Genomic DNA, 55,983 nt, shown 5'->3' on the forward strand with positions numbered 1-55,983 from the left:
CGCTGGGCTTGAGCACCTGCACCAAGGCGGCGATCACATCGTCCTTGTGCGCCTCCATGGTGGCCGAGGCCAGTTGGACCACCAGCATGTCGTAGAAGCGGTCCACCACCAGGCCCGGCAGCAGGTCGGAATCGCCGTAGACCAGGCGGTAGCAGGGCTGGTCGAACAGACGCTCGCGCAGGGAAAGGGCCACATTGAGGCGGTGAACCAGCAGCGACTTGTCCAGGGGCAGCTTGGCGTCACGGGACAGCAGGCGTGCGCAGATGAGGTTGTTCGGGCTCATGGCCACCACGCCCAAGGGCTTGCCGTTGGCGGCTTCGAGGATGGCCTGCTGACCGGCCTTCAGGCCTTGCAGCGGGGTTGCGGCAACATCGACTTCATTGCTGTAGACCCACAGGTGGCCGGCGCGCAGGCGGCGGTCGGCATTGGCTTTGAGGCGAAGGCTGGGCAGGGACATGACGTCGCTCCGGGAAAAAAGAGCGGGATTATAGCGTGTTGGCCATACGCTGAGCGTTGCCCCGTCGGTTTTCCGCTGCCCGGACAAGCGCTTTTTCGGGTCAACCCCTCCCACAGGGTTCAGTGGTGCCCAGCGACACCGCTTAGCCTGTGGGTACGGGGTTGCCCGCGTCTCAGGCCAGCGCCTTGACCAGCTGTTCGCTGAATGCCGGAATGTCGTCGGGCTTGCGGCTGGTGATCAGGTTGCCATCGACCACCACTTCTTCGTCGACCCACTCGCCGCCAGCGTTGCGGATGTCGTCCTGCAGGGTCTTGTAACTGGTCAACCGGCGCCCCTTGGCCAGGCCACAAGAGACCAGCAGCCAGGCGCCATGGCAGATCACGGCGAGCGGCCTGCGGGCCGAATCATGGCTTTTCACCAGCTTCTGGGCAGCCGGGATGATCCGGATGGTATCGGAGTTCTGCACACCGCCTGGCAGCACCAGGGCGTCGTACAGGTCCAGGCTGGCGCCTTCGAAGGTGGCGTCCACGGCGAACTCATCAGCGGGCTTGTCATGGTTCCAGCCGCGCACCGTGCCTTCCTTGTCGCTCAGGATATCGACCACCGCGCCGTTGCGTTCCAGGGCCTCGCGTGGGCCGGTCAATTCCACCTGCTCGAAGCCATCGGTGACCAAGAAAGCCACGCGCTTGCCGTTCAGTATTGCACTCATGGGAGGTTCTCCTTTGAGGGTGGGTCTTGAGAGTGCAGGCCAGTGGCGTGGGGGAAAGTTCCGGCGCAGTTCGCCAGTGGTGGGTGCCCTGCCGGGCGGAGGACGGTAGAATTCGCCGTCCTCAATGTATGTGTGCACCATGTCCCAGGAACTCAGTCCCGAACAGATCCAGCAGGTCCTGCAAGGAATCAGCATCGCGCCGCAACCGCAGATCATGGTCGATCTGCAGTTCGAGCAGTACATGCCAGACCCGGACCTGGACACCATCTGCCGGCTGATCGCCCAGGATCCGGGGCTCTCGGGGGCCTTGCTCAAACTGGTGAATTCCCCGCACTTCGGGCTGGCCGACAAGGTCGGTTCGATCCAGCGCGCCGTGGCGCTGTTGGGCAGCGGTTCGATCATCAACCTGATCAACGCCTTGTCGATCAAGGGCGAGATGAGCGATGAAACCATCGTCACGCTCAATCGCTTCTGGGACACCGCCCAGGACGTGGCCATGACCTGCCTGACCCTGGCCAGGCACACCGACATCCCGGCCGTGGACGAGGCCTATACCCTGGGCTTGTTCCATGATTGCGGCGTGCCGCTGATGCTCAAGCGCTTCCCCGACTACATGAGCGTGCTGGAAACCGCCTATGCCCAGGCCAGCGAGCAGACGCGGGTGGTGGACACCGAAAACCGCATGTTCAACACCAACCATTCGGTGGTGGGTTACTACACCGCCAAGTCCTGGCGCCTGCCGGAGCACATCACGGCGGCCATCGCCAATCATCACAATGCCCTGGCAGTGTTTCGCGACGACGCTTCGGGCGATACTCGACTGAAGAACCTGCTCGCGGTGTTGAAGATGGCCGAGCACATCTGCGCCTCTTACCGGGTACTGGGCAACCAGGCCGAAGACCATGAGTGGCAGGTGGTCGGGCCCTTGGTGCTCGACTACATCGGCCTGTCGGAGTACGACTTCGAGCACCTCAAGCAAACCATTCGCGAATTGGGCGGACACTGAAAGACCATGCCGGAACTACCTGAAGTCGAGACTACCCGGCGCGGTATCGCGCCTTACCTGGAAGGTCAGCGGGTCAGCCGCGTGGTGGTGCGTGACCGGCGCCTGCGCTGGCCGATCCCTGAGGACCTGGATGTGCGTCTTTCCGGGCAGCGCATCCTCACCGTTCAGCGGCGCGCCAAATACCTGTTGATCAATGCCGAGGTCGGCACCTTGATCAGCCACCTGGGCATGTCGGGCAACCTGCGCCTGGTGGAGCAGGGCTTGCCGGTGGGCAAGCACGAGCACGTAGACATCGAACTGGAATCGGGGCTAGCCCTGCGCTACACCGACCCGCGTCGTTTCGGCGCGATGCTCTGGAGCCTGGACCCGTTCAATCATGAGTTGCTCATGCGTCTGGGGCCGGAGCCGCTGACCGACCTGTTCGATGGCGAGCGGTTGTTCCAGTTATCCCGCGGGCGGAGCATGGCGATCAAGCCGTTCATCATGGATAACGCCGTGGTGGTGGGGGTGGGTAACATCTACGCTACCGAGGCGCTGTTCGCGGCCGGCATCGACCCGCGGCGCGAGGCCGGCGGCGTCTCTCGGGCGCGTTATGTGAGGCTGGCGATCGAGATCAAGCGGGTGCTGGCAGCGGCGATCGAGCAGGGCGGCACGACACTGCGCGACTTCATCGGAGGCGACGGGCAGCCGGGATACTTCCAGCAGGAGTTGTTCGTGTATGGGCGCGGGGAACAGCCATGCAAGGTCTGCGGCACGACGCTCAGGGAAGTGAAGCTGGGGCAGCGGGCCAGCGTTTACTGCCCGCGCTGCCAGCGCTGATCATGATTGGGATCGCCTCATGGGCCTTCGCGGGTGAACCCGTCGCCACAGGTTACTGGTGGTCTTAAGAGCACCGCAGAATCTGTGGGTGCGGGTTCACCCGCGAAGAAGTGCGAAACCCTTGCCGAGCGCTTCAAGCCTTGCCGGTGATCCGCTTGTACTTTTCCATCAGCTCGTCGTGGGTCTCCGGGTGAGCTTCATCCAGAGGGATGCAGTCGACCGGGCAGACCTGCTGGCACTGCGGCTCGTCGTAATGACCTACGCACTGGGTGCACAGGTTCGGGTCGATCACATAGATCTCTTCGCCTTGGGAGATAGCGGCGTTCGGGCACTCGGGTTCGCAGACGTCGCAGTTGATGCAATCGTCGGTGATGATCAGGGACATGGGGGCTCCGGCCGGGGCTATTGGCCCGGGCATGTATCAAACCAGTGGGCACAATTGTGCCGCATTCGCGCCCGCAGTGCACGCTGGCGCGATGATCAGGCGGTGGGTGTCACTTCTTGAAGCGTAGGGTCAGCGCCTCGGCCACCACCGGGTGGACGAATTTGCTGATGTCGCCACCCAGGGCGGCGATTTCCCGGACCAGGGTCGAGGAAATGAACGAGTAGCGCTCCGACGGCGTCAGGAACAGGCTTTCGACGTCCGGGGCCAGTTGCCGGTTCATGTTGGCCAGCTGGAACTCGTACTCGAAGTCCGAGACTGCACGCAGGCCGCGCAGGAAGACATTGGCACCCTGCTCCTTGGCGAAATGCGCCAGCAGGCTCGAGAAACCGATGACCTCGACATTGGGCAGGTGCTTGGTGACCTCACGGGCCAGCTCCACGCGTTGCTCCAGCGGGAACAGCGGGTTTTTCTTCGGGCTGGCGGCGACTGCGATGATCACGTGATCGAACAGACGCGAGGCGCGCTCGACCAGATCGCCGTGGCCTTTGGTAATGGGGTCGAAAGTACCCGGGTACAACACTCGGTTCATCGCGTCATCCTGGCTGGAGTGCGTTGGGGAGTCGGATGGTAGCGCAGCGACTGCTGCCCGGCCAAGTCGCACGGCCGAATGAGGGCACTATAGACAGCCAGGCCGTTCGTTGTCATGCGCCCCGTGCCAGGCGGGTGGCCAGGGCGTCGCTGAGCCGGGCGGCGAGGGCGTAGACCGACAGTTGCGGGTTGGCGCCAATGCTGGTGGGGAACAGCGAGCCGTCGTGGACCGACAGGTTCTCCAACTGGTGGTGCCGCCCCAGGCTGTCGCACACGGCCTGGCGTGGATCCTCGCCAAGGGCGCAGCCGCCCATTACGTGGGCACTGCCCAGGCGCGTGCGAAACGGCTCCAGGCGCAATTCGTCGATCAACGCCTGCGCCTGGGGCAGGTCTGTGGTGTAGCGGGCATCGCTGTGCACCGGTATCACTTGGGTAGCGCCGGCGGCGAACTGGATGCGCGCCATGCTCAAGTAGGCCCGGCGCAGGCCATCGCGCAAGTAGTCGGTGATGGGATAATCGAGCACCGGCGAGCCGTCGCCGCGCAGCTCCACCTGGCCGCCCTGGCTCTCGGGGTGGAAACCATCGCGCAGCAACGCCAGCATGACATGGGTATGTGGCAACGCGGCCATGCGCCGGGCGCTTTCCTGGCCATGGGCGCCCAGCAGCGTGCTTGCCAGCGCCGGATGCAGCGGGGGCACTTCGAGTTTGAAGCCGATCGGCCCATCGACGCCGTCGCGCCACTGGAATTGGTCGCTGTAGATGGACTGAGGCGCGCCATAGAACGGATCGATGCGCTCATCGAACAAGGCCGCGCTGAAATTGACCAGGTGCAGGAAGGTGCGCTTGCCCAGCCGTCGGTGCGGGTCGGGCGCCTCGGAGCGCAGCAGCAGGGCTGGGCTGTTGATGCCGCCGCCAGCCAGTACATAGTGCCGTGCGCGGATCCGTACCTGGTACCCGGTCGGCTCCACGCCCCGGCGGTCCAGGGCCTGGCACAGCAGTTGGGTGATGCGCCTGCCGTCATGTTCGAATCGCTGCGCACGGGCCAGATAGAGCAGCTCGCCGTGGTTGTCGAGGGTGGTGGGAATGCTGGTCACCAGCATCGATTGCTTGGCGTTGACCGGGCAACCCATGCCGCAGTAGCCCAAATTCCAGCAGCCGCGCACATTGCGCGGAATCACTGCCCAGCGGTAGCCGAGCACTTCGCAGCCCCGGCGCAGCACGTCGTTGTTGGGGTTAGGCGGCAGGGCCCAGGGGCTGATGCCCAGGCGTTGCTCGATGCGCTCGAACCAAGGGTGCAGGTCTTCGCTGGCGAGCCCTTTGACGCCGTGCTCCCGGGCCCAGTGCTCGAGGGTTTGCTCAGGGGTGCGGAAACTGGAGGTCCAGTTGACCAAGGTGGTACCGCCCACGGCGCGCCCTTGGAGGATGGTGATGGCGCCATCCTTGCTCATGCGCCCGAGCCCTTCCTGGTACAACTGGGCGTAGGCCTCGTTTTCCTGCAGGTGGAAATCGCTGCTGGTCTTGAGCGGGCCTTCCTCGATCAACAGCACCTTGAAGCCTGCGGCGCTGAGCAGCTCTGCGCTGGTGGCGCCGCCAGCACCACTGCCAATCACGGCGATGTCGGCCTCCAGCGTCAGGTCCTGGTCCAGACGTGAACCATCGTAGGTGATCCAGCCTCGGGCGAGGCCTTGGCGAAACGGGTCGGCGACAGGCATGGGCAAGCCTCTTGGTCAGATCTTCGGTGGGCCGGGATAGCCGCAGGCCGCCCAGGCCTCGGGGCGTTCGTACCAGGCCATGAGCAGCAGTTGCAGCAGCGAGGCGTGGCCCATGCGCAGCATGTCCAGCGAACTGTCGCGCCAGCGTCGCAGGAAGGTGTTCACCTGGGCGCTGCTGGCGTTTTCCCAACTGCCCCAGATGCCCGTCAATGGTCCACGGGTCAGCGGCAGGCTGAGCACGTCGAACAACTGGCGGGTGAGTTTGAGCATTTCAGGCGAGAGCGCTGCCAGCTTGTGATCCAGGCTGTGCAGTACCAGTGCGTCGCTGGCCTGAGTGCCGGCGAGCACCACCGGAATCACCGCAGCCAGCATCGGCAAGTCGTCTTCGCGCAGCACCGAGAAACCTGCAGCGGATGTCTGCGGCGCACAGCCGACCAGGCTGGCGGTGCTCAAGAAAACGCTGGCACCCAGGCTGAACCGAAGCAGGTCTCGGCGGTGCATGGCATCCCCTCGCTCAACGGATGAACAGCTTGAAAATCAGGCGCTGCAAGGCTTTGCCATAAGGAGGGTAGATCAGCCGGGCGGTGTTGAGGCGTTGCTTGGCCAACACCGCCTTGGCCTTGCTGAAGGTCAGGAAGCCTTCATGACCATGGTAGTGGCCCATGCCCGAGGGGCCGACGCCGCCAAAGGGAAGATCATCTTGGGCCACATGCAACAGCGTGTCGTTCAGGCACACGCCGCCGGAATGGGTGTTGCGCAGCACGTGGGCCTGCTCGGCGCGGTCGTAGCCGAAGTAGTACAGCGCCAGGGGCCTCGGGCGCTGGTTGATGTAGGCCAGGGCCTGATCGAGGTTGTCGTATGGCACCAGGGGCAGCAAGGGGCCGAAGATCTCGTCCTGCATCACCTGCATGTCGTCATTCACCGCCATCAGCACGTGAGGGGGCAGGCGACGACCCTGGCGGGGCTCGTCGGCATACAGGTCGAGCACCCGGGCGCCCTTGTCGCGGGCATCGGTGAGCAGCCGCTCCAGGCGTTGCAGTTGCCGGGTGTTGATGATGGCGCTGTAGTCGGGGTTGTCGGCGATGCGCGGGTACAGACGGCGCATGGCGCGTTGGTAGGCTTCGGCGAAGGCGTCGAGGCGCTCGCGAGGAACCAGCACATAGTCAGGGGCGACGCAGGTCTGGCCGGCATTGAGACCTTTGCCGAAAGCGATGCGCTCGGCGGCGGTTTCCAGCGGCACACTGGCGCAGACGATGGCCGGCGACTTGCCGCCCAGTTCCAGGGTCACCGGGGTGAGGTTGGTGGCGGCAGCCAGCATGACTTGTCGACCCACGCTGGTGGACCCGGTGAACAGCAGGTGGTCGAAAGGCAGGCGCGCGAAGGCCTGGCCGACTTCGACCTCGCCGAGCACGACGCTGACCAAGTCCGCCGGGAACACGCGCTCGAGCAGGGTCTTGAGAGCCTTCCCGCTGGCCGGTGAGGCCTCGCTGAGCTTGAGCATCACCCGGTTGCCGGCGGCCAAGGCGCAGGTCAACGGCCCGATCGCCAGTAACAAGGGGTAGTTCCACGGCACGATGACCCCGACCACGCCCAGCGGTTGATAAAGCACCTGGGCGCTGGCCGGTTGGAAGGCCAGGCCGACCGTGCGTCGCGAAGGTTTCATCCAGCGTTGCAGGTGACGCTCGGCATGACGCAGGCCTTGGATCGACGGCATCAGCTCGGCGAGCAGGGTTTCGTCGGCGCTGCGGCCATCGAAGTCTCGGTCGATCGCCTCGATCAGCGATTGCTGGTTTTGCAGCAGCGCTTCGCGCAGGCTCCGGAGCCATTGCCGACGTTGGGCCGCCGGCGGCATGGGATTGTTTGCGAAGGCTTGGCGCTGGGCGTCGAACAACGCGGGCAGGTCGAGGTCGGAATGCACTGGAAGCTGAGTGAACGGCGAGGTCATGGCTGCTCCGCTGGGGTGCTCGGTGGCTAGAGCATATACTCTAATCCGTTGCCTGGACATTCAATTAAGGTGTGCCGTCTTGAAAATTTACCGACAGTGCGGACTCGTCTGCCTGCCGTCCACCCTGCCGGACTTTTCGCAGGTAAACCCGTTCCCACGGACCCCCGCGCCCGCAGCACCGTGCATTGCCTGGTCGATACGCCGTAAGATGAACCATCAACGAACCTGGAGCTGAGCATGGCCCCGCGCATGAAGACTCGCGAGCGCATCGTGCAGAACAGCCTGGAGCTGTTCAATCAACAGGGCGAACGTAGCGTCAGCACCAACCACATCGCCGCGCACATGGAAATTTCGCCCGGCAACCTCTACTACCACTTCCCCAACAAGCAGGCGATCATCGCCGTGCTCTTCAACCAATACGAAGAGCTGGTAGACAGCTTCCTGCGTCCGCCACAGGGGCGTGTCGCCACGGTCGAGGACAAACGTTTCTACCTCAAGGCCTTGCTGGCGGCCATGTGGAACTACCGATTCCTGCACCGGGACCTCGAGCACCTGCTCGACAGCGACCCGGAACTGGCTGCCCGTTACCGCCGTTTTTCCCAGCGTTGCCTGCAGCAGGGCCAGGCGATCTACCGGGGCTTCGTCGATGCTGGCATTCTTGCGATGGATGCCGCGCAGGTCGAATCGTTGACCATCAATGCCTGGATCGTGCTGACATCCTGGGTACGTTTTCTCAGTACTACACGCGAACATTCCGCGCATCTGGGAGAAGAAGCCTTCAAGCGTGGTGTCTACCAGGTGCTGGTGCTCGAACTGGGCTTCGTCACTGCCAGCGCGCGTGCCGCCGTGGATGCCCTCTGCGAGGAGTTCCACGTTCCGTTCAACCAGGCCCTGGAGCAGTGACCCCGGGCTTTCGTGCTATCGATCAGGAGATTGTCATGCCTCTTGCGCAATTGATCACCCCAACGCAGCTGGCCGAGCGCCTGGGCGCGCCTGGGTTGGTGATCCTCGACTGTCGCTTTGCCCTGGAAGATGTGGACTACGGCCAACGCAGCTACGCCCTCGGGCATATCGCCGGCGCGCACTTCGCGGATCTGGAGCGAGACCTGAGCGGGCCGGTGGTCAAGGGCGTGACGGGCCGTCACCCGTTGCCGGATCCGCAACGGCTGGTCGAGCGCCTGCGTGAGTGGGGGATGGACAACGACAGTCAGGTGGTGCTTTACGACGACGGCCCGGGCGCCTTCGCTGCCCGCGCCTGGTGGCTGCTGGCCTGGCTGGGCAAGCGCGAGGGGGTGTCGATTCTCGACGGAGGCCTGAAGGCCTGGCACGCCGCGCATCAGCCGCTGAGCCTGGACCCTCCGGCCAAGCGTGAGGGCACCTTCACCGGTGCGCCGGACATGAAACTGGTGATCGACGCCGAGCATCTGGCCAAGGGGTTGGGCAATCCAGAAATGACTCTGATCGATGCCCGTGGCCTGCCGCGTTTTCGCGGTGAGGTCGAGCCGATCGACCCAGTGGCCGGGCATATTCCCGGGGCTCAGTGCGCGGCCTTCACCGACAACTTGGGGCCGGATGGGCACTTTTTGCCGGCCGAACAGCTCAAGCAGCGTTTTGCCCAGAAACTGGCAGGGCGGGCGCCAGAACAGGTGGTGGCCTACTGCGGATCGGGCGTGACCGCCTGCCACAACTTGTTCGCCCTGGCATTGGCGGGGTACCCGCTAGGCAGACTCTACGCCGGGTCGTGGAGCGAGTGGATCAACGATCCTGGCCACGGTGTGGCAACCGGTGATTGACGCCACCTGAGGAAAGCGGGGGCGTGATACAGGCCAATCCCTTCGACGATCAAGCCCCCTGCACCAACCACTGCGGAATCCTGCGCTCCAGGTAATACCCTGGATTGCGCAGGCTCCCTTCCACGAAGCCCACATGGCCACCTCTGCTGTGCAGTTCCAGATGCGTGTCGCGCGCCAGTTCACTCGCAGTCGGCAGGCTATGGTCGAAGACGAAAGGGTCGTCGCTGGACTGGATGATCAGCGTCGGGGTGCGGTTTTCGCCCAGGTAGTAGCGACTCGACGAGCGCCGGTAGTAGTCGTAGGCATCGCTGAAGCCGTTCAGGGGCGCGGTGACCTTGCCGTCGAAGTCCCAGAAGTTGCGTAGGTTGCGCAATGACCCGAGCCGTTCCAGTTCGGCCAGCCGCTCCACATGGCCGTTGTCGCGAAAGTGCCGCTGTTTTCGTTGCACATAGGCCAGCAATTCGCGCATGAAATGCGCTTGGTAGACCTTCGAGAAACCCATCCCGATACGGTCGGCGCTTTGGTCCAGGCGAAACGGTACCGATACTGCGACTGCCGCTTGCAGTTGGCTGGCCGAGCCGCTTTCCCCCAGATACTTGAGCAACACATTGCCGCCCAGCGAATACCCCACCGCATAGAGCGGTGCCAAGGGTCGCTGGACACGCAAGTGACGGATGGTCTCGGCCAGGTCCTCGCTGGCGCCGGAGTGGTAGCTGCGCGTCAATAGGTTGGGCTCGCCCGAGCAGCCTCGCCAGTTCACTGCGACACTGGCCCAGCTATGGGCCTGCAGGGCCTGCTGCAGGCCTTTGACATAGGGCGAGTGGGACGAGCCGGTCAGGCCATGGAGCACCAGGACCACGGGTGCGTTGACCTGATTGGGGCCAAGCCAGTCGAGGTCGAGAAAATCTCCGTCGGAAAGCCACATTCGCTCGCGGGTGCGATGCAACTCGGGCGTTTTACGCCAGAGCGGGCCCCACAAGGTTTGCAGATGCGGATTGGAGAGGCCGATGGCGGGCGTGAACTGGGCGATAGGACTTGGCATGCTGGACAACTCGTCATGTGCTCGCCTAGCTTGCCATGAAGCGCCTCTTCAGGGGTTGCCCTATACGCCTATGGTCGGTGGCTCGGGCAACGGCTGCTGATCGACGGCAGGGCCAAGGGTGGCGAAGAAAGCCTTTTTTATATCGAGCCAGCCCCGAGCGGCTTGTCGAATGCCCTCGGGTGTCAAGGCTGCGAGTTTCTCCTGGTAGCTCGCCAGATGATTGGCTGGCAGCCCCTGATGGCTGAATGCTGCCAACCCGTTTGCCAGCACCGCATTGTCGGCCATGCCACGCATCAGCTTGCCCGCCAGCTGGTTCAGGGCCAGGTCGCACTCGGCCTGGGTGGGCCCATGGGCGATGAAGCATTCAAGCACGTTCGATACCAGGACCCTGGAGGCATCCCGGTATTCAGGTGCGATATCCCAGCTCACCTGCCACAGGCATCCCGCATCCATCGGTTCTAATACAGCATAGATGCTGTAGGTCAGCGCGCGACGTGTGCGCAGCTCGGCGGTCAATCGGGACTCGAACCCCGCTCCCAGGATTTCAGTGGCCATGAGCAGGGCTGGGTAATCCTCGTCCTTTGGCCAGACATGCAGCGGGAGTGTCAGCAGCACCTGAGTGCTGGCGCCTGGACGCTCAAGATGCAGGGGACCAGCGGCAGATACTGGCAGCGCTGGCGGAGGCACGGCGGCCCACTGCTGCGGCAGTGCCTGGGTAAGATCGTTTACCAGCGCTTGGGCCTCTTCACGGGACAGATCGCCAACCAGGCCGATGTCGAGATTGTTGGCGGAGTAGGCTTGTCGATGGAAGGCGCGTACATCGTCTGGCGTCAGGGAGCCCAGGCCATCGAGTGTTCCGGCCAGCGGGGTGGCATAGGGATGACCTGCGAGCAATTGCTCCATCGTGGCGTCGAACAACCGTGCATGCAGAGGCTGGAGGCTGCTTTGCTGTGCACCGACAAGGCGCGCGCTGATCTTGGCGACATCTTCTGGGCGCAAAGCAGGCCGGGCGACCATCTCGGTGATCAAGCGCAAGGCGCAAGCGCGCAGGTCCGGCGTGTTAAGGCTGCGCAGCGTGACGATCGCGCAGTCTTGGGTCACCTGCCGGTTCATGACCGCGCCCAGACCCTCCAGTCGCTCGGTGAATTGGGTGGCGTTGAGCTCGGCAGTGCCTTGGTCCAGCGCGTACAGGGCCAGGGCTGCCAGACCGGGCGTATCGCCGTCCAGGGCGCTGCCAGCCTTGAAGCGCAGCACCAGGTCGAACATCGGCCGTTCGTGTGAAGCCAGAAAACGCACGCGAGTGCCTTCTTTCGTACGCCAATGCTGTACGTCGTGCTTCACGAGCGGGAACGGGTCGAGGTCCAGGGCCTGCGCCGATGCGAGGTTGGCCAGCGTCTCGGTGAAGGTGTCCGGCGCAAGAGGGTTGCAGGTTTCGGCGTTCGCCGAGGGGGAAGAGAGATCGTTCATGCTGGCACTCCGTGCTGCAGGTAGGTTGTCGTCAGCCGCTCCCGCCTCAGGTATTCGCTGGCGACACGTTGCAGGGTGGCGCTGGTGAGGTCGCGGATGATTCGTGGCGCTTCATCGTGTAGCGCCGGATCCAGGCCGGCCGCGGCCGCATGGCCAATGAGCGTCGCCTGGTGCGCGAGGTCGTCCCGCTCGTAGAACTGCCTGGCCAGCAGGCGCAGCTTTGCACCTTCGAGCTCTGTTTCTGGTAGTGCAGCAGTTCGAAGCGTGTCGATCAGTTGCCATACCTCGGTAGCCGCCTGTTGGGCAGTGGCCCTGTCCGGGACCGTGGCGCTCGAGAGCGTCATCAGAGTGTCGCCCCGCACGTGGTGGTCATAGGAGAGTTGAGCGTATTTGAGGAGGCGTTTGTCACGCACCAGTTGGCTGTACAGCCGGGCACTGTAGCCAGTGCCCAGAACTTGGCAGAGCAAGCGCAGCGCCAGGACGGTTTCCTGAGAAGGGGCTGTGGCCTGGCTCGGGACGTTGAACGACATGAACAGGCCATCCACCAGCGTGGGCTGAACGAGCGTCTGGCTGCGTTCGGCAAGCACGCCTCTGTGCCGAGGAGCGGGTTTGTCATCAAGGGGGGCGGGTGGCAGGGCCGCGAAGTAAGTCTCTACCTGGTGACGCAGGACTTTGGGATCGACCGCGCCTGCGACCACCAAGGTCGCGTTGTTCGGTTGATACCACGTCTGATACCACGTCCGTACCGATGCCAGGCTCATCTCTTCGAGGTCGATCGAATATCCGAAGCTGGGCATGGCATAAGCGTTGTCCCCGTGGGCGAGCATTCGGTGCTGTTCGAATGCCAGCTGGATCGGCGAATTGTCCACTCTGAAGCGGCGTTCGTCGGCAACGGCTTTGACTTCCTGTTCGAATGCAGCCGGGTCCAGTGTGGCGTTCTTCATGGCATCGGCCATGAGTTCCAGAGCAACAGGCAGCCGGGAGGCAGGCAAGATCATCTCGAACGAAGTGGCGTCGTCATGGGTGGTGGCATTGGCCACACCGCCCAGGCGGGCGATCAATCGGGAGTACTGTCCAGCCGGGAGTTTACTGCTACCTTGGAAAACCAGGTGCTCGAGCAGGTGCGACAGGTTCGAATGCCCCGGTGGCTCGTGGCTTGCGCCGATGTGGTACCACAACTGGACGGCTGCCAGTGGGGCGCTGTGGTTTTCATGCAGGTAGACCGATAAGCCGTTGTCGAGCCTGAAATGGTGCAAAGGGGCAGGCTTGGCTGATGCCAGTACGTCGAGACTGGCGCAACCTGTGTGGGCCTGATTAGGTGGAGTTGGGGAAGAAATCATCGCTGAAGTGCTCCTCATGGGCGATAAGCCGGAGCAGCTTCAGCGATAGAAAGGGTCTATCTGCGTTACATAAGTAGGCAGTCCGTCGATTCAGCCCCGTTGCCAGAGCGCGTAATGCACCTGCCCGGTCTTTTTCTCCCGGTGCAAGCGCCAGTTGCCGGGCATCTGCAAGGTGGAAGGCGCCGCTTCGCTCTCGGTGTAAACCCAGGCGCTTTCGCTCAGCCACTGGCGGTCTTCAAGCAGGTTGCAGGTGTCGGCCAGCAGGTCCTGGTGGAAGGGCGGATCGAGGAACACTACGTCGAACTGTTGTTTGGCCGGGCCTTGCAGGTAGCGCAGGGCATCGGTCTGCAGGATCTGGCCACGCGGGCAGCGCAGCACTTCCAGGTTGTCCTTGAGGTTGGCGATGGCCGCTGGGTTGCTGTCCAGGGCGACGGCATCCTTGGCTCCCCGCGACAGGGCCTCGAGTACCAGGGCGCCGCTACCAGTGAAGGCATCCAGCACCAGAGCACCCTCGATATAGGGCGCCAACCAGTTGAACAGGGTCTCGCGGACGCGGTCCGGTGTCGGCCGCAGGCCTTCACCTTCCGGGACCGTCAGGCGGCGGCTGCGCCACTCGCCGGCGATGATGCGCAAGTGTCCTGGGCCCTTGCTCTGGGCCTGGCCCGGACGGGCAGGGGTCGATGGCTTGGCCATTAATGCTCCGGTATGCCGAGCGGCTGCTCGGCGGGTTTGTCAGTGGGCGGCGGCAGTGGTTTCTGTGCCACGGTCGGGCCGACGGTGACGATCACCAGCTTGTCCGCCGCCAGGTGCTTGTTCATGGCGGCCTTGACCTGCTCGACGGTCAAGGCCTGGGACTGCTGCATGAAGTCCTCGAGCCAGGTCAGCGGCAGGTTGTAGAAACCGATGGCGCCCAGTTGGCCGACGATGCTCGAGTTGCTGGCGTTCGACAGCGGGAAGCTGCCGGCCAGTTCGCGCTTGGCATCGTCCAGCTCTTGCTGGGTGGGGCCGGTCTTGAGGTAATCGGCGAGGATGTCCTGGACCAGCTTGAGCGTGCCTTCGCTCAGTTCGGCACGAGTCTGCAGATTGATCATGAACGGTCCGCGCACCTGCATGGGGCTGAAGGCCGAGTACACGCCGTAGGTCAGGCCGCGCTTCTCGCGTACTTCGCTCATCAGTCGTGTGCCGAAAGCGCCGCCGCCGAGGATCTGGTTACCCAGAGACAGCGCCGGCCAGTCCGGATCCTGGCGGTCGATGCCCAACTGCGCCAGCATCAGGTGGGTCTGCTTGGACGGGAAGTCGATGTGGGTCAGGCCAGGCTTGGGTTCGGCCGGCTGAGCAGGCTTGGCCAGCGCCGGCCCCTTGGGCAGCGCGCTGGAGACCTGGGCGGCGATGGCTTCGGCCTCGGCCCGGCTCAGGTCGCCGACCAGGGCGATCACGGCATTGCCGGCAGCATAGGCCTTGGCGTGGAACGCCCGCAGCTGCGCCAGGCTAATGCCAGGGATGCTTTCGGCACTGCCATCGCTGGGATGGGCGTAAGGGTGGTTGCCGTAGAGCTGGTTGAACAGGGCCTTGCCGGCGATCTTGCCCGGGTTCTGCTTTTCGTACTCGAAGCCGGCCAGCAGCTGGTTCTTGATGCGCTTAAGGGCGTCATCCGGGAATGTTGGCTTGCCCACCACTTCGGCGAACAGCTTCAGGGCTGGCTCGCGCTTGTCCGGGGTGCTCAGGCTGCGCAGGGTGGCCACGGCCATGTCGCGGTAGGAGCCGTTGCCAAAGTCCGCCCCCAGGCCTTCGAAGCCTTGGGCGATGGCGGTCACGTCCTTACCGGCCACACCTTCGTTGAGCATGGCATTGGTCAAGGTCGCAAGCCCCGGCACATCGCCGTCCTGGCTGCTGCCGGCCGCGAAGGTCAGGCGCAGGTCGAACATCGGCAGCTCACGCGCTTCGACGAACAGCACCCGCGCGCCTTCGGCGGTGCTCCAGCTCTGGATGTTCAGTTGGCGCCGACTGGGCGCCTTGCCGTCCAGCTCGGCCAGCGACTGCAACGTATTGGCCGGGCGCGCCGCCGTGTCCTGGGCCTTTGCGGCGTTGTCCGACTGAGCCGGGCGGGCCAGCACGAGGGCCAGGGCCACGACCAAGGTGATGATCCCGAGGCCGAACAGGGTGTAGCGTGGGGCGCTGCGATCACTCATGAGCGGACTCCTCGGGCAGTACGTGGGCAACGCTCAGGCGTTCGCGGGTGAAATAGGTGCGTGCGGCGTCCTGGATGTCCTGCGGGGTCACGCGCTTGAGCTCGTCCAGCTCGCTGTCGATCAGCTTCCAGGACAGGCCCACGGTCTCCAGCTGGCCGATGGTGGTGGCCTGGCTGCTGATGGAGTCGCGGTCGTAGACCAGCCCGGCGATCACCTGGGCGCGCACGCGTTCGAGCTCCTCGGCGGTGGGCGGGGTGGTCTTGAGTTCGTCGAGCAGTTGCCAGATGCCTTTCTCGACGTCGGCCAGGGTTTTCTGCTTCTGCACGTTCGGCGTGACCGAGATCATGAACAAGCTGTCACCGCGGGTGAAGGCGTTGTAGCCCGACGAGGCGCCGGCCACCAGTTCCTGGCCACGCTCAAGGCGTGACGGCATGCGCGCGCTGTAGCCGCCATCGAGCAGGGCCGAGATCAGTCGCAGGGCATTGACCGCGCGCGCATCCTTGGCGGTGGCCAGGCTGGGCACGTTGAAGCCGTAGATCAGGCTTGGCAACTGGGTGCGTACATGCAAGGTCAGCTGGCGCAGGCCGGGCTCGGCCAGTTCCAGAGGCAGCTTGGCGGGAGGAACGGCTCGTTTGGGGATTGCGCCGAAGTACTTCTGCGCCAAGCCCTTGACCTCGTCGAGGGTGACATCGCCGACGACTACCAGCGTGGCATTGTTCGGGGCGTACCAGGATTCATACCAGTGGCGCAGCTCCTCGACCTTCATACGCTCGAGGTCGGCCATCCAGCCGATAGTCGGTGTGTGATAGCCACTGGCCGGATAGGCCATCGCGCGAAACAGCTCGTAGGCCTTGGCATTGGGCTGGTCGTCCGTGCGCAGGCGGCGCTCTTCCTTGATGACTTCGATTTCGCGGCTGAACTCATCGGCCGGCAAACGCAGGCTCGCCAGGCGGTCGGCTTCGAGCTCCAGGGCCACCGGCAGGCGGTCGCGGGCCAGCACTTGGTAGTAGGCGGTGTAGTCGTCGCTGGTGAAGGCGTTTTCCTCTGCGCCCAGGTCACGCAGGATGCGCGAAGCTTCGCCCGGACCGATCTTGGCACTGCCCTTGAACATCATGTGTTCGAGGGCATGGGACAGGCCGGTCTGGCCTGGCGTCTCATAGCTGGAGCCGACCTTGTACCAGATCTGCGAGACCACCACCGGTGCGCGATGGTCTTCGCGCACGACCACTTTCAGGCCATTGTCGAGAATGAACTCGTGGGTGGGTTGCGGATCGGCGGCAAGGGCCGCGAACGGCAGGCAGAGCGTGCTGAGCAACAGGCCAGCGGCGCGGCGGGCTAGAGCATTCATACGTTGGATAACCTGTACGGCGGCCCGCAGGGTTTAGCGTCGGCGGGCCAGGAGGTGCTAGGATACTGATCCGGTTGCCTGGCGACCATGCCTGTCGCCGTTCTGGCCTGCGGGCCTGACGACAAAATATTGCGCATGAACCAGCCGGATTCAAAATAGTCTGTTCTGCGTTTAGAGAATTCCCGATGTGCCGCTGATGGCCCATCGCTACCCTGAGATAGCCGTCTTCCATGTTTGGTTCCAACGACGACAAAAAAGCGCCGGCCGAGGCTGGCGAAAAGAAAGGCCTGTTCAGCTGGTTTCGCAAGAAGCCGCAGCAACCTGTCGCCGAACAGCCGCAAACCCCTGAACCGCAAACCGTAGAACCGGTCGCGCCGCAGGCCCCCGTAGAGCAGCCCGAGGTTGTTCCGGCCGAGCCGGTGGCCCCGGTCATTGCAGCGCCGACCCCAGAGCCGGTCGCGTCCGAGCCATTGCAGGCCCCGCAGCCTGAGCCGATCGCGTCCATGCCGCTGCAGGCGCCTGCTCCGGAGCCGGTCGCCTCCACGCCTGTACAGGCTGTGCCGCCAGTGGTCGCGCCTGCAGCGCCGGTGAGCAATCTGGTGCTGCCGGTGGCTGAGGAACCCGTGGCCTTGGTCCCGGATCTGGAGCCCAAGGCCCCGCCGGTCATACCTGAGCGTCCAGTGGTCGAGATGGCCCCGGTGGCCACTCCCGAGGCGCCCAAGGCACCCGTCGAGCCAGCACCGACACCGCGTGACCCCGCACCCGAGCCGGCCGAGGCTCCCGCGCCGGCTGTCGCCGAACCCGCCAAGCCCGGCTTCTTCGCCCGCCTCAAGCAGGGCCTGTCCAAGACCAGCGCCAGCATCGGCGAAGGCATGGCCAGCCTGTTCCTGGGCAAGAAGGCCATCGACGACGACCTGCTCGACGAGATCGAGACCCGTCTGCTGACCGCCGACGTTGGCGTCGAAGCCACGTCGGTCATCGTCCAGAACCTGACGCAGAAGGTCGCTCGCAAGCAGTTGGCCGACGCCGATGCCCTGTACAAGTCGCTGCAGGAAGAACTGGCTGCCCTGCTGCGCCCGGTCGAGCAACCGCTGAAAGTCCAGGTCCAGAACAAGCCGTACGTGATCCTGGTCGTGGGCGTCAACGGCGCTGGCAAGACCACCACCATCGGCAAGCTGGCCAAGAAACTGCAACTCGAAGGCAAGAAGGTCATGCTGGCCGCTGGCGATACCTTCCGCGCAGCGGCGGTGGAGCAGTTGCAGGTGTGGGGCGAGCGCAACCAGATTCCGGTCATCGCCCAGCACACCGGTGCGGATTCCGCCTCGGTGATCTTCGACGCCGTGCAGGCCGCCAAGGCACGGGGCGTCGATGTACTGATCGCCGATACCGCCGGTCGCCTGCACACCAAGGACAACCTGATGGAAGAGCTCAAGAAGGTCCGTCGGGTCATCGGCAAGCTCGACGCCGAGGCGCCCCACGAGGTGCTGCTGGTGCTCGATGCCGGCACTGGCCAGAACGCCATCAGCCAAGCCAAGTACTTCAACCAGAGCGTCGAGCTGACAGGCCTCGCCCTGACCAAGCTGGACGGCACCGCCAAGGGCGGGGTGATCTTCGCCCTGGCCAAGCAATTCAACCTGCCGATCCGCTTCATCGGTGTCGGCGAGGGCATCGATGACCTGCGCACCTTCGAGGCCGAGCCGTTCGTCAAAGCCCTGTTTGCCGAGCGGGAGCACCCATGATCCGATTCGAACAGGTTGCCAAGCGCTATCCCAATGGCCATGTCGGCTTGCATGAGCTGAGCTTCCGGGCGCGTCGGGGCGAGTTCCTGTTCGTCACCGGGCACTCGGGCGCGGGCAAGAGCACCTTGCTGCGCTTGCTGCTGGCCATGGAGCGTCCGACCAGCGGCAAGCTGCTGTTGGCTGGGCAGGACCTGGGGCAGATCAGCAATGCGCAGATCCCGTTCCTGCGCCGGCAGATCGGCGTGGTGTTCCAGAACCACCAACTGCTGTTCGATCGCACCGTCTTCAACAACATCGCCCTGCCGCTGCAGATTCTCGGGCTGTCCAAACCCGAGATCGCCAAGCGCGTGGACTCGGCCCTGGAGCGTGTGTCCCTGAGCGACAAGGGCGAGCTGTTCCCAGCCGACCTGTCCACGGGCCAGCAGCAGCGGGTGGGTATCGCCCGTGCCATCGTTCACCAGCCGGCCTTGCTGCTGGCAGACGAACCTACCGGTAACCTGGACCCGCGCCTGGCCGCGGAAATCATGGGCGTGTTCGAGGACATCAACCGCCTGGGGACCACCGTATTGATCGCCAGTCACGACCTGGCGCTGATCGCGCGCATGCGGCACCGCATGCTGACTCTGCAGCGCGGTCGTCTGATCGGCGATGGGGAGGCCGGGCAATGACCACTACACGTACGCCTAAGGTATCCGAGCGTGTCGCGCCGAAGGCTGCCGATCCGCAGCCATCCAAGCAGCGCGGCGGCCACGATGACGATGGCCCGGATTTTCGCAGCCTGCTGCACGCCTGGCTGGAGAGCCACCGCGCCAGCCTGATCGACAGCTTGCGCCGCCTGGGCAAGCAGCCGATCGGCAGTTTCTTCACCTGCCTGGTGATGGCCGTGGCCCTGAGCATGCCCATGGGGTTGTCGTTGCTGCTCAAGAACGTCGAGAAGCTCGGCGGTTCCTGGCAGCGCGCCGCGCAGATCTCCCTGTACCTCAAGCTCGATGCCGGCAGCCGTGAAGGTGAAGCGCTGCGCGACGAGATCAAAGGCATGCCCGGTGTGGCCGATGCCCAGTACGTCAGCCGCGAGCAGGCGCTGGAGGAATTCCAGCAGCAGTCCGGTTTGGGCGAGGCCCTGCGCGAGCTGCCGGACAACCCGCTGCCTGGCGTTGTGGTGGTGACGCCGACAGAGGTCGACAAGGCGGCCTTGGAAGCCCTGCGCCAACGGCTGTCGGAGCTGCCGCGAGTCGAAGTGGCGCAGCTGGATCTGGTCTGGGTCGAGCGCCTGGCGGCGATCCTCAAGTTGGGCGATCGATTCGTCTTCGGCTTGGCTGTTTTGCTGATTTCGGCCCTGCTGTTAGTAATCGGTAACACAATTCGTCTACATATCGAGAACCGCCGCATCGAGATCGAAGTGATCAAGCTGGTGGGCGGTACCGACAGCTATGTGCGCCGGCCCTTCCTCTACATGGGCGCGCTCTACGGCCTGGGTGCCGGCGTGTTGGCGTGGGGGATCCTGGCGTTCTCGCTGGACTGGCTCAACGATGCGGTCGTGGACCTTTCCGGGCTGTACGGGAGCGACTTCGCCCTGGCAGGTGTGCCAGGGTCTGATGGACTTTCGCTCTTGATCGGTGCTGTACTGTTGGGGTATATCGGTGCGTGGATCGCGGTCGCTCGTCACCTGAACGAGCTGGCACCACGATAATGTTTTTACGCCAGCATTGACTTTTCTACCGTTCTGGGAACTTGTTTCGTGGTTTCCGGTCAATGTTGGCAGTGCCCACAAGGCGCGAGTTTAGTAAGTCGGAGGTTCTTGAATGACCAATTCGTTGCAACCTGCATATGCCCTGGTTCCCGGTGCAAACCTGGAAGCCTATGTGCACACGGTCAACAGCATTCCCCTGCTGACGGCCGAGCAGGAGCGTGAACTGGCCGAGCGTCTCTACTACGAGCAGGATCTTGAGGCCGCTCGGCAAATGGTGATGGCCCACCTGCGTTTCGTCGTACATATCGCTCGCAGCTATGCTGGCTACGGGCTGGCCCAGGCCGACCTGATCCAGGAAGGCAATGTTGGCCTGATGAAGGCGGTAAAGCGTTTCAACCCGGAAATGGGCGTGCGTCTGGTGTCCTTTGCGGTGCACTGGATCAAGGCCGAGATCCATGAGTTCATTCTGCGCAACTGGCGCATCGTCAAGGTGGCCACCACCAAGGCTCAGCGCAAGCTGTTCTTCAACCTGCGCAGCCAGAAGAAGCGTCTGGCCTGGCTGAACAATGAAGAAGTCCATCGAGTGGCCGAGAGCCTGGGTGTCGAACCCCGTGAAGTGCGCGAGATGGAGAGCCGCTTGAGTGGCCAGGACATGGCTTTCGACCCGGCGGCCGAAGCTGACGACGACAGCGCCTTCCAGTCGCCCGCGCATTATCTGGAAGATCACCGCTACGACCCGGCCGTACAGCTGGAAGACGCAGACTGGAGCGACAACTCCACCAGCAACCTGCACGTTGCGTTGCAGGGTCTTGATGAGCGCAGCCGTGACATCCTCTATCAGCGTTGGCTGGCCGAGGAAAAGGCAACGCTGCATGAGTTGGCGGACAAATACAGTGTTTCGGCCGAGCGGATTCGCCAGCTGGAAAAGAACGCAATGAACAAGGTCAAGGCGCTGATCACGATCTGATCAAGACCTGGCCATACACGAAAAGCCGCTTGCCTTTGGGCAAGCGGCTTTTCTTTTGGCTTCATGAAGGGGGCAAGCTGTCCTCGCTGTGGGCACTCAAGGACGCAGTTGCATCAAGTAGCTCGGCCCACCCAGCTGGCTCATCTGCCGGCGAATCCACCCAGCGCGGCTGGCGACATAGGCGCTGGGCCGGCTAGCGCTCCATTTCAGCGGACTGGGCAGTACGGCGGCCAGTTGAGCGGCCTGCTGGCGGGAAAGACGGCTGGCATCGACGCCAAAGTGGTAGCGGGCGGCGGCCTGTGCCCCGAACACACCCTTGCCCCATTCAGCGCTGTTCAAATAGACCTCGAGAATCCGCTCCTTCGACCAGAACAGCTCGATCAACCCGGTGAACCAGGCCTCCAGGCCTTTGCGCAGCCAGCTGCGACCGGACCAGAGGAACAGGTTCTTGGCGACCTGCTGGGTCAGGGTGCTGGCCCCCCGGATCTTGCCGCCGCGTTCGTTGTAGGCCAGTGCAGCCTGGATCGCCGGCAGGTCGAAGCCCCAATGGCTGGCGAACTTCTGGTCCTCGCCAGCAATGACCGCGACTTTGAGGTCGTCGGAGATCCGCTCCCAAGGCGTCCATTCACGTTGCAAGTCGATCGGCTCGCCGTTGATCCAGGATTGCACCTTGCGCTCGACCATCAGCGCCGTGCCCGGTGGCGGTATCCAGCGCAGGGCCAGCACCACGACGATGCTGCCGGCGGCGAACCAGAGCAGGGCGCGGGCGATGCGACGGATTAGGGATGACAGCATGGTGATGGCTTGGCCGGACCGTTGGAACGGGCCATTATACAGACCCCTTTCGAGGAGTCGTCCCATGCTTCGCAGCTTCCTGATGCTCGCCGCTTTCTTCGGCTTCACCGGGGTCGGTTTGGGCGCCTTCGCCGCCCACGGCCTGAAGAACCGCCTGACGGCCGACTACCTGGCGATCTTTCACACCGGCGTGACCTACCAGTTGGTGCATGCCTTGGCGCTGTTCGGCGTCGCGCTGCTGTCTGTGCACCTACCGGGTCGGTTAATCGGCTGGGCCGGTGGCCTGTTCGCCGTCGGAATCTTGCTGTTCTCCGGTAGTTTGTACGTGCTGACCCTCAGCGGCCTGGGCAAGCTTGGCATCATCACGCCCATCGGCGGGCTGTGCTTTCTGGCCGGTTGGTTGTGCCTGGGTCTGGCGGCCTGGCGCCTGAGCTGACCAAGTGGTCCACAATCGCGACTAATGGCGTTGGCTGGCCTTGGGTTGAAGTGCGGATCAGGGCTAGAATGCCGACCCCCAAAGCACAATGGTGGCCGTGCGCATGCGCATTCAACTGAACGGTGAACCTTACGAATTGCCCGATGGCGAGAGCGTCGCTGCCCTGCTGGGCCGGCTGGAGCTCGCTGGTCGCCGAGTGGCGGTGGAACTGAACCTGGATATCGTCCCGCGTAGCCAGCATGAAAGCACGCGGCTCAGTGAAGGCGACCAGGTCGAAGTGGTCCATGCCATCGGTGGCGGCTGATCCGCCCGGTGATTCACCTGCAAGTCCCGTAACCTTTTCCCGAGGATCCACGATGAGCAACGTTCGTAGCGACAAGCCCTTCACCCTGGCCGGGCGCACTTTCCAGTCGCGCCTGCTGGTTGGCACCGGCAAGTACCGTGACATGGAAGAAACCCGCCTGGCCATCGAGGCCTCGGGTGCCGAAATCGTCACCGTTGCCGTGCGCCGTACCAACATCGGCCAGAACCCGGGCGAGCCGAACCTGCTAGACGTGCTGCCTCCCGATCGCTACACCATCCTGCCGAACACCGCCGGTTGCTACGACGCGGTCGAGGCAGTGCGCACCTGCCGCCTGGCCCGAGAACTGCTCGATGGCCACAATCTGGTGAAGCTGGAAGTCCTGGCCGACCAGAAAACCTTGTTCCCCAACGTGATCGAGACCCTCAAGGCCGCCGAAGTGCTGGTCAAGGACGGTTTCGACGTGATGGTCTACACCAGCGACGATCCGATCATCGCCCGCCAGTTGGCTGAAGCCGGCTGCATCGCGGTGATGCCGCTGGCAGGTCTGATCGGCACTGGCCTGGGTATCTGCAACCCCTACAACCTGCAAATCATCCTGGAAGAGTCCAAGGTACCGGTGCTGGTCGATGCGGGCGTGGGTACGGCCTCTGACGCGACCATCGCCATGGAAATGGGATGTGAGGCAGTGCTGATGAACTCGGCCATCGCTCATGCCCAGCAACCGGTGCTGATGGCCGAAGCCATGAAGCACGCAATCGTCGCCGGTCGCATGGCCTACCTGGCCGGGCGCATGCCGAAAAAACTCTATGCCAGCGCCTCGTCGCCGCTGGAAGGTCTGATCAAGTAAGAGCCTCTGATGACTGAATCGCAAGAAACGCCGATTACCACCGACGGCGAAGCGCGCCCACACCGCCGCATCAAGAGCTTCGTGATGCGCGCCGGGCGCATGACTGAAGGCCAGCAGCGTGGTCTGGAACAGGGCGGTCCGCTGTTCATCCTGCCCCTGGCCGATAGCCCGGTGGACTACGACCAGGTGTTCGGGCGCTCGGCGCCGCGTACCCTGGAGATCGGATTTGGCATGGGCCATTCCCTGCTGGAAATGGCCGCTGCCTCGCCTGAGCAGGACTTCATCGGTGTCGAAGTACACCGTCCTGGTGTCGGTGCACTGCTCAACGGTGTGCTCACCCAGGGCCTGAAGAACCTGCGTGTGTACGATTGTGACGCCATCGAAGTGCTCAACCGCTGCGTGGCCGACAACAGCCTCGACCGCTTGATGCTGTTCTTCCCGGACCCATGGCACAAGGCGCGCCACCACAAGCGCCGTATTGTCCAACCGGAGTTCGCTGAGCTCGTGCGTCGCAAGCTCAAGGTGGGTGGTGTGTTCCATATGGCTACCGACTGGGAGCCCTATGCCGAGCATATGCTGGAGGTGATGAGCGTCGCCCCGGGCTACCGTAACCAGGCCGCCGACGGGACTTACGTGCCGCGCCCAGAGGAACGCCCGATCACCAAGTTCGAGCGCCGTGGCGAGCGACTGGGGCATGGGGTGTGGGATTTGAAGTTCGAAAAGCTGGCCTGATCCTTCAGAGGAGCGCCGCACGCCTTCTCTTACCTGTCTGTTGCTTGACCATCCTGCTTTGGCAGGTGCGTAGCGCATGATATGTCACCGCAGCTCATGCGCTATGTGAGCCTCCTGACCTCGGGTAACGACGCCCGGAGACGCCAGGAGGCTCAATATGTACACACAGCGCTATCTCTCATCACTACTGCGTTCGCTGTTGGTCGGTGCCCTGCTGGGCGTTCCGACGCTGGTCATCGCTGAATCCGCTGCCGTTGGGGGCGGGCTGGATACCTCTGCCATTGCGATGTACCAGCGCCCGCTCAGCGACAGTGGCCTGCATTTCGGTTTGCGCAAAGTCGAGAAGAGCACGGCGTTTCTGATCGACAGCGGCAACGACGCCGCGCCGGCCTTGCTGGTGGGCAGCGGGCATGCGGTGCTCGACGTGTTCGATCAGGTCGCTACGCAACTGACGGGGATCGGTCTGGTCAGATTCCGGGACCTTCCAGACGCAACCTTCGAGGTCGCCCACGTGCGATTTGCCTCGCGTCGAGGTCTGGACTTCGCCATTTTCGAGTTGCATCAGACGCAGGGCGCGCTCAAGGCATTGGGCATTACGCCTTTAGTTCTGGCTGGACGCAAGGCAGTTGATGGCGAAACGATCATTGCCGCGACGTGCCAGGGTAGTGTCAGTGGTGTCGCCAGCTGGCCGGAACAAGCATTGCCCTGGATCGACATGCAGACTGGCGAGGGAAGCTTGTTCCGACACCTTTTGATGTTGAACGACGTCAGCCTGCACGACGGGGACTCCGGTAGTCCGATCGTGGATGCCAGCAATCATAGTGTCTTGGCGGTCGTGCACAGCGTTGTGCCAGGCGGCGCCCATGCGTCAGATATGAGCTTCCTGCCGGCGTGCTTACGTCAGGGACGCTTCAGCGCTGAGGCCAAAGGTTGTGGATTGGACAATGTCTTCAATGTCGTGGTGGAAAAAGACGATGACGATCGTCTGATCTACAAGCCGTCCGATCAGGCGCCAATGCTCATTGATTCTTCGGTGTATTCGACGACTTCTCTGTACCAGGCCAAGCTTGCGCAGTGGCCGGAGCAGTGCGAGGAATCGAGTGGGTATGGCGCGCCACAGGCATCGGGCGTTGCGCTGAATCTACACTTGGAGGGATTCACTCTTTCACCAACCAATCCCACGGTGCTGGCGTTGTGCATTTGGGGGCGTGAGGCTAGTGCTCCCGAGCCTGCTAGCCGTAACGCTGTGGCTCTGCCGGTGGTAGTGCTCCAGCCGGGGCCGGCCGCGCAGCCGGAGCTGAAAATCAGCGCACCTTACTATGATCATCACGGGCGCAAGGCCTACCGAGTGCGTTTTCCCTCCAGGCACCTCTTGTTCCGAAGGGTGGAATTCAAGCTGGGCCCTTGGCAGGGCACTGATTGCGCGAACCTTCAGAACTACGGTGATTTACCCGCTACGGCAACGGGAAAGATCGTGGTCGGGCAGGATACACGGCTGTGTGCAGTGGGCATTGATCATGCCGGGCAGCGCTCTGTACCCATAGAGGTACGGTTGCAACCCTGATTTGAATGGGGGCGCAAGCAGGCCTGCCGCCGCGCACCCGTTCATTTACCCCCGTCGATCAGCCACCACGCCGATCAATACCAGTACCACCAGCAATACCGGCGCCAGGGCATAGTTGTTGAACTGGGCCAAGCCCTTCACCACCCACGGCGTTGCGTAGATCAGCGCCGCGCCGCTGCCGATCATCACCAGCAATGCCATGAAGGGGACGCGCAGGGCGCCGGCCAGGCCGCCCAGGCGTTGCTCCACCCAACCCTTGATGTCGGTGCCAAACAGCACCAGCATGCAGCCTACCAAGGCCAGGGAAATCTCCGACAGGTTGCTGCGGCTCCAGCGGGAGACGGTCGCGAGCAGGTCAAGTACCAAATCCATGGGTCATCCTTAGGTCAAGAAATACTGCAACAGGTCGTTGAGGAACAACTGGCCGCGTGGTGTGGCCACCAATCGATCCGGTTCGACCTGCAAAAGGCCCTTTCGTTCTGCCTCGCGCCGGGCCTCTGCCAGCTGCGACAGGGGCAAGCCGGTACGCTGGGTGAATAGGTCGGCTTCCACACCCTGGGTCAGGCGCAGGGCGTTCATCAGGAACTCGAACGGCAACTCCTGCGCGGGCAGGAGCTTTTCGCCGGCCTTGAACGGCTTGGCCAGGTTCAGGTAGTCCTTGGGCAGGCGGGTCTTCCAGGTGCGCAGGATGCGGCCGTCGGCAAAGGTCAGTTTGCCGTGGGCCCCGGCACCGATGCCGATGAAGTCGCCGAAACGCCAATAGTTGAGGTTGTGGCGCGCGGCCCGGCCCGGCTGCGCATACGCCGAGACCTCGTACTGCTGGAAGCCGTTCGCCGCCATCAGGGCCTGGCCGGCTTCCTGGATGTCCCAGAGAATGTCGTCTTCGGGCAGCTCCGGCGGCTGGTTCCAGAACACCGTGTTCGGCTCCACCGTCAGCTGGTACCAGGACAGGTGCGTCGGCGCCAACTCGATGGCCTGGCGCAGGTCGGCCAAGGCGTCGTCCAGGGACTGGTCGGGCAGGCCGTGCATGAGGTCCATGTTGAAGTTGTCGAAGCCGGCTGCGCGTGCCATGTCCGCGGCGCGGATCGCCTCGTCGCCGTTGTGTATACGCCCCAGGGCCTGGAGCTTGGCGGGCTGGAAGCTCTGTACGCCGATGGACAAGCGATTGATGCCGGTTTGCCGGTACGCCTTGAATTTCTCTTGCTCGAAGGTCCCTGGGTTGGCTTCCAGAGTGATTTCGATGTCGACGGCGAACGGGATGCGCTGCTCCACGCCGCGCAGCAAACGCCCCAAAGCCTTGGCGCTGAACAGGCTTGGAGTGCCGCCGCCGAAGAAGATCGAGCTGATGGGGCGTCCCTGGACCGCAGCCATCTCCTGATCCAGGTCGGTCAGCAGCGCATCGACGTACGCCTCTTCCGGCAGATCAGGCCCGGCAGCGTGAGAATTGAAGTCGCAATAAGGGCATTTGCGCACGCACCAGGGAATATGGATATACAAGGCCAGAGGTGGGAGTGCGGCGAAACCTGCCGCGCCGCAATGGCGCAGCTGGGTGGACAACGTTTCGGTCATGCCAGGCCCAGACGTTGACGCAGCAGGGCCATGGCGCGGGCGCGGTGGCTGAGCTGGTTCTTTTCGACAGGGCTGAGGTCGGCGCTGGAGCACTTGCGCTCCGGGACCCAGAACAACGGGTCGTAGCCAAACCCGTGCTCGCCGCTGGCCTCGAACAAGATGCTGCCATGCCACAACCCTTCGCACAGAATCGGCAGCGGGTCATCGGCGTGACGCACCAGGGCCAGCACGCAGACGAACTGCGCGCCGCGCTCTTCGGCGGGTACATCCTGGAGTGCTTGGAGCAGCTTGGCGTTGTTCGCCGCATCGCCCTTGCCGTCGGCATAGCGCGCCGAGTAGATGCCCGGCGCGCCGCCCAGAGCGTCCACTGCCAGGCCCGAATCGTCGGCCAGGGCCGGCAGGCCGGAGATACGAGAAGCGTTGCGTGCCTTGAGGATGGCGTTCTCGACGAACGACAGGCCGGTCTCCTCCGGTTCGACCTGGCTGAATTCGCCGATCGAACGCAGTTGCACGGACTCGCCGAGCATGGCCTGGAGTTCCTTGAGTTTGCCGGCGTTGTGGCTGGCCAATACGAGCTGTTGGAAATTCATCATTCGCCTGGGAACACTTCCTGGTTGAAGCTGAGTTTGTGGCTGACGCCGCCGGTCTCGACGTTCAGGTCGAAGGTCAGGGTTTCTGCCTGGTCAATCTTGAACTGGGCGATGTAGTAGACCGCGCCCTGGTCGGTGATCTGCTTGAACGACAACGGGCTGCTACGCCCGGTGAGGTCCTTTACGGTGCCACTGACCACCGCCATGCCTGGCTTGCCGGCCTTGAGCACGGCGATATTGAGCACGCCTTGATTCTTGCTGCGGGTCAGGCCCGTGGCCGCGGCCACATCCGGTTGCAGCATGCTTGAGGTGAAGGCGCTGTAGTGGACCGTCACGTCGCCGAAGACTTCCTTGCGTTCCGGCCTGGCGGGGTCTGCAGCCAGAACTGGCAAGGCCAGGCACAGGCTGATCAAGAAAAGTGCAAGGCGACGCATGGTGCGATCCTCCAGTGGGACGGGCTCGATGTCAGACCGCGACCTGATGTTCCTGCAGGCCTCGGCTGCTGACGCGATAGATACCGATTTCTCCTAGAAGATTAGGCCAAAGCCGGCCTGCCCACCCATTACGGTGCAGACGGTCGACCGCCAGGCGGTCGATCACCTTGGCGCGACGTTCGTGGCACAGGTCCTCGAAGTCGGCGAAGGTACAGAAGTGGATGTTTGGCGTGTTGTACCAGGTGTACGGCATGAAGTCCGAGACGGGCATGTGGCCCTTGGTCGCCAGGTACCAGCGGCAACGCCAGTGGCCGAAGTTGGGGAAGGTGATGATGCACTCGCGGCCCACCCGCAGCATTTCGTCCAGGATGCGGTCAGGGTATTCCACGGCCTGCAGGGCCTGGGTCATGACCACCACGTCGAAGCTGTTGCTGGCGAAGTTGCCCAGGCCTTTGTCCAGGTCCTGCTCGATGACGTTGACACCTTTGGCCACACAGGCGGCGATGTTGTCGGCGTCGATCTCCAGCCCGTAGCCGGTGACGTTCTTGCGATCGCGCAACGAGGCCAGCAGCTCGCCGTTGCCGCAGCCCAGGTCGAGTACCCGGCTGCCGGCGGGGATCCAGTCGTGGATGATTTCCAGGTCGGCTCTCATGCTGTCCTCAGATGGCGATGCGGTTCATGTAGTTCGCGAAACCTTGCATGTAGCGAGGCGTGGGGATCAGGAAGGCATCGTGCCCGTAAGGTGAGTCGATCTCCAGGTAGCAGACGTTCTTGCGCGCGGCCATCAGTGCATCGACGATTTCTCGAGAACGCGCCGGCGAGAAGCGCCAGTCGGTGGTGAACGACATGATGCAGTAGTCCGCCGTGACATGCTCCAGCGTTGCCGCCAGGTCCCCTCCGTGGGTGGCGGCCGGGTCGAAGTAGTCCAGCGCCTTGGTCATCAGCAGGTAGGTATTGGCATCGAAGCGCCCGGAGAACTCCTCGCCCTGATAGCGCAGGTAGCTCTCGACCTGGAACTCGACGCTGTGGAAGTCATAGTTGAGCTTGTCGCTTTTGAGTTCGCGACCGAATTTCTCGCCCATCGAATCATCGGACAGGTAGGTGATGTGGCCCACCATGCGCGCCAGCATCAGGCCGCGCTTGGGCACCACGCCCTTGTCCTGGAACGAGCCGCCGTGGAACTCAGGGTCGGTGAGGATGGCCTGGCGGGCGACTTCGTTGAAGGCGATGTTCTGTGCCGAGAGCTTGGGCGCCGAGGCAATGTCCACGCAGTGGCGTACTCGGTCCGGGTAGCTGATGGTCCATTGCAGGGCCTGCATGCCGCCCAGGCTGCCGCCGACCACCGCCGCCCACTGCTGGATGCCGAGGCGATCGGCGAACCGCGCCTGGCTGTGTACCCAGTCTTCGACGGTCAGGACCGGGAAGTCGGCGCCATAGGGCTTGCCGGTGGCAGGGTTGACGCTGCTCGGCCCCGTACTGCCGTTGCAGCCGCCGAGGTTGTTCAGGCTGACCACGAAGAAGCGATTGGTATCGATCGGCTTGCCGGGGCCGATGCAGCTGTCCCACCAGCCGGGCTTTCGGTCGGTGGGGGCGTGATAGCCTGCGGCATGATGATGGCCGGAGAGCGCATGGCAGATCAGCACGGCATTGCTGGCGGTGCTGTTGAGGGTGCCATAGGTCTCGTAGATCAGCTCGTAGCTGGCCAGCGAACGGCCACAGGCCAACGCCAGCGGCTCATCGAACCGGGCAATTTGCGGTGTTACCAGACCAACGGAATCTTCGGGAAAGACAGTGGACATCGACCCTGCTCACGCTTGACGGAGGCGTAAGTCTAAAGAGCGCTATCCCCAGCGGCAAGCAAAGGCTTGCCGCTGGAAACACCAGGGTCAGATCATGCGCCAGAGGATCTCCGGCATGCCGACATATTCGGCAAGTACCGGCATGGCGTAGGACTGGATGACCTGGATCGCCAGGAAGGCGAAGATCGGCGAAATATCCAGCCCGCCCAGGTTAGGAATGAGCTTGCGGAACGGCGCCAGCACCGGCTCGCTGATCTGGTAGGCCAGTTCGGCGGCAGGGTTGTGGCTGTTGGGCGCGACCCACGAGACGATCACCATGACGATCATCGCCACCCAGAAGATCTTCAAAAACAGCGAGGTCACGCCGATGATCGCCCAGATCACCAGTTGCAGCGGGCTGTAGCTGTAGAGCACGAACATCATCACGAAGGCCATCAACAGCGCCTGGATGGCCACCGACAGCAGCAAGGACGAGGTGTCCAGGCCGCCGATGCTGGGGATGATGCGGCGCAGCGGCTTGAGCAGCGGCTGGGTGGCGCGCACCGCGAACTGGCTCAGGGGGTTGTAGAAGTCGGCCTTGACCAGTTGCAGCACGAAGCGCAGCAGGACGATCACCAGGTACAGGCTGACCAGGGTTTGCACCACGAAGATCATGGCGCCGGACAATGCATTCATCGACAGCTCCTTATTTGCCCAATTGCTCGGCCAGCTCGGCGGAACGTTTTGCCGCGGCCTCCAGTGCCTGCTCGACGAGCGCCTCGAAGCCGTTGCCCTGGAACGATTTGATCGCCGCTTCCGTGGTACCGGCTGGCGAGGTGACGCGCCGACGCAGCTCGGCGGCGTCCACGTCGCTGGAGACGGCCATGCGTGCGGCGCCCAGTGCGGTCTGCAAGGTCAACTGCGAGGCGGTTTCACGCGGCAGGCCAAGTTTTTCGCCGGCTGCGGTCATGGCTTCGATCAGCAGGAAGAAATAAGCCGGACCACTGCCGGAGACGGCGGTGACGGCATCGAGTTGCTGCTCCTGGTCCAGCCATAGGGCGGTGCCCACGGCGCGCAACAGTTGCTCGGCCTGCTGCCGCTGCTCGGCAGACACCTCGGCGGTGGCGTACAGGCCACTGGCGCCTTCGCGCAACAGGGCCGGAGTGTTGGGCATGCAGCGAACCACCGGGCGTGGGCCCAGCCAGGCTTGCAGGCTGGCGCAAGTGATGCCGGCGGCGATGGAAACGATCAGTTGACCTGGCGCCAGATTGGGCTGCAGAGCCTGGCACACGGCCTTCATGACCTGCGGCTTGACCGACAGGACGATCACATCCGCGTCGGCGATGGCCTGGGCGTTGTCTTCGAAGGCTTCGATGCCGTGCTCGGCCTGGATCTTGGCCCGGGTCTCGGCGCCCGGGTCGCTGGCGCGGATCTGCGCGGCGTCCAGACCCTGGGCACGCAGGCCGCCGATCAGGCTGGCGGCCATGTTGCCGGCGCCGATAAAGGCAATACGTGTCTTGCTCATGTCAGGTCCTTGAAGGAAAGAGTGAGTAAAGCATGGAATCAGGGGCGTCCGTAGTCGCGGGCACCGAACAGGGCGGTACCGATGCGCACCCAGGTCGCTCCCTGTGCAATGGCCGCTTCCAGGTCATGGCTCATGCCCATGGACAAGGTGTCCAGGCCCAGTCCAAGGCCCTCCTGCAACTGGCGCAGGGTGGCGAAGGCCGCTTCCTGGGCGACACGGTCCTCGGTGGGTTCGGGGATCGCCATCAAGCCCCGCAGACGCAGGCCGGGCAGACTGGCAATGGCACTGGCCAGGGCCGGCACATCGGCTGGCTGGCAGCCGGACTTGCTGTCCTCGCCACTGACGTTCACCTGCAGGCAGACATTCAGCGGTGCCAGGTCGGCAGGGCGTTGTTCGGACAGGCGTTGGGCGATCTTCAGACGGTCCACGGAATGTACCCAGTCGAAATGTTCGGCGATTGAACGGGTCTTGTTCGACTGGATGGGGCCGATGAAGTGCCAGGTCAAGGGCAGGTCGCGTAATTCTTCCTGCTTGGCCAAGGCTTCCTGGAGGTAGTTTTCGCCGACGTGGAGCACGCCAGCGGCGTGGGCTTCGCGCACGGCATTGGCGGGTTTGGTCTTGCTCACCGCCAGCAGTTGAATGCTGGCCGGGTCGCGTCCGGCAGCCTTGGCCGCGCTGTCGATGCGAGCGGCGAGGGCGGACAGGTTGTCTGCTATGGTGGACATGGAATCGATGCCGACGGCTCAGTGGTCTGCGGCATTCTACCTGCTTGATGGCCTTTGGGGAGTCTCATGGATGTGACCGACCTGTTGGCCCGGGCCGTGGCTGCGGGCGCTTGCGACCTGCACCTGGCGACGGGCGAAGTACCGGTGCTGCGCCTGGACGGCGAGCTGCAGCGCCTGGATCTGCCGCCTCTGGCGGCTGCGACCCTGAACGATGGGTTTGCTCCGCTGCTCGATGAAGCCCAGCGCCGCCAGTGGGCGCAGGGCGATGAGCTGGATATCGCATTGATACTGCCAGGCGCCGTGCGCGTGCGTGCGAACCTCTATCGCCAGCATCGTGGGCCAGGCGTGAGCCTGCGACTGCTGCCGGCTCGCATTCCCAGGCTCGATGAGCTGGGCCTAGAGGAAGTGTTTCAAGCGATTGCCCAGTGGCGCGATGGCCTCGTGCTGGTCGGCGGGCCGACAGGCAGCGGCAAGTCATCGACCCTGGCGGCTCTGATCGATCAGCTCAATCGAACGCAGGCGCTGCACATCGTCACCCTCGAAGACCCCATCGAAGTTATCCACAGCGGCCAGCGCAGTCTGGTCAACCAGCGCGAGATCGGCCGCGACTGCCGAAATTTTGCCCAAGGCCTGCGCAGTGCATTGCGCCAGGATCCGGATGTAGTCGTGATCGGCGAGCTGCGTGATCTGGAAACCATCCGCCTGGCCTTGCGCGCTGCGGAAACGGGGCACCTGGTGCTGGCGACGGTGCATACCCGCTCGGCGGTGAACAGCATCGACCGCCTGGTGGAGGTGTTTGCGCCAGAGGAAAAGGCTCTGGTGCGGGGCATGCTGGCTGAGTCGTTGCGCATGGTGGTGGCGCAGACATTGATCAGACGATTGGATGGCGGGCGTGTGGCGGCCAGGGAAGTGCTGGTGGCTACGCCCGCCGTACGCAACCTGATCCGTGAAGGTCGCATGGCGCAGTTGCATTCAGTGATGCAGACCGGAGCGGCGGCGGGTATGAGGACGATGGAGATGGCGATGCAGCAATTGCAGGGGGCGGGGCTGATCGCGTCAGGCTGAGGTTGGATCTTCGGCCCATTCGCGGATAAAACCGCCTCCACCCACCGCGCGGAGCTGGGATTGGCGCGGTTCTTGTGGGAGCGGGTTCACCGGCGAATGGGCCGAGCAGCAGTCCCGGTGATGTCAGGCAGTTCGAAGAACCTGGGCTCCACCGAGGGGCAGGTCAGCGTTTGGCCAGGGCCAGGGTCTGCTGTTCTTTAGGCAGCACGCGCTTGGCCACCACGTAGTGCTTCTGCCAGTACGGCTTGCTCAGGGTGTCGATGCTCACCCGCTTGCCGGTGCGTGGCGCATGGATGAAGCGGTCATTGCCCAGGTAGATGGCGACGTGGTTGACCCGGCGGCTCTTGATGTTGAAGAAGATCAGGTCGCCAGGCTTGAGGTCGCTTTTTGCGACTTTGACGCCGTGCCCTTTGGCCATGGCATTGGAGGTGCGCGGCAGGTCGACGTCGGCGACATCGGTGAAGGCGTACTTGACCAGGCCGCTGCAGTCGAAGCCCTTGCTCGGGCTGCTGCCGCCCCAACGATAGGGCGTGCCCAGTACATTCACTGCGCGGCTGAGCACGTTGCTGCTCTGCTTGGCCGACATGGCCACGACGGGCAGATTGCTCGAAGCCTTGGCGGCATTGCTTGGGCGGGCGCGCAAGGTGCTGTATTTGACCGGCGCGTGTTTCACCGAGGCGTTGGTGGTATAGCCGGTGAAACCATTGGGAAGACGTTGCTCACGATTGGTGGCGTGGGCGGCCAGGGGCAACAATAGGCAGAGGGTCAGCCATGTCTTGAACAGAGGCGGCATAGTTGAAGCTCTTTTTAGGTATGTGTTGGCTTTGGCGCGCAACTCTATAACAGCTTCGGGTGATTTTTTGCTCCGTTGGTCGATTGCGCGGGTACCATACGTCGGCTTCCCACGGAAAAGTCACATTTTCCGTTAGAAAATTTTTTGCTAACCCACGGAGGACAAGCATGAACGGTTATCAACAGGGTGGGCTGCACGACACCCACAGCAAGGTCCTTGGCTACCTCTTGTGGATCTTCGGTTTCACCGGCTCGCACCGCTTCTACTACGGCAAGCCGATCACCGGGACGATCTGGTTCTTCACCCTGGGGTTACTCGGTATCGGCTGGCTGATCGACCTGTTCCTGATTCCGTCGATGGACCGTGAGGCGGACATGCGCTTTCAGTCCGGTCGCGTGGACTACAACCTGGCCTGGATCTTCCTGACGTTCCTCGGGATCTTCGGCGTGCACCGGCTGTACCTGGGCAAGTGGATCAGCGCGTTGATCTATCTGCTCACCGGGGGCTTGTTCCTGATTGGTGTGCTGTACGATTTCTGGACCTTGAACAGCCAGATCTCCCAGGTCAACGCCCAGCGCCGCTGACAGAAAAAAGGCCTTGTCGCATCGAGCGGCAAGGCCTTTTTCGTTACTGGCGGGTCTGGCGCTGTTGCAGCAGCAGGTTGCTGAACCCTGCCCCGGCAAGCTGCTTCTGGGCGACCGTCAACTGCTCACGGTTGCTGAACGGGCCGACCAGGACGCGGTACCAGGTTTCATCTTTCACTGTCCCTGACTCCACCTTGACCGCTTGGCCAAGCAGGATGATTTGCGCACGAACCTTGTCGGCATCGGCCTGTTTGCGGAACGAGCCGGCCTGCAGGAAGAAAGTGGTAGTCGCCGCAGGCTTGATCACCGGAGGGGCGGGTAGAGGCGTCTGCCCCATCAGGGCGGCCTGGGCGCGCGCGGTATCGATCTTCGCAGCTTCCGCTGGCGTTACCGGCTTGACCGGCTGCACTGGCTGGGCCGGTACCGGTGGGGTTTTCTCCGGTACGGCCTCCGGCGGCACGATGACCTCTGACTCCGGCAGCAGGGTGTAGAAGTCGTACTTCGGCTTGACCGGCTGCTGTGTCGTCGGTGCGCTGGTCTTTCCGGCTTCGGCGACCTTGGCGGGTTTTTGCTGCTCAGGCTTGGCGCGCTTGATGTCTTCGCTGCCTGGCTCGAGCTTCATCAAAAAGACAACGAAAGCGCCTACGGTGAGGCCGACCGCCAGCCAGATCCAACCAGGAATCGGCTGTTTGGCCGGTGCCTGGTTGCGGCTGGCGCCACGCTTGGGTGCAGGTTTTTTCTTGGCAGCCAACTTACATGCGCTCCAGGGTTTCCAGGCCGAGCAGTTCCAGACCTTGCTTGAGCGTACGGCCGGTCAGAGCGGCCAGACGCAGACGGCTTTGCTGCTGTTCGGCGGTTTCGGCGGCGAGGATCGGGCAGTTCTCGTAGAAGCTGGAGAACAGGCCTGCGATGTCGTACAGGTAGCTGCACAGCACATGTGGGGTGCCCTTCTCGGCGACATTGTTGAGTACTTCACCGAACTGCGCCAGGCGAGCGGCCAGATCCTGCTCATGGGTCGCCTGCAGGACGATGTTGCCCTCGACTTCCTCGAAGCCCTTGCCCAGCTTGCGGAATACGCTGGCCACTCGGGTGTAGGCATACAGCAGGTAGGGTGCGGTGTTGCCGTCGAAGTTGAGCATCAGCTCGAAGTTGAAGCTGTAGTCGCTGGTGCGGTGCTTGGACAGGTCGGCGTACTTCACCGCGCCGATCCCGACCACTTCACCAATGTGGCGCAGTTCGTCTTCGGACAGGCTCGGATTCTTGTCCTTGACCAGTGCGTAGGCACGCTCCTTGGCCTCGGTCAGCAGGTCGATCAGTTTTACGGTGCCGCCGTCACGTGTCTTGAACGGGCGGCCGTCAGCGCCGTTCATGGTGCCGAAGCCCATGTGTTCCATCTGCATTGGGTGGCCGACGAAGCCTGCGCGGCGCGCGACTTCGAACACCTGGTTGAAGTGCAGGGCCTGGCGCTGGTCGACGAAGTACAGGGCACGGTCGGCCTTGAGGACGTTGCTGCGATAGCGGACGGCCGCCAGGTCGGTGGTGGCATAGAGGTAGCCGCCATCGGCCTTCTGCACGATCACCGGCAGCGGCTCGCCTTCGGCATTCTTGAATTCATCGAGGAACACGCACTGGGCGCCCTGATCTTCGACCAGCAGGCCCTTGGCCTTGAGGTCGGCGACCACGTTGGCCAGGTCGCCGTTGTAGGCGCTTTCGCCCATCACGTCGGCCATGGTCAGCTTGACGTTGAGCAGCTCGTAGGTCTTCTGGCAGTGGGACAGGGAGATGTCCTTGAAGCGGGTCCACAGGGCCATGCACTCAGGGTCGCCGGCTTGCAGCTTGACCACCAGGCCACGGGCGCGGGTGGCGAATTCCTCGGACTCGTCGAAGCGCTTTTTCGCCGCGCGGTAGAAGTTCTCCAGGTCCGACAGCTCGTCGCTGGTGATCGGGTTTTCTTCCAGGTAGGCCAGCAGCATGCCGAACTGGGTGCCCCAGTCGCCCACGTGGTTCTGGCGGATCACTTGGTCGCCGAGAAACTCCAGCACGCGTGCGACGCTGTCGCCGATGATGGTCGAGCGCAGGTGGCCGACGTGCATCTCTTTGGCCAGGTTCGGTGCCGACATGTCGATCACCACTTTCTCGCTAGGGCCGGCTTTGCGCACGCCCAGATGATCGTCTGTCAGGGCTGCGTCCAGGCGGTTGGCCAAGGCCTGGGTGTTCTGGAAGAAGTTCAAAAAGCCCGGGCCTGCAATCTCGACCTTGGTGATGTCGGCGCTGGCCGGCAGGGCGTCGATGAGCTTTTCAGCCAGGTCGCGCGGCTTCATGCCGGCCGGCTTGGCCAGCATCATGGCGATGTTGCTGGCGAAGTCGCCGTGGGTCTTGTCCCGGGCGTTTTCCACCTGGATCGCCGGCGTCAGTCCCTCAGGCAGCACGCCGTCGGTGACGAGTTGGGTGAGGGCTTGCTGGATGAGCTGGCGAATGGTGTCTTTCATGGCGTTCTCTTTTCGACCGCAAGCGCGGTGGGGCGCTTCGATGCGCAGGTGGAAAAACTGGGCATTATCCGTTCCCGGGGGCGTGTTGCCAACCTTTGAGCGGCAAGCTGGGTATGGAGCGGCAAGCTTCAAGCTTCAAGCTGCAAAAAAAGCGCAGCGTGCACGGCCTGCCCTTGCTTGTTGCTTGCAGCTCAATAAAGGTCGACCGGATCTACGTCCAGCGACCAGCGCACCTGGCGCCCGGATGGCATGTGTTCCAACACTAGCAACCAAGCGCTGATCAGTCGATGCAAGGGCGCTCGGGCATTGGCCTGGAGCAACAATTGCGCGCGGAAACGCCCCGCACGGCGCTCCATGGGCGCAGGTACCGGGCCGAGCAGCTCGATACCCTGCAGGTTCTGCTCGGCCAACAGCCGTTCAGCGGCGCTGCAGGCCTCGTCCAGAAAACCCTCGGCCTGGCCTGGCTTGTGCGCCTCGGCCCGGAGCAGGGCGAGGTGGGAGAAGGGCGGCAGGCCGGCCGCGCGGCGTTCGCTCAGGGCCTGCTCGGCAAAGGCGAAATACCCTTGCTCGATCAGTTGCACCAGCAGCGGATGTTCGGCCAGGTGGGTCTGGATGATCACCTTGCCGGGCTCCTCTGCCCGACCAGCGCGGCCGGCGACCTGGACGATCAACTGCGCCATGCGTTCGCTGGCGCGGAAGTCCCCGGAGAACAGGCCGCCATCGGCGTCGAGGATGGCCACCAGGGTTACCCGGGGGAAGTGGTGACCCTTGGCCAGCATCTGGGTGCCGACCAGGATGCTCGGCTGTCCGCGCTGAATAGTGGTGAACAGGTTGTGCATCGCATCCTTGCGCGATGTGCTGTCGCGGTCGACCCGCAGGATGGGATAGTCCGGGAACAGCACCTTCAGGCGCTCCTCGGCGCGCTCGGTACCCGCGCCCACCGGGCGCAGGTCGACATGGGCGCATTGCGGGCACTGGTGGGGCAGGCGTTCGTCGTGGCCGCAGTGGTGGCAGCGCAACACGCCGGAGCGCTGGTGCACCGTCATCCGGGCGTCGCAGCGGGGGCATTCGGACAGCCAGCCGCAATCGTGGCACAGCAGGGTCGGCGCGAAGCCGCGGCGATTGAGGAACACCAGCACTTGCTGGCCTGCTTCCAGGGTCTGGCGGATGGCCTGTTGCAGCGGGCCGCTGATGCCGCTGTCCAGCGGCAGGCTGCGTACGTCCAGGCGCAGGAAGCGCGGTGCGCGAGCGCCGCCGGCGCGTTGATTCATGCGCAGCAGGCCGTAGCGGCCGCTGTGGGCATTGTGCAGGCTTTCCAGCGAGGGGGTGGCCGAGCCCAGCAGGATCGGGATGTTCTCTTGGTGGGCGCGGACCACGGCCAGGTCCCGGGCGTGGTAGCGCAGGCCTTCCTGCTGTTTATAGGAGCCGTCGTGCTCCTCGTCGATGATGATCAGCCCGGGATTTTTCATCGGTGTGAACAGTGCCGAGCGGGTGCCGATGATGATATCGGCCTCGCCGTCGCGGGCGGCGAGCCAGGCATCCAGGCGTTCGCGATCACCGACCGCCGAATGCAGCAGGGCGATGCGAGCGTTGAAGCGTTGCTCGAAGCGCGCCAAGGTCTGCGGCCCAAGGTTGATTTCCGGAATCAGGATCAGTGCTTGTTTGCCGGCCTCGAGGGTTTCACGGATCAGTTGCAGGTAAACCTCGGTCTTGCCGCTACCGGTCACCCCCGCCAGCAAGAAGGCATGGAAGGCGCCGAAGCCCGAGCGCACGGCGTCGAATGCGGCCAGTTGCTCTTCGTTCAGGGGCAGCTCCGGCTGTGCCAGCCAGTGTTCGTGACGGGGCTGGGGCAAATGGCGGCGGACCTCTACCTGAACCAGTTCCTTGGCCAGCAGCAAATCGAGGCTGTCCTTGCTCAGGCCCAGCTTGGACAGCACGCTGTGGGCGACGCCGTGCGGATGCTGGGCCAGGGCCTTGAGGGCGTCACGCTGGCGGGGAGCGCGTGCGATACGCGGGTCTTCGAGGCGGGCGCCGGGAGCGACATGCCAAAAACGCTCTTGGCGCATCTCGGCCGGCTCGCCCTGGCGCAACAAGGTGGGCAAGGCCCAGTTCAAGGTGTCGCCGAGGCTGTGCTGGTAGTACTGCGCGGTCCACAGGCACAGCTTGAACAGTGCCGACGGCAGCGGTGAGACCGGATCGAGCAGGGCACTGGCGGGCTTGAGCTTGTCGGCGGGCACTTCGCTCTTGTCGCAGACCTCCACCAGTACGCCGATCATCTCCCGGCGGCCAAACGGCACGCGGATGCGCATGCCAGGCGTCAAGGCCTGGCGGGCCATGCTTGCTGGCGCCCTATAGTCGAACAGGCGACGCAAAGGCGAGGGCAGGGCTAGGCGCAGAATGACGTCGGACACGCGGGAGGTCTCTGGATGGCAGGTTTACAAGTTCCGCGAGCCTAGCAGACGACAGTCGGTGATCGCGACAACTTGCGCTGGCGCCTTGCTCTGGTATTATTCGCCGCCTAATTACGTGCGGTATTCAACAATTGGTGTTGGGTGGCGGCACGCAGCTCGAGGAAGTGACCATGAAAGCAGATATTCATCCGAACTACGAAGTAGTTGCAGTCACCTGCAGCTGCGGCAACAAATTCGAAACCCGTTCGACCCTGGCCAAGCCGCTGGCGATCGACGTGTGCTCCCAGTGCCACCCGTTCTACACTGGTAAGCAGAAAGTCCTGGACACCGGTGGTCGCGTACAGAAGTTCGCCGATCGCTTCGGTATGTTCGGTACCAAGAAGTAATCATGCGCATGGCGAATCCCTCGGGTTTCGCGCTGCTGCAAAAAAAGGCGCCCCTTGTGGGCGCTTTTTTTGTGGGCGCGATCTGGCATTTTCCCGCGCTGGCTTTCTGCCCATTACCCGACAAGCCGCAGCAGGTGGCGGTGCGACAGGTGGTCGATGGCGACACCTTGCGTCTGAGTGATGGACGCAGCGTTCGGATGATCGGCATCAATGCACCGGAAATCGGCCGTAAAGGTCGCACCAGCGAGCCCTATGCCGAGGCCGCCAGGCAGCGTTTGCAGGCGTTGGTCAAAGCCAGCGACGGTCGGGTCGGGCTGGTGCCGGGGGTAGAGGGAAAGGACAAGTACGGTCGCACCTTGGCGCACATCTATGGCCGGGATGGCAACAATCTTGAAGCCACACTGCTCAGCGAGGGCTTGGGCTATCGCGTCGCGGTGGCGCCCAACGTCAAGCTTTCCCGCTGCCAGCAACAGGCCGAGCAGGCGGCCAGGGCGGCGCGGATCGGGTTATGGCGGCAGTCGCCAGTGCTGCGAGAGGGTGATGTCCGGCAGTCGGGCTTTGCTGTCATAAGCGGCAAAGTAAAGGCTATCGAGCGCAATCGTGGTGGTGTTTGGCTGGAACTTGGCAATGCGGTGGTGCTTCGCATTCCCGCTCGTCTGCAGCGCAACTTCCCCTCGAGCTTCTTCGATAACCTCAAGGGACGCCAGGTCGAGGCGCGCGGCTGGGTGCTGGATCGTTCCCGCAAGGGTGGGCTGAAGCCTGGGCAGCGACGCTGGGAATTGCCGTTGACCGATCCGAGCATGCTCGAACGGATTTCAGGGTAAATAGTTGTAGACATTTCGCTATTAAATTGTACACACTTGATGGTGTATGCCCCCGTGGGTTATAGCGTAAAGTCGTAGGCTAAAGGCCTTGACACAAGTGACCGGGCAGTCTTGTGGCCCCCCGGCTCTTTGCGTATCCTCGGCGGTCCGTCAGAACAGTAAACAAGCGGAATGCCCACCATGTCAGACCTGAAAACCGCCGCTCTCGAATACCACGCTCAGCCTCGTCCGGGGAAACTGAGCGTCGAACTCACCAAGCCGACCGCAACCGCCCGTGACCTGGCCCTGGCCTACAGCCCGGGTGTCGCCGAGCCTGTGCGTGAGATCGGCCGTGATCCAGAGCTGGCCTACAAGTACACCGGCAAAGGCAACCTGGTTGCGGTGATTTCCGATGGTACCGCCATCCTCGGCCTGGGTGACCTGGGTCCGCTGGCGTCCAAGCCGGTCATGGAAGGCAAGGGTGTTCTGTTCAAGCGTTTCGCTGGCATCGACGTATTCGACATCGAAGTCGACTCCGAAAGCCCGCAAGCCTTCATCGACACCGTCAAGCGTATTTCCATCACCTTCGGTGGCATCAACCTGGAAGACATCAAGGCGCCTGAGTGCTTCGAGATCGAGCGCACGCTGATCGAGCAGTGCGACATTCCGGTCTTCCACGATGACCAGCACGGCACCGCGATCGTCACTGCGGCCGGCATGATCAACGCCTTGGAAATCGCCGGCAAGAAGCTCGACGAAGCCAAGATCGTTTGCCTGGGCGCTGGCGCTGCCGCCATCTCTTGCATGAAGCTGCTGGTCAGCATGGGTGCCAAGGTCGAGAACATCTTCATGATCGACCGCACCGGCGTGATCCACGCAGGCCGTGACGATCTGAACCAGTACAAGGCCCAATTCGCGCACGCGACCGACAAACGCACCCTGGCTGACGCACTGGAAGGTGCCGATGTCTTCGTGGGTCTGTCCGGCCCGAACCTGCTGAGCCCGGAAGGCCTGAAGAGCATGGCTGCGAACCCGATCGTGTTCGCATGCTCGAACCCGGATCCGGAGATCAAGCCAGAGCTGGCCCACCAGACCCGCAGCGACGTGATCATGGCTACCGGTCGTTCCGACTACCCGAACCAGGTCAACAACGTGCTGGGCTTCCCGTTCATCTTCCGTGGCGCTCTGGACGTACGTGCCAAGCGCATCAACGAAGAAATGAAAATCGCCGCCGCCATCGCCCTGAAGGACCTGGCCAAGCTGCCAGTGCCGCAGGAAGTCTGCGACGCCTACGGCGTGCAGGCGCTGGAATTCGGCCGTGAGTACATCATTCCGAAGCCGATGGACCCACGCCTGATCACCGTCGTCTCCGATGCCGTGGCCAAGGCTGCCATCGAGTCCGGCGTTGCAACCCTGCCGTATCCGAAGCACTACCCACTGCAGAACGTGAACGACGTGTTCAACGGTTAATGCAGAACGCAAAAAAGAACCGGCTCAAATGAGCCGGTTTTTTTTGCTTCGAGTTTGGAGCTGCGAGCGACACGTTGTTCGAGGTTGTCTGTAGAGGGGCCGGGAGAGCCGGCGCGCCCTTCTTCTTGCTTGTCGCTTGTGCTGCTTAGAACAGATCCATCGGCGCCGCTTCATCGGCCGGCAGCGGGCTGCCTGGTGCCGCACCGTTGCCCAGCTCGTCTACCGAAGGCGGGGAATCCTCGGCCTTGAAGAGCTCGAAATAGGCATTCGGAGTGCTTGGCGTGGCGGCGCGGCCGCTGACCGGATCGACCCGCAGGCTGAGGATGCCTTCCGGTTCGGCTGGGGCGTGCTCGGGCTTGCCTTTGAGCGCCGCACCCATGAAGTTCATCCAGATCGGCAGCGCGGCGGTGCCGCCATACTCGCGCCGGCCCAGGGTCTCCGGCTGGTCGAAGCCAACCCACACGGTCGTCACGTAGTCGGCGTTGTAGCCAGTGAACCAGGCGTCCTTGGACTCGTTGGTGGTGCCGGTCTTGCCCGCCAGATCGTTTCGACCAAGGGCCAGGGCGCGGCGGCCGGTGCCGCGCTTGATCACGTCCTGCAGCATGCTGGTGAGAATATAGGTGGTACGACCGTCGACGATGCGCTCGGCCACGACCGGTGCCTGTGGCGCGGGTGCCACCTGGCCCAGTGTCGAGGGTGCTTCGCCTGGCAGCGGCTGGATGCTGATCGGCTGTTCCGGCGCGGCGATGCCGGCCTGGTCCTGACCCTCTTGAGGAACCCTCGCCGGATTGGCGGTGAACAGGGTTTCGCCGTTGCGGCTCTCGATGCGTTCGATCAGATAGGGGCTGATCTTGTAGCCGCCGTTGGCGAAAGTGCTCCAGCCCGTGGCGATTTCCATCGGCGTGAGGGTTGCGGTCCCCAATGCCAGAGACAGGTTCGGCGGCAGGTCCTGCTTGTTGAAGCCAAACTTGGCGATGTAGTCGATGGTCTTGCCCACGCCCATCGATTGCAGCAGTCGGATCGAGACCAGGTTGCGCGACTTGTACAGGGCTTCGCGCATGCGGATCGGGCCGAGGAAGGTGTTGGTGTCGTTCTTCGGGCGCCAGACCTTGTCCAGGTACTCGTCGACGAACACGATCGGTGCGTCGTTGACCAGGCTGGCGGCGGTGTAGCCGCTGTCCAGTGCGGCGCTGTAGACGAAGGGCTTGAAGCTCGAACCGGGCTGGCGCTTGGCCTGCATGGCGCGGTTGTAATTGCTCTGTTCGAACGAGAAACCGCCGACCAGTGCGCGGATGGCGCCGTTGTAAGGATCCAGAGTGACCAGTGCGCTCTGGGCACCAGGCACCTGGCTGAACTTGAGCTTGCCGTCTTCCAGGCGCTGCACACGGATCAGGTCACCGACCTGGGCTACGTCGGCGGGCGATTGAGGGGAGCGACCCTGAGCATTGCTGTTGAGGAATGGCCGGGCCCATTTCATGGTGTCCCAGGCTACGTGCTCCTCTTCGCCACTGCGGGTCAGCACCTTCAGGCCGCTCTTGTCGACCTGAGTGACGATGGCAGGCTCAAGGCCCCCAAGGGTGCGCTGCTTGCTCAGCTCCTGCAGCCAGGCGGCGTGGGTCTTGCCAGGGAAACGCGATTCCGGGCCGCGATAGCCATGGCGCTCGTCATAGTCGGTCAACCCATTGAGCACGGCCTTGTTGGCCATCTCCTGCATGTCGCTCGGCACCGTGGTGGTCACGCGGAAGCCTTCGGTGTAGGCATCGCTGCCATAGCGGCCGACCATTTCGGCGCGGGCCATTTCGGCGATGTAGGGCGCGTTAACCTCGGGTGTCGGGACGTGATAGCTGGCATTGAGCGGCTCGGCCAGGGCGGCCTCGTAGCTGGCCTGGTCGATCTTGCCGAGCTTGTACATGCGGCCCAGGATCCAGTCGCGGCGCTCCTTGGCGCGCACCGGGTTGGCCAGCGGGTTGAAGCGAGACGGCGCCTTGGGCAGGCCAGCGATCATGGCCATCTGGGCCAGGCTGATGTCGCGGATGGACTTGCCGTAGTACACCTGTGCAGCGGCTTCGATGCCGTAGGCGCGGTTGCCCAGGTAGATCTTGTTGACGTACAGCTCGAGGATTTCGTCCTTGGTCAGCTCGCGTTCGATCTGCAAGGCCAGGAGGATTTCATTGGTTTTGCGCGAGAAACTGCGCTCGCTGGTGAGGAAGAAGTTCTTCGCCACCTGCATGGTGATCGTGCTGCCACCGGTCTGGATGTGGCCAGATTTCACCAGCTGGGTCGCGGCGCGCATCAGGCTGCTCGGATCGACCCCATAGTGATTGAGGAAATTGTCGTCCTCTGCTGACAGAAGCGCCTGGATGAACTGTGGGGGAATATCCGCGAAACGGATAGGCGAGCGGCGCATTTCGCCGAATTCCGCAATCAGCTTGCCGTCGCTGCTGTACACCCTCAAGGGGATCTGCAACTGGATGCTTCTGAGGGACTCGACCGAGGGGAGGCTGGGGCTAAGATACAGAAACGCACCGCTCACACCGAGTACGAGCGCGCAGATGACTGCGACGAAAGACCACCAGAAGAACTTCAGCAGACGTATCAAGGCTTTTGGGTGTCCAGGTTGGGAGTGGATTGCACGCGGTCCGGCGGACAGGAAAAAACGCTGGGCATTATAAGCATTTTTCGCTTTGCCGGGGCGACCGGCCGGCCTGGACGGTCGGCTCCTGTAGTGCGGCACTGCGACGATCTTTCAAGGAAGAACCATGCTTGGACGTTTCGGCAGGGATGCCGGTTCACTGCTGGGGGTGGAAATCGCCTCCGGTTCCGTTCGAATCCTTCAATTGCAACGGCGCCAGGGCGGCCATGCAGTCTGCGCCTGGGCCGTGGAGCCTTTCGAGGCGCCACCGGGGCACTGGTCGGCACATCCTGATGTGGTGGCCAAGGCCTTGCAACGAGCCTGGCAGCGTAGTGGGTCTCGTCAGCGTAAGGCCGCAGTGGCGTTACCGGGCTCTGAGGTGATCTGCAAGGTACATCGGCTGCCGGCGCTATTGTCCGACAGCGAGATGGAGGCGCAGTTGCTGGCCGAGGCCGAGCGCCTGTTTCCGTTTCCATTGCAGGACCTCGCGCTGGATTTCCAGACGCTCGAGGCGGTGCCGGGGCCGGTCGATGAGGTGAGCGTGCTGGTGGGGGCTTGCCGCCACTGTCTGTTGGAGCCGTTGGAGCAGGTGTTCCACAGCGCTGGCTTGCAGTTGGTGATGGTCGAAGTCGACAGCCTGGCCTTGGCCCGCACGCTCGCCCCTGGCCGACTTACCGCAGCGGCGGTCCTCAGGATCGAGGCTGTTCGTGCCACCGTGCATACCTGGTCGGAGCCTTTCATGCCTCAGCGTCTGGAGTTGCGCTTCGTGCCCGAGCAGGACCAGGCACAACGCCTCGAACGTATCGGGCACTGGCTGCGCAGTACGCTGCCCGGAACATCCGTCGAATGCCTTCACGTCGCACCGTGCGATGTGCCGGAAGACGGCTGGCTGGAAGGGCTCGCGCAGCAACTGGCGATGCCGTGTGAGTCGCTCTGGCCTTTCGCTGGCCTGGCGCTGGCGGGCCTGGCCATGGATTCCACGCTGTCGTGCAGGGAGGCTGGTGGCATGGCGCTAGCCTACGGACTGGCATTGGGAGGAGGGCAGTGATGCTGCGGTTGAACCTACTTCCCTGGCGCGAACGGCAGCGCATTGCGGCAGTTCGGCGCTTCAAGCTGGCCGTGCTCGCCAGTGTCCTGGTCGCCTTCTGCGGCGTGATGCTGCTCGACCATATGGCCCGTCAGCGTTTGCAGAGCCAGGAATTGGCCATTGCGCAAAGCCAGGCTTTGTTGCAAGAGCAGCAAGCGGAGCTCGCGCGCATCGATGGGCTGCGTGAGCGGCGCGAGGCCGTGCAGGCGCAAACTTCAGCCCTGGCTCGCCTGCGTGCCGATCAAGGTCTGCCTTTGGTGGTGTTCGCCGAGCTTGAGCGGGCCATGCCAGAGGGATTGAGCTTGAGCGAACTGACCTTGCAGGAAAATCGCGTGCAAGTGCTTGGGTTGGCGGCGTCCCCCGCTGTCCTGGCGCAGCTCATGCGCGCGCTCGAGCAGTCCGCCGTCCTGCAGGGGCTGGAGCTAAAACGCCTTCGCAATGTGCCAGCGGGTGAAGAGTTCTTGTTGTTGGCCCAGGTGCCGGTTTCGTGGTCATGACGTGGGCCGAGATGACCGACTGGCGGGAGTGGGGGATCCGTTCGCGGGGTTTCATTGCCGCGATTCTGGCGACGTTGATCGCCCTGGTGTTGCTTGCCGGGTGGTTCGGGCTTCTCCAAGGGCGGTATCGGACCTATCAGTTGGGCAAGGGCCAAGAGCAATCATTGAACTTGGCGCTGTCGGGCAATTCGCAGGCGCTGCACCTGCACGAGTCTGCCCGGCTGGCGCTGGACGATGCCACGCTGCAGTTGCGCGATGCGCGTTGGCGCCTGGCTGCGGGTGTGAACATGAGTGATCTGCTCGACGAGCTGACCAGTTCGGGACATGCCCATGGGTTGGTGTTCGAACAGCTCGATGTGGAGCAGGCGCGCGTGGAGACTGGCTACCAGATGGTGCCGCTGCGGGTAGAGGTCGTGGGGCGTTATGCCGCGCTGCGGATGTGGCTGGACGAATGGTTCGGCCAGGTTCGTCTCTTGCGGGCAACGAGCCTGCGGCTGGTCGACTTGCCCAAGCGTCCAGGCCTGCTGCGCCTGCAGGTGCAGGTCGCTTCGTATCACCCGGGCGAAGAACTGCCGGCACCGGCCTCGCTGGCCCATGAGCCGGCGAGGCCGGCGGCCCGCCCTCCGCGCGTGGACCTGTTCGTGCCTCGGTCGACTCAGGCCGCCGTGACGGGGCTGGCTGGCGTGCCCCTGGATCAGTTGGAGATGGTCGGCAGCCTGTCGCAGGCTGGGCATCACCAGGCTCTGCTGTGGTCGGCTGGACGGTTGTATCGGGTGCGTTCTGGGGACCGTGTGGGGCGTAATGAGGGTGTCGTGGTACGGATCGATCGACACCAGATCGAGGTGCGCGAGCGTGTGTTCGTCGCGGGAGTTTGGCACGAGCGGTCGGTCTACCTGGCCATGGGAAAGCGGGTCAACAACGAGGTCATGGATGACGCTGAACAAACTGAAGATCGGCATGGTGATGGCAATGCTGTCGAGCCCGGCGGCGACAGCATCGCTTTATCGAGGTGAGCCGCTGTCCCTGAATTTCCAGGACATCGAAGTGCGCGCGGCGCTGCAGGTGCTGGCCGATCATGCCGGCATCAACTTGGTTGCCAGCGACACGGTACAAGGCAGTCTTACCTTGCGCCTGGAAGACGTGCCCTGGGATCAGGCGCTGGACCTTGTATTGCGCAGCAAAGGGCTGGCCCGGCGCGAGGAGGGTAACGTTCTGGTGGTCGCGCCCATCGCGGAGCTGGCGGAGCAGTTTCGTGAAGCCCGGTCTGGGCAGGCGCTGGATGCGCAATTGCAACCCATGCGGCGTGAGCTGCTGCCGATCCATCACGCCAAGGCGGCGGACATGGCAGAGTTGCTGTTGGCCGCGCTCGCCGACGAGGGCATTCTCACCGGGCGCGGCAGCCTGAGTGTCGACCCACGGACCAACACCTTGGTGGCCTACCAGCCGGCCGACCGACTCGCCGAGTTGCGGCGACTGGTGGGGCAGCTGGATGTGCCGGTGCGACAAGTGCTGATCGAGGCGCGGATCGTCGAGGCCAACGTCGATTACGAAAAAAGCCTGGGTGTGCGCTGGGGCGCGCCCCTGCAAGGCGATACCGCTCGTCTGGGAAAAGAACTGTTCGTGGACCTGGGTGTGGAGCGGGGGACGTCCGGCATTGGGTTGGGGGTGCTACGAGGCGGGACGCTGCTGGACTTGGAGCTCAGTGCCATGGAAAAGAGCGGAAACGGCGAGATCATCTCCCAGCCGAAGGTGGTCACCGCTGACAAGGAGACCGCGCGGATCATCAAGGGTACCGAGGTGCCTTACCAGGAAACCAGCAAGAGCGGCGCGACCTCCATCTCGTTTCGCGAGGCATCGTTATCGCTTGAGGTGACGCCGCAGATCACGCCCGATGGCAAAGTCGTGATGGCTGTCAGGGTGACCAAGGACGAGCCTGACTACGTCAATGCACTGAACAACGTCCCGCCCATCCGCAAGAATGAGGTCAACGCCAAGGTGCGGGTGGCGGACGGCGAGACGATCGTCATCGGTGGCGTTTACTCGACCACGCAAAACAATGTGGTCGACAAGGTGCCATTTTTAGGCGATCTGCCGTATGTTGGCAGGCTGTTTCGACGCGATGTATTACAAGAGAAAAAATCCGAGCTGCTGGTCTTCCTGACTCCGCGTATCATGAGTGACCAGGCGATTGCTGTGAGTCGTTGATTCTGTGCGAAATTTGATACTTGTGGGACCCATGGGCGCTGGAAAAAGCACCATCGGACGCCTATTGGCCAAAGAGCTGCGCCTGTTGTTCAAGGATTCCGACAAGGAAATCGAGCTGCGAACCGGCGCCAACATCCCGTGGATCTTCGACAAAGAAGGCGAGCCGGGCTTTCGTGACCGTGAGCAGGCCATGATCGCCGAACTCAGTGGCCTCGATGGCGTGGTCCTGGCGACCGGCGGCGGCGCGGTGATGCGTGAAGCCAATCGCAGGGCGCTGCGTGAGGGCGGACGGGTGATCTACCTGCACGCCTCGGTCGAGCAGCAGGTCGGGCGCACAGCGCGTGATCGCAACCGGCCACTGTTGCGCACTGCCAACCCGGAGGCGACCCTGCGCGCCCTGCTGGAAACCCGCGACCCGCTTTACCGTGAAATCGCTGACCTGGTGGTGGAAACCGACGAACGGCCGCCGCGCATGGTGGTGCTCGACATCCTTGAGCGCTTGCAGAAGTTGCCGCCCCGGTAAGCCGGGACTATTCTCGGCGACCAACGCCGAGGCGGGTTGAACGTTACCGCGCGGGGTCGCCTGGACGATGCCGCGCCCTAGTACATTGTGGGGATACATGCAGACATTAAAGGTCGACCTGGGCGAACGCAGCTACCCGATCTACATTGGCGAAGGCCTGCTGGACCAGCCCGAACTGCTGGCGCCGCACATTGCCGGACGGCAGGTCGCCATTGTCTCGAACGAAACCGTTGCCCCCCTGTATCTCGAACGTCTGCGCCGCACCCTCGGTGCCTATGCGGTATTGCCCGTGGTGTTGCCCGATGGCGAGGCCCACAAGAACTGGGAAACCCTGCAACTGATCTTCGATGCCCTGCTCACCGCCCGGCATGATCGCCGGACCACCGTGGTGGCCCTGGGCGGTGGTGTCATCGGTGACATGGCCGGCTTCGCCGCTGCCTGTTACCAACGCGGCGTCGACTTCATTCAGATACCGACTACCTTGTTGTCCCAGGTCGATTCCTCGGTGGGCGGCAAGACCGGTATCAATCATCCCTTGGGCAAGAACATGGTCGGCGCGTTCTATCAGCCCAACGCCGTGCTGATCGACACCGCCAGCCTAAAGACCCTGCCGGCACGCGAACTGTCGGCGGGCCTGGCCGAGGTCATCAAGTACGGCCTGATCTGCGACGAGCCGTTCCTGACTTGGCTTGAAGCCCACATCCATGACCTGCGCGAGCTGGAGCCCGTCGCGCTCACCGAAGCCATCCGCCGCTCCTGCGCGGCCAAGGCTGCGGTGGTTGGGGCTGACGAACGCGAATCCGGCGTGCGGGCCACGCTGAACCTCGGTCATACCTTCGGCCATGCCATCGAGACCCACATGGGTTATGGCGTTTGGCTGCATGGCGAAGCCGTGGCGGCCGGCACCGTGATGGCGCTGGAAATGTCCATGCGCCTGGGCTGGATCGACCAGGCTGCGCGAGATCGCGGCATTCGTCTGCTGCAGGCGGCCGGCTTGCCGGTGGTGCCTCCCCAGGAGATGACCCCTGAGCACTTCATGGAACACATGGCGGTCGACAAGAAGGTCCTCGACGGTCGCTTGCGCCTGGTGCTGCTGCGCCAGATGGGCGAGGCCGTGGTGACCGACGACTATCCGAAAGAGATTCTTCAGGCCACGTTGGCAGCGGATTACCGCGCAATCGTGGCCCAGCTTTGAGGTTGTGACAGCGCAATGACCAGTTTGCATGCCGATGAGGCGTTTCTCGACCACTATCAGTTGAGCCACGATCCGTTCGCGCCCCGTGTGCCCGGTTTCAAGTTCTTCCCCGCCCAGCGCAAGCCGGTGCTGGGCCAACTGCATCATCTGGCGCGTTACAGCCAGCTGATGCTGGTGGTCACAGGCCCTGTGGGCAGCGGCAAGACCCTGCTGCGCCAGGCCCTGGTGGCCAGCACCAACAAGCAGTCGGTGCAGAGCGTGGTGGTCTCGGCCCGTGGCGCGGGCGACGCGGCCAGCGTTCTGGCCCAGGTGGCACAGGCACTCAATGTCGCCAATGCCGAAGTGCAGACCATCCTCGCCCAAGTCGTGCAACTGGCGCTGACCGGGCAGGAAGTCTATTTGCTGGTGGACGATGCGGAACAACTCGACGAGTCGGCACTCCAAGCGTTGCTGGAGCTGGCGGCGGGGGTTCCGGAGGGCCGTCCGCACGTGTTCCTGTTCGGTGAGCCGTCACTGATCGCCGCACTGGAAGGGCTCGATGCCGACGGAGAGCGATTCCATGTCATCGAGCTTGCGCCCTACAGCGAGGAGGAAACCCGCGAGTACCTGGAGCAGCGTCTGGATGGCGCAGGCCGGGGCATCGAGGTGTTCACCCGTGAACAGATCGTCGACATCCATGAAAACTCCGACGGCTGGCCTGGCAACATTAACCAGGTCGCCCGCGATACCTTGATCGAAGCCATGATCGCTAGCCGCAGTACGGTGAAGCGACCATCCATGGGGTTCAATATGCCTAAGAAACACGTGCTCGCGCTGTCCGCTGTCGTCGTGGTCGCGGTTGCCGCGGCGGTCCTGATGCCCAAGAAGGGCGGTGACAAGCCTGCCGAAGCGCCTGCCGCCCAGGCCCAGTTGCCGCTGGGTGAAGGCCAGCCGGCCAATGCCCAGTCCAATAATGGTGGTCCAGCCATCGAGTTCTCCGGCTCTTCCCAGCCAATGCCACTGCCGCTGGTTGGGCAGTCGCAACCGGTGATGCGCGAGCCGCTGGCCCAGGCGGCCGGCATGGGTGATGGCGAGGAGGGCGGCCCGGCCGGCAACACCGCACTGCAGCCGGCCAACCCGCCGACTGTCACGACCATCGCGCCGCCGCAAGGTGCCACCGCAGGCCCAGCCCCGGTACCGGCTCAGCCTGTCACCAGCGCGCCGGCCCAGAGTGTCGCCACCGCACCAGCCCAACCTGTTGCACCTGCGCCCAAGCCGGTCGCAACCCAGCCGGCCAAGCCGGTTGCACCTGCCAAGCCTGCCCCGGCGCCGACCCAGGTCGCCACCGCCAAGCCGGCTGCCAAGCCAACCGCTGGTGGCGCGGGCAATAGCGGCTGGTACAGCGGTCAGAAACCGGGCAATTACGTGGTGCAGATCTTCGGCACCAGCTCCGAGGCCTCCGCCCAGTCCTTCGTCAAAGCCCAGGGTGGCGACTATCGCTACTTCAAGAAGACCCTGCAGGGCAAACCCCTCTACGTGGTGACCTACGGCAACTTCGCCAGCCGCGATGCAGCGGTTGCGGCAATCAAGAACTTGCCAGCCAAGGTCCAGGCTGGTAAACCTTGGCCACGAACCGTAGGCAGCGTCCAACAAGAGCTGGCCACGGCCCGCTGACACCTTCCGGGCGGCTCCACCCTGCTGCCCAGTTGCCTGAGTTTCGATAAGCCTGCTGCGCCTGAGCGCGGCAGGCTTTTCTGTCCCGGACTGCCGGCCACAAGCCCTTTCTTGCAGTCATGGCTGAAACGCTTCAGACTCGAGCCAAGCCGTTACCACGGCGCATGGCGCAAAAACATTCAAAAATGCGACATAAGTTTTCAGTGATGCGTCATGAAAATTTGTGGGCGTTGCTGTCCCTGTGCAACAATGGTTTCCCATTGCCCACCGCAAAAAGCTGGCATTCGATCGGCGTGGATGGTAAGTGGTTGTACTAAAAAGAGATTTGCCTTGGTTGAGAGGCGAACCTGGTGAGAAAGTGTCTATGAAAACAGGTCTGTACCATCCCGAAGAATTCAAGGACAACTGTGGTTTCGGCCTGATCGCCCATATGACGGGCGAGGCGAGCCACCATCTTCTGCAAACCGCCATGCAGGCGCTGACCTGCATGACCCACCGCGGCGGAATCAACGCCGACGGCAAGACCGGCGACGGTTGCGGTCTGCTCATGCAGAAGCCCGATCAATTCCTGCGTGCCGTGGCCCAGGAACACTTCGCCGTCGAGCTGCCCAAGCAGTACGCCGTCGGCATGGTGTTCTTCAATCAGGACCCGGTGAAGGCCGAAGCGGCCCGCGCCAACATGGATCGCGAGATCATCAATGCTGGCCTGAAGCTGGTCGGCTGGCGCAAAGTCCCGATCGACACCAGCGTGCTTGGCCGCCTGGCCCTGGAGCGCCTGCCGCAGATCGAGCAGGTCTTCATCGGCGGCGAAGGCCTGAGCGACCAGGAGTTCGCCATCAAGCTGTTCAGTGCCCGTCGTCGCTCGTCCGTGGCCAATGCCCACGACGCCGACCACTACATCTGCAGCTTCTCGCACAAGACCATCATCTACAAAGGCCTGATGATGCCGGCGGATCTTTCCGCCTTCTATCCGGACCTGGGCGATGAGCGCCTGAAAACCGCGATCTGCGTGTTCCACCAGCGCTTTTCCACCAACACCCTGCCGAAGTGGCCGCTGGCGCAGCCCTTCCGCTTCCTCGCCCACAATGGCGAGATCAACACCATCACCGGCAACCGCAACTGGGCTATCGCCCGTCGCACCAAGTTCGCCAACGATCTGATCCCCGACCTCGAAGAGCTCGGCCCGCTGGTCAACCGCGTGGGTTCGGACTCCTCGAGCATGGACAACATGCTCGAGCTGATGGTCACCGGCGGCATCGACCTGTTCCGCGGCGTGCGCATGCTGGTACCGCCAGCCTGGCAGAACGTCGAGACCATGGACGCCGACCTGCGCGCGTTCTATGAGTACAACTCCATGCACATGGAGCCGTGGGACGGCCCGGCCGGTATCGTCATGACCGAGGGCCGCCACGCGGTCTGCCTGCTGGACCGCAACGGCCTGCGTCCGGCACGCTGGGTGACCACCAAGAACGGCTACATCACCCTGGCCTCGGAAATCGGCGTCTGGGACTACAAGCCCGAGGATGTGCTGGCCAAGGGGCGCGTTGGCCCGGGCCAGATCTTCGCCGTGGACACCGAAACCGGCCAGATTCTCGACACGGACGCTATCGACAATCGTCTGAAGTCGCGCCATCCCTACAAGCGCTGGCTGCGTCAGCACGCCCTGCGCATCCAGGCGACCCTGACCGACGACCAAGGCGTGGCCAGCTATGACGCTGACCAGCTCAAGCAATACATGAAAATGTTCCAGGTCACCTTCGAGGAGCGTGACCAGGTGCTGCGTCCGCTCGGTGAGCAGGGCCAGGAAGCGGTCGGCTCGATGGGCGACGACACGCCAATGGCCGTGCTGTCCCAGCGCGTGCGCTCGCCGTACGACTTCTTCCGCCAGCAGTTCGCCCAGGTAACCAACCCGCCGATCGACCCGCTGCGCGAGGCGATCGTCATGTCCTTGGAGATCTGCCTGGGCGCCGAGCGCAACATCTTCCAGGAATCCCCCGAGCATGCCTCGCGGGTAATCCTCAGCTCCCCGGTCATTTCGCCTGCCAAGTGGCGTTCGCTGATGAACCTGGAGCGCGAAGGCTTCGATCGCCAGCTGATCGACCTCAACTATGAAGAGAGCGTCGGCCTGGAAGCGGCTATCCGCAACATCGCCGACCAGGCCGAGGAAGCCGTACGCAGCGGCAAGACTCAGTTGGTGCTGAGCGACCGCTACATTGCCCCAGGCAAGCTGCCGGTGCATGCCTCCCTGGCGGTCGGTGCGGTACACCATCGTCTGACCGAGCAAGGCCTGCGCTGCGACAGCAACATCCTGGTCGAAACCGCCACCGCCCGTGACCCGCACCACTTCGCCGTGCTGCTGGGCTTCGGTGCCTCGGCCGTCTACCCTTACCTGTCCTATGAAGTGCTGGCCGACCTGATCCGCACCGGCGAGGTGCTGGGCGACCTGGATGAAGTGTTCAAGTACTACCGCAAAGGCATCTCCAAAGGCCTGCTGAAGATCCTGTCGAAGATGGGCATCTCCACCATCGCCTCCTACCGCGGCGCCCAGCTGTTCGAAGCCGTGGGCCTGGCCGAGGAAGTGGTCGGCCTGAGCTTCAAGGGCGTGGCCAGCCGCATCAAGGGCGCACGCTTCGTGGACCTTGAGAACGACCAGAAGCTGCTGGCGGCCGAAGCCTGGAGCGCGCGCAAGCCGATCCAGCAGGGCGGCCTGCTCAAGTTCGTCCACGGCGGCGAGTACCACGCCTACAACCCGGATGTAGTCAACACCCTGCAAGCAGCAGTGCAGAAGGGCGACTACGCCAAGTTCAAGGAATACACCACACTGGTCGACCAGCGTCCGGTGTCGATGATTCGCGACCTGCTCAAGGTCAAGCTGGCCGACCAGCCGTTGGCGCTGGATCAGGTCGAGCCGCTGGAGGACATCCTCAAGCGCTTCGACTCCGCGGGCATCTCCCTCGGCGCCCTGTCGCCGGAAGCCCACGAGGCCCTGGCCGAGGCGATGAACCGCCTGGGCGCGCGCTCCAACTCTGGTGAGGGCGGCGAAGACCCGGCCCGCTACGGCACCATCAAGAGCTCGAAGATCAAGCAGGTGGCCACCGGCCGCTTCGGCGTCACCCCGGAATACCTGGTCAACGCCGAAGTGCTGCAGATCAAGGTGGCCCAGGGCGCCAAGCCCGGCGAGGGCGGCCAGCTGCCTGGCGGCAAGGTCAACGGCCTGATCGCACGGCTGCGCTATGCCGTGCCGGGCGTCACCCTGATTTCGCCTCCTCCGCACCATGACATCTACTCGATCGAAGACCTGGCCCAGCTGATCTACGACCTCAAGCAGGTCAATCCGCAGGCGCTGGTGTCGGTCAAGCTGGTGGCCGAGGCCGGCGTGGGCACCATCGCCGCTGGCGTGGCCAAGGCCTACGCGGACCTGATCACCATCTCCGGCTACGACGGTGGCACCGGCGCCTCGCCGCTGACCTCCATCAAGTACGCAGGTGCGCCGTGGGAGCTGGGCCTGGCCGAGACCCACCAGACCCTGCGCGGCAACGACCTGCGTGGCAAGGTGCGGGTACAGACCGACGGTGGCCTGAAGACTGGCCTGGACGTGATCAAGGCGGCCATCCTTGGCGCCGAGAGTTTCGGTTTCGGCACCGCGCCGATGATCGCCCTAGGCTGCAAATACCTGCGTATCTGCCACTTGAACA

General features: G+C 63.5%; 54 protein-coding genes (2 of these 54 cut by a window edge). 26 read left to right on the forward strand and 28 right to left on the reverse strand.

Annotation, left to right across the window (positions count from 1 at the left end; translation table 11 throughout):
• A protein-coding gene (locus tag R6G97_RS11055) for a class I SAM-dependent rRNA methyltransferase (RefSeq protein WP_043208660.1) crosses the window boundary here: on the reverse strand, positions 1–457 show its beginning. The gene continues 740 nt to the left of window position 1, outside the view; the window shows 457 of its 1,197 coding nt (coding positions 1–457); it begins with the start codon at positions 455–457; its stop codon lies beyond the left edge, outside the window.
• Positions 458–629: 172 nt separating this feature from the next.
• A complete protein-coding gene (locus tag R6G97_RS11060; RefSeq protein ID WP_043208659.1) occupies positions 630–1,166 on the reverse strand; it encodes a type 1 glutamine amidotransferase domain-containing protein in 537 nt (178 codons plus the stop codon).
• A gap of 193 nt (positions 1,167–1,359) precedes the next feature.
• Here R6G97_RS11060 and R6G97_RS11065 point away from each other — a divergent pair, with 193 nt between their 5' ends.
• The gene (locus R6G97_RS11065; RefSeq protein ID WP_178113791.1) at positions 1,360–2,172 is read left to right on the forward strand and encodes an HDOD domain-containing protein; all 813 of its coding nucleotides are present in this window, start codon (positions 1,360–1,362) and stop codon (positions 2,170–2,172) included.
• A gap of 6 nt (positions 2,173–2,178) precedes the next feature.
• Positions 2,179–2,991: a bifunctional DNA-formamidopyrimidine glycosylase/DNA-(apurinic or apyrimidinic site) lyase gene (mutM, locus tag R6G97_RS11070; RefSeq protein ID WP_182816963.1), complete on the forward strand. Its 813-nt coding sequence runs from the start codon at positions 2,179–2,181 to the stop codon at positions 2,989–2,991.
• A 133-nt stretch (positions 2,992–3,124) separates the two neighbouring features.
• On the opposite strand, the gene R6G97_RS11075 is transcribed toward mutM, so the two are convergent.
• The 5 genes from R6G97_RS11075 to R6G97_RS11095 form a co-directional block, all read right to left on the reverse strand.
• On the reverse strand, positions 3,125–3,376 hold the full coding sequence (locus R6G97_RS11075) for a YfhL family 4Fe-4S dicluster ferredoxin (protein ID WP_043208655.1): 252 nt from the start codon (positions 3,374–3,376) through the stop codon (positions 3,125–3,127).
• A gap of 109 nt (positions 3,377–3,485) precedes the next feature.
• A complete protein-coding gene (gene coaD, locus R6G97_RS11080; protein ID WP_043208653.1) occupies positions 3,486–3,965 on the reverse strand; it encodes a pantetheine-phosphate adenylyltransferase in 480 nt (159 codons plus the stop codon).
• Positions 3,966–4,077: 112 nt separating this feature from the next.
• Positions 4,078–5,676, reverse strand: coding sequence for a GMC family oxidoreductase (locus tag R6G97_RS11085; RefSeq protein ID WP_317848093.1), 1,599 nt, complete (start codon positions 5,674–5,676; stop codon positions 4,078–4,080).
• Between the two features lie 15 nt (positions 5,677–5,691).
• Complete coding sequence (locus R6G97_RS11090) at positions 5,692–6,177, reverse strand: twin-arginine translocation pathway signal protein (protein WP_070571732.1); 486 nt, start codon at positions 6,175–6,177, stop codon at positions 5,692–5,694.
• Positions 6,178–6,190: 13 nt separating this feature from the next.
• On the reverse strand, positions 6,191–7,621 hold the full coding sequence (locus R6G97_RS11095) for a coniferyl aldehyde dehydrogenase (RefSeq protein ID WP_197852718.1): 1,431 nt from the start codon (positions 7,619–7,621) through the stop codon (positions 6,191–6,193).
• Between the two features lie 237 nt (positions 7,622–7,858).
• Between R6G97_RS11095 and R6G97_RS11100 the strand changes: the two genes are divergently transcribed.
• Positions 7,859–8,524, forward strand: a complete 666-nt coding sequence (locus tag R6G97_RS11100) for a TetR/AcrR family transcriptional regulator (protein ID WP_043208646.1) — start codon at positions 7,859–7,861, stop codon at positions 8,522–8,524.
• Positions 8,525–8,559: 35 nt separating this feature from the next.
• On the forward strand, positions 8,560–9,414 hold the full coding sequence (locus R6G97_RS11105; RefSeq protein ID WP_090343391.1) for a sulfurtransferase: 855 nt from the start codon (positions 8,560–8,562) through the stop codon (positions 9,412–9,414).
• Positions 9,415–9,463: 49 nt separating this feature from the next.
• Here R6G97_RS11105 and R6G97_RS11110 read toward each other — a convergent pair whose 3' ends face one another.
• From R6G97_RS11110 to R6G97_RS11135, 6 genes are all read right to left on the reverse strand, one after another.
• Positions 9,464–10,456, reverse strand: coding sequence for a hydrolase (locus R6G97_RS11110; protein WP_043208643.1), 993 nt, complete (start codon positions 10,454–10,456; stop codon positions 9,464–9,466).
• Positions 10,457–10,516: 60 nt separating this feature from the next.
• Complete coding sequence (locus tag R6G97_RS11115; RefSeq protein WP_317848094.1) at positions 10,517–11,923, reverse strand: M16 family metallopeptidase; 1,407 nt, start codon at positions 11,921–11,923, stop codon at positions 10,517–10,519.
• Complete coding sequence (locus R6G97_RS11120) at positions 11,920–13,281, reverse strand: M16 family metallopeptidase (RefSeq protein WP_317848095.1); 1,362 nt, start codon at positions 13,279–13,281, stop codon at positions 11,920–11,922. The genes R6G97_RS11115 and R6G97_RS11120 overlap by 4 nt, the downstream gene beginning before the upstream one ends.
• A 72-nt stretch (positions 13,282–13,353) precedes the next feature.
• Entirely contained in the window at positions 13,354–13,956 is a 603-nt protein-coding gene (rsmD, locus tag R6G97_RS11125; protein ID WP_043208640.1) for a 16S rRNA (guanine(966)-N(2))-methyltransferase RsmD, read from the reverse strand.
• The gene (locus R6G97_RS11130; protein ID WP_090343385.1) at positions 13,956–15,452 is read right to left on the reverse strand and encodes a M16 family metallopeptidase; all 1,497 of its coding nucleotides are present in this window, start codon (positions 15,450–15,452) and stop codon (positions 13,956–13,958) included. Before R6G97_RS11130 ends, rsmD begins: the two co-directional genes overlap by 1 nt.
• Positions 15,445–16,800: a M16 family metallopeptidase gene (locus R6G97_RS11135; RefSeq protein WP_317848096.1), complete on the reverse strand. Its 1,356-nt coding sequence runs from the start codon at positions 16,798–16,800 to the stop codon at positions 15,445–15,447. The genes R6G97_RS11130 and R6G97_RS11135 overlap by 8 nt, the downstream gene beginning before the upstream one ends.
• A 230-nt stretch (positions 16,801–17,030) precedes the next feature.
• Between R6G97_RS11135 and ftsY the strand changes: the two genes are divergently transcribed.
• The 4 genes from ftsY (at position 17,031) to rpoH (ending at position 21,196) form a co-directional block, all read left to right on the forward strand.
• A complete protein-coding gene (gene ftsY / locus R6G97_RS11140) occupies positions 17,031–18,539 on the forward strand; it encodes a signal recognition particle-docking protein FtsY (protein WP_102081425.1) in 1,509 nt (502 codons plus the stop codon).
• On the forward strand, positions 18,536–19,207 hold the full coding sequence (gene ftsE, locus R6G97_RS11145) for a cell division ATP-binding protein FtsE (RefSeq protein WP_043208636.1): 672 nt from the start codon (positions 18,536–18,538) through the stop codon (positions 19,205–19,207). The genes ftsY and ftsE overlap by 4 nt, the downstream gene beginning before the upstream one ends.
• Positions 19,204–20,229: a permease-like cell division protein FtsX gene (ftsX, locus tag R6G97_RS11150; RefSeq protein ID WP_317848097.1), complete on the forward strand. Its 1,026-nt coding sequence runs from the start codon at positions 19,204–19,206 to the stop codon at positions 20,227–20,229. The genes ftsE and ftsX overlap by 4 nt, the downstream gene beginning before the upstream one ends.
• A 112-nt stretch (positions 20,230–20,341) precedes the next feature.
• Complete coding sequence (gene rpoH / locus R6G97_RS11155) at positions 20,342–21,196, forward strand: RNA polymerase sigma factor RpoH (protein WP_043208632.1); 855 nt, start codon at positions 20,342–20,344, stop codon at positions 21,194–21,196.
• Between the two features lie 96 nt (positions 21,197–21,292).
• Here the strand turns inward: rpoH and mtgA are convergent, their stop codons facing one another.
• Complete coding sequence (gene mtgA, locus R6G97_RS11160) at positions 21,293–21,991, reverse strand: monofunctional biosynthetic peptidoglycan transglycosylase (RefSeq protein ID WP_182942168.1); 699 nt, start codon at positions 21,989–21,991, stop codon at positions 21,293–21,295.
• 64 nt (positions 21,992–22,055) lie between these two features.
• Here mtgA and R6G97_RS11165 point away from each other — a divergent pair, with 64 nt between their 5' ends.
• The 5 genes from R6G97_RS11165 to R6G97_RS11185 all read left to right on the forward strand — a co-directional run bounded on the left by R6G97_RS11165 (position 22,056) and on the right by R6G97_RS11185 (position 25,874).
• Complete coding sequence (locus R6G97_RS11165) at positions 22,056–22,427, forward strand: DUF423 domain-containing protein (protein WP_043208631.1); 372 nt, start codon at positions 22,056–22,058, stop codon at positions 22,425–22,427.
• 103 nt (positions 22,428–22,530) lie between these two features.
• Positions 22,531–22,731: a sulfur carrier protein ThiS gene (gene thiS, locus R6G97_RS11170; RefSeq protein WP_028689131.1), complete on the forward strand. Its 201-nt coding sequence runs from the start codon at positions 22,531–22,533 to the stop codon at positions 22,729–22,731.
• A 52-nt stretch (positions 22,732–22,783) separates the two neighbouring features.
• Positions 22,784–23,578: a thiazole synthase gene (locus tag R6G97_RS11175; RefSeq protein WP_043208630.1), complete on the forward strand. Its 795-nt coding sequence runs from the start codon at positions 22,784–22,786 to the stop codon at positions 23,576–23,578.
• 9 nt (positions 23,579–23,587) lie between these two features.
• Positions 23,588–24,310, forward strand: a complete 723-nt coding sequence (trmB, locus tag R6G97_RS11180; protein ID WP_043208629.1) for a tRNA (guanosine(46)-N7)-methyltransferase TrmB — start codon at positions 23,588–23,590, stop codon at positions 24,308–24,310.
• 157 nt (positions 24,311–24,467) lie between these two features.
• The gene (locus tag R6G97_RS11185; RefSeq protein WP_317848098.1) at positions 24,468–25,874 is read left to right on the forward strand and encodes a hypothetical protein; all 1,407 of its coding nucleotides are present in this window, start codon (positions 24,468–24,470) and stop codon (positions 25,872–25,874) included.
• 45 nt (positions 25,875–25,919) lie between these two features.
• On the opposite strand, the gene R6G97_RS11190 is transcribed toward R6G97_RS11185, so the two are convergent.
• From R6G97_RS11190 to R6G97_RS11230, 9 genes are all read right to left on the reverse strand, one after another.
• Positions 25,920–26,246, reverse strand: coding sequence for a DUF3392 family protein (locus R6G97_RS11190; protein ID WP_043208627.1), 327 nt, complete (start codon positions 26,244–26,246; stop codon positions 25,920–25,922).
• A gap of 9 nt (positions 26,247–26,255) precedes the next feature.
• Positions 26,256–27,443 carry a radical SAM family heme chaperone HemW gene (gene hemW / locus R6G97_RS11195; RefSeq protein WP_102081428.1) on the reverse strand — a complete coding sequence of 396 codons (1,188 nt, stop codon included), beginning with the start codon at positions 27,441–27,443 and terminating at the stop codon, positions 26,256–26,258.
• A complete protein-coding gene (rdgB, locus tag R6G97_RS11200; protein WP_102081429.1) occupies positions 27,440–28,036 on the reverse strand; it encodes an RdgB/HAM1 family non-canonical purine NTP pyrophosphatase in 597 nt (198 codons plus the stop codon). Before rdgB ends, hemW begins: the two co-directional genes overlap by 4 nt.
• Positions 28,033–28,467 (reverse strand): DUF4426 domain-containing protein, encoded by a 435-nt coding sequence (locus R6G97_RS11205; protein ID WP_043208621.1) that lies wholly within the window; start codon positions 28,465–28,467, stop codon positions 28,033–28,035. The genes rdgB and R6G97_RS11205 overlap by 4 nt, the downstream gene beginning before the upstream one ends.
• A 31-nt stretch (positions 28,468–28,498) precedes the next feature.
• Positions 28,499–29,119, reverse strand: a complete 621-nt coding sequence (gene metW, locus R6G97_RS11210) for a methionine biosynthesis protein MetW (protein WP_043208620.1) — start codon at positions 29,117–29,119, stop codon at positions 28,499–28,501.
• A gap of 7 nt (positions 29,120–29,126) precedes the next feature.
• Positions 29,127–30,266 carry a homoserine O-succinyltransferase MetX gene (gene metX, locus R6G97_RS11215; RefSeq protein ID WP_070571721.1) on the reverse strand — a complete coding sequence of 380 codons (1,140 nt, stop codon included), beginning with the start codon at positions 30,264–30,266 and terminating at the stop codon, positions 29,127–29,129.
• Positions 30,267–30,353: 87 nt separating this feature from the next.
• On the reverse strand, positions 30,354–30,941 hold the full coding sequence (locus R6G97_RS11220) for a YggT family protein (protein ID WP_043208615.1): 588 nt from the start codon (positions 30,939–30,941) through the stop codon (positions 30,354–30,356).
• Positions 30,942–30,951: 10 nt separating this feature from the next.
• Positions 30,952–31,770: a pyrroline-5-carboxylate reductase gene (proC, locus tag R6G97_RS11225; protein WP_043208613.1), complete on the reverse strand. Its 819-nt coding sequence runs from the start codon at positions 31,768–31,770 to the stop codon at positions 30,952–30,954.
• Between the two features lie 38 nt (positions 31,771–31,808).
• Positions 31,809–32,495 (reverse strand): YggS family pyridoxal phosphate-dependent enzyme, encoded by a 687-nt coding sequence (locus R6G97_RS11230; protein ID WP_043208611.1) that lies wholly within the window; start codon positions 32,493–32,495, stop codon positions 31,809–31,811.
• A gap of 66 nt (positions 32,496–32,561) precedes the next feature.
• Between R6G97_RS11230 and R6G97_RS11235 the strand changes: the two genes are divergently transcribed.
• Positions 32,562–33,560 (forward strand): type IV pilus twitching motility protein PilT, encoded by a 999-nt coding sequence (locus R6G97_RS11235; protein WP_182816986.1) that lies wholly within the window; start codon positions 32,562–32,564, stop codon positions 33,558–33,560.
• Between the two features lie 163 nt (positions 33,561–33,723).
• Here R6G97_RS11235 and R6G97_RS11240 read toward each other — a convergent pair whose 3' ends face one another.
• Positions 33,724–34,353 (reverse strand): C40 family peptidase, encoded by a 630-nt coding sequence (locus R6G97_RS11240; protein ID WP_043208607.1) that lies wholly within the window; start codon positions 34,351–34,353, stop codon positions 33,724–33,726.
• 167 nt (positions 34,354–34,520) lie between these two features.
• Here R6G97_RS11240 and R6G97_RS11245 point away from each other — a divergent pair, with 167 nt between their 5' ends.
• The gene (locus tag R6G97_RS11245) at positions 34,521–34,937 is read left to right on the forward strand and encodes an NINE protein (protein WP_043208605.1); all 417 of its coding nucleotides are present in this window, start codon (positions 34,521–34,523) and stop codon (positions 34,935–34,937) included.
• 43 nt (positions 34,938–34,980) lie between these two features.
• On the opposite strand, the gene R6G97_RS11250 is transcribed toward R6G97_RS11245, so the two are convergent.
• The 3 genes from R6G97_RS11250 to R6G97_RS11260 form a co-directional block, all read right to left on the reverse strand.
• Entirely contained in the window at positions 34,981–35,688 is a 708-nt protein-coding gene (locus R6G97_RS11250; RefSeq protein WP_317848099.1) for an SPOR domain-containing protein, read from the reverse strand.
• Between the two features lies 1 nt (position 35,689).
• Complete coding sequence (gene argS / locus R6G97_RS11255) at positions 35,690–37,426, reverse strand: arginine--tRNA ligase (protein ID WP_317848100.1); 1,737 nt, start codon at positions 37,424–37,426, stop codon at positions 35,690–35,692.
• 191 nt (positions 37,427–37,617) lie between these two features.
• The gene (locus R6G97_RS11260; protein WP_317848101.1) at positions 37,618–39,837 is read right to left on the reverse strand and encodes a primosomal protein N'; all 2,220 of its coding nucleotides are present in this window, start codon (positions 39,835–39,837) and stop codon (positions 37,618–37,620) included.
• Between the two features lie 170 nt (positions 39,838–40,007).
• Here R6G97_RS11260 and rpmE point away from each other — a divergent pair, with 170 nt between their 5' ends.
• The 3 genes from rpmE to R6G97_RS11275 all read left to right on the forward strand — a co-directional run bounded on the left by rpmE (position 40,008) and on the right by R6G97_RS11275 (position 42,496).
• Positions 40,008–40,223, forward strand: a complete 216-nt coding sequence (gene rpmE / locus R6G97_RS11265; RefSeq protein ID WP_023378219.1) for a 50S ribosomal protein L31 — start codon at positions 40,008–40,010, stop codon at positions 40,221–40,223.
• Between the two features lie 2 nt (positions 40,224–40,225).
• On the forward strand, positions 40,226–41,047 hold the full coding sequence (locus R6G97_RS11270) for a thermonuclease family protein (protein WP_043208594.1): 822 nt from the start codon (positions 40,226–40,228) through the stop codon (positions 41,045–41,047).
• Positions 41,048–41,227: 180 nt separating this feature from the next.
• A complete protein-coding gene (locus tag R6G97_RS11275) occupies positions 41,228–42,496 on the forward strand; it encodes a malic enzyme-like NAD(P)-binding protein (RefSeq protein ID WP_043208592.1) in 1,269 nt (422 codons plus the stop codon).
• 145 nt (positions 42,497–42,641) lie between these two features.
• Here the strand turns inward: R6G97_RS11275 and R6G97_RS11280 are convergent, their stop codons facing one another.
• On the reverse strand, positions 42,642–45,092 hold the full coding sequence (locus tag R6G97_RS11280) for a penicillin-binding protein 1A (RefSeq protein ID WP_435601889.1): 2,451 nt from the start codon (positions 45,090–45,092) through the stop codon (positions 42,642–42,644).
• 163 nt (positions 45,093–45,255) lie between these two features.
• Between R6G97_RS11280 and pilM the strand changes: the two genes are divergently transcribed.
• The 8 genes from pilM to gltB all read left to right on the forward strand — a co-directional run.
• Positions 45,256–46,176: a type IV pilus biogenesis protein PilM gene (gene pilM / locus R6G97_RS11285; RefSeq protein ID WP_317848102.1), complete on the forward strand. Its 921-nt coding sequence runs from the start codon at positions 45,256–45,258 to the stop codon at positions 46,174–46,176.
• A complete protein-coding gene (locus R6G97_RS11290; protein ID WP_317848103.1) occupies positions 46,176–46,712 on the forward strand; it encodes a PilN domain-containing protein in 537 nt (178 codons plus the stop codon). Before pilM ends, R6G97_RS11290 begins: the two co-directional genes overlap by 1 nt.
• Positions 46,709–47,725, forward strand: a complete 1,017-nt coding sequence (locus R6G97_RS11295; RefSeq protein ID WP_317848150.1) for a pilus assembly protein PilP — start codon at positions 46,709–46,711, stop codon at positions 47,723–47,725. The genes R6G97_RS11290 and R6G97_RS11295 overlap by 4 nt, the downstream gene beginning before the upstream one ends.
• Positions 47,682–48,917, forward strand: coding sequence for a type IV pilus secretin PilQ (locus tag R6G97_RS11300; RefSeq protein WP_324724953.1), 1,236 nt, complete (start codon positions 47,682–47,684; stop codon positions 48,915–48,917). The genes R6G97_RS11295 and R6G97_RS11300 overlap by 44 nt, the downstream gene beginning before the upstream one ends.
• A gap of 4 nt (positions 48,918–48,921) precedes the next feature.
• On the forward strand, positions 48,922–49,440 hold the full coding sequence (gene aroK, locus R6G97_RS11305; RefSeq protein WP_043208585.1) for a shikimate kinase AroK: 519 nt from the start codon (positions 48,922–48,924) through the stop codon (positions 49,438–49,440).
• A gap of 97 nt (positions 49,441–49,537) precedes the next feature.
• Positions 49,538–50,635, forward strand: coding sequence for a 3-dehydroquinate synthase (gene aroB / locus R6G97_RS11310; protein WP_090343351.1), 1,098 nt, complete (start codon positions 49,538–49,540; stop codon positions 50,633–50,635).
• Positions 50,636–50,650: 15 nt separating this feature from the next.
• On the forward strand, positions 50,651–52,288 hold the full coding sequence (locus R6G97_RS11315; protein ID WP_043208580.1) for an AAA family ATPase: 1,638 nt from the start codon (positions 50,651–50,653) through the stop codon (positions 52,286–52,288).
• Between the two features lie 364 nt (positions 52,289–52,652).
• Positions 52,653–55,983: the 5' portion of a glutamate synthase large subunit gene (gene gltB, locus R6G97_RS11320; RefSeq protein ID WP_182817000.1), read on the forward strand. Its footprint extends 1,115 nt past the window's final position; the window shows 3,331 of its 4,446 coding nt (coding positions 1–3,331); the start codon lies at positions 52,653–52,655; the stop codon falls past the right edge of the window.

Source organism: Pseudomonas sp. HTZ2 (assembly GCF_033173945.1).
Taxonomy (GTDB): Bacteria; Pseudomonadota; Gammaproteobacteria; order Pseudomonadales; family Pseudomonadaceae; genus Aquipseudomonas; species Aquipseudomonas guariconensis.

Coding starts and splice junctions, on each gene's coding strand:
- R6G97_RS11060 (WP_043208659.1), bottom strand. CDS start 1,166: ATGAGTGCAATACTGAACGGCAAGCGCGTGGCTTTCTTGGTCACCGAT.
- mutM (WP_182816963.1), top strand. CDS start 2,179: ATGCCGGAACTACCTGAAGTCGAGACTACCCGGCGCGGTATCGCGCCT.
- R6G97_RS11075 (WP_043208655.1), bottom strand. CDS start 3,376: ATGTCCCTGATCATCACCGACGATTGCATCAACTGCGACGTCTGCGAA.
- coaD (WP_043208653.1), bottom strand. CDS start 3,965: ATGAACCGAGTGTTGTACCCGGGTACTTTCGACCCCATTACCAAAGGC.
- R6G97_RS11085 (WP_317848093.1), bottom strand. CDS start 5,676: ATGCCTGTCGCCGACCCGTTTCGCCAAGGCCTCGCCCGAGGCTGGATC.
- R6G97_RS11090 (WP_070571732.1), bottom strand. CDS start 6,177: ATGCACCGCCGAGACCTGCTTCGGTTCAGCCTGGGTGCCAGCGTTTTC.
- R6G97_RS11095 (WP_197852718.1), bottom strand. CDS start 7,621: ATGACCTCGCCGTTCACTCAGCTTCCAGTGCATTCCGACCTCGACCTG.
- R6G97_RS11100 (WP_043208646.1), top strand. CDS start 7,859: ATGGCCCCGCGCATGAAGACTCGCGAGCGCATCGTGCAGAACAGCCTG.
- R6G97_RS11105 (WP_090343391.1), top strand. CDS start 8,560: ATGCCTCTTGCGCAATTGATCACCCCAACGCAGCTGGCCGAGCGCCTG.
- R6G97_RS11110 (WP_043208643.1), bottom strand. CDS start 10,456: ATGCCAAGTCCTATCGCCCAGTTCACGCCCGCCATCGGCCTCTCCAAT.
- R6G97_RS11115 (WP_317848094.1), bottom strand. CDS start 11,923: ATGAACGATCTCTCTTCCCCCTCGGCGAACGCCGAAACCTGCAACCCT.
- R6G97_RS11120 (WP_317848095.1), bottom strand. CDS start 13,281: ATGAGGAGCACTTCAGCGATGATTTCTTCCCCAACTCCACCTAATCAG.
- rsmD (WP_043208640.1), bottom strand. CDS start 13,956: ATGGCCAAGCCATCGACCCCTGCCCGTCCGGGCCAGGCCCAGAGCAAG.
- R6G97_RS11130 (WP_090343385.1), bottom strand. CDS start 15,452: ATGAGTGATCGCAGCGCCCCACGCTACACCCTGTTCGGCCTCGGGATC.
- R6G97_RS11135 (WP_317848096.1), bottom strand. CDS start 16,800: ATGAATGCTCTAGCCCGCCGCGCCGCTGGCCTGTTGCTCAGCACGCTC.
- ftsY (WP_102081425.1), top strand. CDS start 17,031: ATGTTTGGTTCCAACGACGACAAAAAAGCGCCGGCCGAGGCTGGCGAA.
- ftsE (WP_043208636.1), top strand. CDS start 18,536: ATGATCCGATTCGAACAGGTTGCCAAGCGCTATCCCAATGGCCATGTC.
- ftsX (WP_317848097.1), top strand. CDS start 19,204: ATGACCACTACACGTACGCCTAAGGTATCCGAGCGTGTCGCGCCGAAG.
- rpoH (WP_043208632.1), top strand. CDS start 20,342: ATGACCAATTCGTTGCAACCTGCATATGCCCTGGTTCCCGGTGCAAAC.
- mtgA (WP_182942168.1), bottom strand. CDS start 21,991: ATGCTGTCATCCCTAATCCGTCGCATCGCCCGCGCCCTGCTCTGGTTC.
- R6G97_RS11165 (WP_043208631.1), top strand. CDS start 22,056: ATGCTTCGCAGCTTCCTGATGCTCGCCGCTTTCTTCGGCTTCACCGGG.
- thiS (WP_028689131.1), top strand. CDS start 22,531: ATGCGCATTCAACTGAACGGTGAACCTTACGAATTGCCCGATGGCGAG.
- R6G97_RS11175 (WP_043208630.1), top strand. CDS start 22,784: ATGAGCAACGTTCGTAGCGACAAGCCCTTCACCCTGGCCGGGCGCACT.
- trmB (WP_043208629.1), top strand. CDS start 23,588: ATGACTGAATCGCAAGAAACGCCGATTACCACCGACGGCGAAGCGCGC.
- R6G97_RS11185 (WP_317848098.1), top strand. CDS start 24,468: ATGTACACACAGCGCTATCTCTCATCACTACTGCGTTCGCTGTTGGTC.
- R6G97_RS11190 (WP_043208627.1), bottom strand. CDS start 26,246: ATGGATTTGGTACTTGACCTGCTCGCGACCGTCTCCCGCTGGAGCCGC.
- hemW (WP_102081428.1), bottom strand. CDS start 27,443: ATGACCGAAACGTTGTCCACCCAGCTGCGCCATTGCGGCGCGGCAGGT.
- rdgB (WP_102081429.1), bottom strand. CDS start 28,036: ATGATGAATTTCCAACAGCTCGTATTGGCCAGCCACAACGCCGGCAAA.
- R6G97_RS11205 (WP_043208621.1), bottom strand. CDS start 28,467: ATGCGTCGCCTTGCACTTTTCTTGATCAGCCTGTGCCTGGCCTTGCCA.
- metW (WP_043208620.1), bottom strand. CDS start 29,119: ATGAGAGCCGACCTGGAAATCATCCACGACTGGATCCCCGCCGGCAGC.
- metX (WP_070571721.1), bottom strand. CDS start 30,266: ATGTCCACTGTCTTTCCCGAAGATTCCGTTGGTCTGGTAACACCGCAA.
- R6G97_RS11220 (WP_043208615.1), bottom strand. CDS start 30,941: ATGAATGCATTGTCCGGCGCCATGATCTTCGTGGTGCAAACCCTGGTC.
- proC (WP_043208613.1), bottom strand. CDS start 31,770: ATGAGCAAGACACGTATTGCCTTTATCGGCGCCGGCAACATGGCCGCC.
- R6G97_RS11230 (WP_043208611.1), bottom strand. CDS start 32,495: ATGTCCACCATAGCAGACAACCTGTCCGCCCTCGCCGCTCGCATCGAC.
- R6G97_RS11235 (WP_182816986.1), top strand. CDS start 32,562: ATGGATGTGACCGACCTGTTGGCCCGGGCCGTGGCTGCGGGCGCTTGC.
- R6G97_RS11240 (WP_043208607.1), bottom strand. CDS start 34,353: ATGCCGCCTCTGTTCAAGACATGGCTGACCCTCTGCCTATTGTTGCCC.
- R6G97_RS11245 (WP_043208605.1), top strand. CDS start 34,521: ATGAACGGTTATCAACAGGGTGGGCTGCACGACACCCACAGCAAGGTC.
- argS (WP_317848100.1), bottom strand. CDS start 37,426: ATGAAAGACACCATTCGCCAGCTCATCCAGCAAGCCCTCACCCAACTC.
- rpmE (WP_023378219.1), top strand. CDS start 40,008: ATGAAAGCAGATATTCATCCGAACTACGAAGTAGTTGCAGTCACCTGC.
- R6G97_RS11270 (WP_043208594.1), top strand. CDS start 40,226: ATGCGCATGGCGAATCCCTCGGGTTTCGCGCTGCTGCAAAAAAAGGCG.
- R6G97_RS11275 (WP_043208592.1), top strand. CDS start 41,228: ATGTCAGACCTGAAAACCGCCGCTCTCGAATACCACGCTCAGCCTCGT.
- pilM (WP_317848102.1), top strand. CDS start 45,256: ATGCTTGGACGTTTCGGCAGGGATGCCGGTTCACTGCTGGGGGTGGAA.
- R6G97_RS11290 (WP_317848103.1), top strand. CDS start 46,176: ATGCTGCGGTTGAACCTACTTCCCTGGCGCGAACGGCAGCGCATTGCG.
- R6G97_RS11295 (WP_317848150.1), top strand. CDS start 46,709: ATGACGTGGGCCGAGATGACCGACTGGCGGGAGTGGGGGATCCGTTCG.
- R6G97_RS11300 (WP_324724953.1), top strand. CDS start 47,682: ATGCTGTCGAGCCCGGCGGCGACAGCATCGCTTTATCGAGGTGAGCCG.
- aroB (WP_090343351.1), top strand. CDS start 49,538: ATGCAGACATTAAAGGTCGACCTGGGCGAACGCAGCTACCCGATCTAC.
- R6G97_RS11315 (WP_043208580.1), top strand. CDS start 50,651: ATGACCAGTTTGCATGCCGATGAGGCGTTTCTCGACCACTATCAGTTG.